The 57,671-nt window shown below is 66.7% G+C and carries 48 protein-coding genes and 1 pseudogene (1 of these 49 running past the window's edge); 16 read left to right on the top strand and 33 right to left on the bottom strand.

Going from position 1 to position 57,671, the window contains the following annotated elements; genetic code table 11:
- Positions 1-167 carry the 3' end of a chloride channel protein gene (locus PNO31109_RS20355; protein WP_150557273.1) on the top strand. The gene continues 1,588 nt to the left of window position 1, outside the view, so only the last 167 of its 1,755 coding nucleotides appear in the window; its start codon lies off the left edge, out of view; it ends in the stop codon at positions 165-167.
- Between the two features lie 145 nt (positions 168-312).
- Positions 313-1,200, top strand: coding sequence for a DUF72 domain-containing protein (locus PNO31109_RS20350; protein WP_241014119.1), 888 nt, complete (start codon positions 313-315; stop codon positions 1,198-1,200).
- A gap of 91 nt (positions 1,201-1,291) precedes the next feature.
- Here the strand turns inward: PNO31109_RS20350 and PNO31109_RS20345 are convergent, their stop codons facing one another.
- Together PNO31109_RS20345 and PNO31109_RS20340 are read right to left on the bottom strand one after the other, a co-directional pair.
- Complete coding sequence (locus tag PNO31109_RS20345) at positions 1,292-2,671, bottom strand: MFS transporter (protein ID WP_150557253.1); 1,380 nt, start codon at positions 2,669-2,671, stop codon at positions 1,292-1,294.
- Positions 2,672-2,946: 275 nt separating this feature from the next.
- Entirely contained in the window at positions 2,947-4,125 is a 1,179-nt protein-coding gene (locus PNO31109_RS20340; protein ID WP_150557252.1) for a 4-hydroxybenzoate 3-monooxygenase, read from the bottom strand.
- A 312-nt stretch (positions 4,126-4,437) separates the two neighbouring features.
- On the opposite strand from PNO31109_RS20340, the gene PNO31109_RS20335 reads away from it, so the two are divergent.
- The gene (locus PNO31109_RS20335) at positions 4,438-5,367 is read left to right on the top strand and encodes a helix-turn-helix domain-containing protein (protein ID WP_174966486.1); all 930 of its coding nucleotides are present in this window, start codon (positions 4,438-4,440) and stop codon (positions 5,365-5,367) included.
- Here PNO31109_RS20335 and pcaD read toward each other — a convergent pair.
- From pcaD to pcaH, 5 genes are all read right to left on the bottom strand, one after another.
- Positions 5,364-6,161: a 3-oxoadipate enol-lactonase gene (gene pcaD / locus PNO31109_RS20330; protein ID WP_150557250.1), complete on the bottom strand. Its 798-nt coding sequence runs from the start codon at positions 6,159-6,161 to the stop codon at positions 5,364-5,366. The genes PNO31109_RS20335 and pcaD overlap by 4 nt on opposite strands.
- A 13-nt stretch (positions 6,162-6,174) precedes the next feature.
- Positions 6,175-6,600, bottom strand: a complete 426-nt coding sequence (gene pcaC / locus PNO31109_RS20325; RefSeq protein WP_150557249.1) for a 4-carboxymuconolactone decarboxylase — start codon at positions 6,598-6,600, stop codon at positions 6,175-6,177.
- Positions 6,597-7,976: a 3-carboxy-cis,cis-muconate cycloisomerase gene (locus PNO31109_RS20320; RefSeq protein WP_150557248.1), complete on the bottom strand. Its 1,380-nt coding sequence runs from the start codon at positions 7,974-7,976 to the stop codon at positions 6,597-6,599. The genes pcaC and PNO31109_RS20320 overlap by 4 nt, the downstream gene beginning before the upstream one ends.
- Positions 7,977-8,089: 113 nt before the next feature.
- The gene (gene pcaG / locus PNO31109_RS20315) at positions 8,090-8,680 is read right to left on the bottom strand and encodes a protocatechuate 3,4-dioxygenase subunit alpha (protein ID WP_150557247.1); all 591 of its coding nucleotides are present in this window, start codon (positions 8,678-8,680) and stop codon (positions 8,090-8,092) included.
- 3 nt (positions 8,681-8,683) lie between these two features.
- On the bottom strand, positions 8,684-9,394 hold the full coding sequence (pcaH, locus tag PNO31109_RS20310) for a protocatechuate 3,4-dioxygenase subunit beta (RefSeq protein WP_150557246.1): 711 nt from the start codon (positions 9,392-9,394) through the stop codon (positions 8,684-8,686).
- A 131-nt stretch (positions 9,395-9,525) separates the two neighbouring features.
- On the opposite strand from pcaH, the gene pcaQ reads away from it, so the two are divergent.
- Positions 9,526-10,473, top strand: a complete 948-nt coding sequence (gene pcaQ, locus PNO31109_RS20305; protein WP_150557245.1) for a pca operon transcription factor PcaQ — start codon at positions 9,526-9,528, stop codon at positions 10,471-10,473.
- Between the two features lie 46 nt (positions 10,474-10,519).
- Here pcaQ and PNO31109_RS20300 read toward each other — a convergent pair whose 3' ends face one another.
- The 19 genes from PNO31109_RS20300 to PNO31109_RS20210 form a co-directional block, all read right to left on the bottom strand.
- On the bottom strand, positions 10,520-11,404 hold the full coding sequence (locus PNO31109_RS20300; RefSeq protein WP_150557244.1) for an amidohydrolase family protein: 885 nt from the start codon (positions 11,402-11,404) through the stop codon (positions 10,520-10,522).
- On the bottom strand, positions 11,401-13,146 hold the full coding sequence (locus PNO31109_RS20295) for an acyl-CoA dehydrogenase family protein (RefSeq protein WP_150557243.1): 1,746 nt from the start codon (positions 13,144-13,146) through the stop codon (positions 11,401-11,403). The genes PNO31109_RS20300 and PNO31109_RS20295 overlap by 4 nt, the downstream gene beginning before the upstream one ends.
- A gap of 1 nt (position 13,147) precedes the next feature.
- Entirely contained in the window at positions 13,148-15,082 is a 1,935-nt protein-coding gene (locus PNO31109_RS20290) for a feruloyl-CoA synthase (RefSeq protein ID WP_150557271.1), read from the bottom strand.
- 36 nt (positions 15,083-15,118) lie between these two features.
- Entirely contained in the window at positions 15,119-16,570 is a 1,452-nt protein-coding gene (locus PNO31109_RS20285) for an aldehyde dehydrogenase (protein WP_150557242.1), read from the bottom strand.
- Positions 16,571-16,631: 61 nt separating this feature from the next.
- Positions 16,632-17,462, bottom strand: a complete 831-nt coding sequence (locus PNO31109_RS20280; protein WP_150557241.1) for a p-hydroxycinnamoyl CoA hydratase/lyase — start codon at positions 17,460-17,462, stop codon at positions 16,632-16,634.
- A 141-nt stretch (positions 17,463-17,603) separates the two neighbouring features.
- On the bottom strand, positions 17,604-18,770 hold the full coding sequence (locus PNO31109_RS20275; protein WP_150557240.1) for a porin: 1,167 nt from the start codon (positions 18,768-18,770) through the stop codon (positions 17,604-17,606).
- Between the two features lie 171 nt (positions 18,771-18,941).
- A complete protein-coding gene (gene mhpT, locus PNO31109_RS20270) occupies positions 18,942-20,198 on the bottom strand; it encodes a 3-(3-hydroxy-phenyl)propionate transporter MhpT (RefSeq protein ID WP_241014121.1) in 1,257 nt (418 codons plus the stop codon).
- Positions 20,199-20,565: 367 nt separating this feature from the next.
- A complete protein-coding gene (locus PNO31109_RS20265) occupies positions 20,566-21,147 on the bottom strand; it encodes a MarR family winged helix-turn-helix transcriptional regulator (protein WP_241014122.1) in 582 nt (193 codons plus the stop codon).
- Positions 21,148-21,312: 165 nt separating this feature from the next.
- Positions 21,313-21,678 (bottom strand): response regulator, encoded by a 366-nt coding sequence (locus tag PNO31109_RS20260; protein WP_150557239.1) that lies wholly within the window; start codon positions 21,676-21,678, stop codon positions 21,313-21,315.
- Between the two features lie 46 nt (positions 21,679-21,724).
- Entirely contained in the window at positions 21,725-22,366 is a 642-nt protein-coding gene (locus PNO31109_RS20255) for a chemotaxis protein CheX (protein WP_150557238.1), read from the bottom strand.
- Positions 22,367-22,466: 100 nt separating this feature from the next.
- Positions 22,467-23,024 (bottom strand): hypothetical protein, encoded by a 558-nt coding sequence (locus PNO31109_RS20250; RefSeq protein ID WP_150557237.1) that lies wholly within the window; start codon positions 23,022-23,024, stop codon positions 22,467-22,469.
- Between the two features lie 16 nt (positions 23,025-23,040).
- A complete protein-coding gene (locus PNO31109_RS20245) occupies positions 23,041-23,769 on the bottom strand; it encodes a methyl-accepting chemotaxis protein (RefSeq protein ID WP_150557269.1) in 729 nt (242 codons plus the stop codon).
- Between the two features lie 2 nt (positions 23,770-23,771).
- The gene (locus PNO31109_RS20240) at positions 23,772-26,180 is read right to left on the bottom strand and encodes an MCP four helix bundle domain-containing protein (RefSeq protein WP_150557236.1); all 2,409 of its coding nucleotides are present in this window, start codon (positions 26,178-26,180) and stop codon (positions 23,772-23,774) included.
- Positions 26,181-26,505: 325 nt separating this feature from the next.
- Entirely contained in the window at positions 26,506-28,143 is a 1,638-nt protein-coding gene (locus tag PNO31109_RS20235; protein WP_150557235.1) for a gamma-glutamyltransferase family protein, read from the bottom strand.
- Between the two features lie 53 nt (positions 28,144-28,196).
- On the bottom strand, positions 28,197-29,114 hold the full coding sequence (locus PNO31109_RS20230) for an ABC transporter permease (protein ID WP_241014123.1): 918 nt from the start codon (positions 29,112-29,114) through the stop codon (positions 28,197-28,199).
- Between the two features lie 172 nt (positions 29,115-29,286).
- Positions 29,287-30,231 carry an ABC transporter permease gene (locus tag PNO31109_RS20225; protein ID WP_150557234.1) on the bottom strand — a complete coding sequence of 315 codons (945 nt, stop codon included), beginning with the start codon at positions 30,229-30,231 and terminating at the stop codon, positions 29,287-29,289.
- Between the two features lie 10 nt (positions 30,232-30,241).
- Positions 30,242-31,744 (bottom strand): ABC transporter substrate-binding protein, encoded by a 1,503-nt coding sequence (locus tag PNO31109_RS20220; RefSeq protein ID WP_174966485.1) that lies wholly within the window; start codon positions 31,742-31,744, stop codon positions 30,242-30,244.
- Between the two features lie 76 nt (positions 31,745-31,820).
- Positions 31,821-32,903 (bottom strand): ABC transporter ATP-binding protein, encoded by a 1,083-nt coding sequence (locus PNO31109_RS20215; protein ID WP_150557233.1) that lies wholly within the window; start codon positions 32,901-32,903, stop codon positions 31,821-31,823.
- Complete coding sequence (locus tag PNO31109_RS20210) at positions 32,900-33,928, bottom strand: ABC transporter ATP-binding protein (RefSeq protein ID WP_370750491.1); 1,029 nt, start codon at positions 33,926-33,928, stop codon at positions 32,900-32,902. Before PNO31109_RS20210 ends, PNO31109_RS20215 begins: the two co-directional genes overlap by 4 nt.
- Before the next feature lie 160 nt (positions 33,929-34,088).
- Here PNO31109_RS20210 and PNO31109_RS20205 point away from each other — a divergent pair, with 160 nt between their 5' ends.
- Positions 34,089-34,958, top strand: coding sequence for a LysR substrate-binding domain-containing protein (locus PNO31109_RS20205; RefSeq protein ID WP_150557231.1), 870 nt, complete (start codon positions 34,089-34,091; stop codon positions 34,956-34,958).
- Positions 34,959-34,961: 3 nt separating this feature from the next.
- Here the strand turns inward: PNO31109_RS20205 and PNO31109_RS20200 are convergent, their stop codons facing one another.
- Positions 34,962-36,296, bottom strand: coding sequence for an MFS transporter (locus PNO31109_RS20200; protein ID WP_370750489.1), 1,335 nt, complete (start codon positions 36,294-36,296; stop codon positions 34,962-34,964).
- Positions 36,297-36,454: 158 nt separating this feature from the next.
- Here PNO31109_RS20200 and cyoA point away from each other — a divergent pair, with 158 nt between their 5' ends.
- From cyoA to PNO31109_RS20175, 5 genes are all read left to right on the top strand, one after another.
- Positions 36,455-37,492 carry a ubiquinol oxidase subunit II gene (gene cyoA / locus PNO31109_RS20195; protein ID WP_150557229.1) on the top strand — a complete coding sequence of 346 codons (1,038 nt, stop codon included), beginning with the start codon at positions 36,455-36,457 and terminating at the stop codon, positions 37,490-37,492.
- A 65-nt stretch (positions 37,493-37,557) separates the two neighbouring features.
- Entirely contained in the window at positions 37,558-39,555 is a 1,998-nt protein-coding gene (cyoB, locus tag PNO31109_RS20190) for a cytochrome o ubiquinol oxidase subunit I (protein ID WP_150557228.1), read from the top strand.
- Complete coding sequence (gene cyoC, locus PNO31109_RS20185; RefSeq protein ID WP_150557227.1) at positions 39,548-40,204, top strand: cytochrome o ubiquinol oxidase subunit III; 657 nt, start codon at positions 39,548-39,550, stop codon at positions 40,202-40,204. The genes cyoB and cyoC overlap by 8 nt, the downstream gene beginning before the upstream one ends.
- Positions 40,201-40,602 carry a cytochrome o ubiquinol oxidase subunit IV gene (gene cyoD / locus PNO31109_RS20180; protein ID WP_150557226.1) on the top strand — a complete coding sequence of 134 codons (402 nt, stop codon included), beginning with the start codon at positions 40,201-40,203 and terminating at the stop codon, positions 40,600-40,602. Before cyoC ends, cyoD begins: the two co-directional genes overlap by 4 nt.
- 131 nt (positions 40,603-40,733) lie before the next feature.
- Positions 40,734-41,483: an SURF1 family protein gene (locus PNO31109_RS20175; protein WP_244958217.1), complete on the top strand. Its 750-nt coding sequence runs from the start codon at positions 40,734-40,736 to the stop codon at positions 41,481-41,483.
- 75 nt (positions 41,484-41,558) lie between these two features.
- Here the strand turns inward: PNO31109_RS20175 and pdxR are convergent, their stop codons facing one another.
- Positions 41,559-43,025 carry a MocR-like pyridoxine biosynthesis transcription factor PdxR gene (pdxR, locus tag PNO31109_RS20170; protein WP_150557225.1) on the bottom strand — a complete coding sequence of 489 codons (1,467 nt, stop codon included), beginning with the start codon at positions 43,023-43,025 and terminating at the stop codon, positions 41,559-41,561.
- Positions 43,026-43,257: 232 nt separating this feature from the next.
- Here pdxR and PNO31109_RS20165 point away from each other — a divergent pair, with 232 nt between their 5' ends.
- Positions 43,258-43,917: a M24 family metallopeptidase gene (locus PNO31109_RS20165; RefSeq protein WP_150557224.1), complete on the top strand. Its 660-nt coding sequence runs from the start codon at positions 43,258-43,260 to the stop codon at positions 43,915-43,917.
- A 573-nt stretch (positions 43,918-44,490) separates the two neighbouring features.
- Positions 44,491-46,113 (top strand): gamma-glutamyltransferase, encoded by a 1,623-nt coding sequence (gene ggt / locus PNO31109_RS20160; RefSeq protein ID WP_370750490.1) that lies wholly within the window; start codon positions 44,491-44,493, stop codon positions 46,111-46,113.
- Positions 46,114-46,207: 94 nt separating this feature from the next.
- Here the strand turns inward: ggt and PNO31109_RS20155 are convergent, their stop codons facing one another.
- The 3 genes and pseudogenes from PNO31109_RS20155 to PNO31109_RS20145 all read right to left on the bottom strand — a co-directional run bounded on the left by PNO31109_RS20155 (position 46,208) and on the right by PNO31109_RS20145 (position 48,622).
- A complete protein-coding gene (locus PNO31109_RS20155; protein ID WP_150557222.1) occupies positions 46,208-46,852 on the bottom strand; it encodes a methionine ABC transporter permease in 645 nt (214 codons plus the stop codon).
- 101 nt (positions 46,853-46,953) lie between these two features.
- A pseudogene (locus PNO31109_RS20150) lies at positions 46,954-47,754 on the bottom strand (methionine ABC transporter ATP-binding protein); the annotation flags it as partial.
- 19 nt (positions 47,755-47,773) lie between these two features.
- Positions 47,774-48,622 (bottom strand): MetQ/NlpA family ABC transporter substrate-binding protein, encoded by an 849-nt coding sequence (locus PNO31109_RS20145; protein ID WP_150557220.1) that lies wholly within the window; start codon positions 48,620-48,622, stop codon positions 47,774-47,776.
- 308 nt (positions 48,623-48,930) lie between these two features.
- Between PNO31109_RS20145 and PNO31109_RS22250 the strand changes: the two genes are divergently transcribed.
- Positions 48,931-50,208: a serine hydrolase gene (locus PNO31109_RS22250; protein ID WP_241014295.1), complete on the top strand. Its 1,278-nt coding sequence runs from the start codon at positions 48,931-48,933 to the stop codon at positions 50,206-50,208.
- Between the two features lie 32 nt (positions 50,209-50,240).
- Here the strand turns inward: PNO31109_RS22250 and PNO31109_RS20135 are convergent, their stop codons facing one another.
- The gene (locus PNO31109_RS20135) at positions 50,241-51,023 is read right to left on the bottom strand and encodes an IclR family transcriptional regulator (RefSeq protein WP_150557219.1); all 783 of its coding nucleotides are present in this window, start codon (positions 51,021-51,023) and stop codon (positions 50,241-50,243) included.
- Between the two features lie 236 nt (positions 51,024-51,259).
- Between PNO31109_RS20135 and PNO31109_RS20130 the strand changes: the two genes are divergently transcribed.
- Both PNO31109_RS20130 and PNO31109_RS20125 read left to right on the top strand, forming a co-directional pair.
- A complete protein-coding gene (locus PNO31109_RS20130) occupies positions 51,260-52,666 on the top strand; it encodes an MFS transporter (RefSeq protein ID WP_241014297.1) in 1,407 nt (468 codons plus the stop codon).
- Between the two features lie 52 nt (positions 52,667-52,718).
- Entirely contained in the window at positions 52,719-53,162 is a 444-nt protein-coding gene (locus PNO31109_RS20125) for a type II 3-dehydroquinate dehydratase (RefSeq protein ID WP_150557218.1), read from the top strand.
- Positions 53,163-53,235: 73 nt separating this feature from the next.
- On the opposite strand, the gene PNO31109_RS20120 is transcribed toward PNO31109_RS20125, so the two are convergent.
- Positions 53,236-54,750, bottom strand: coding sequence for an MFS transporter (locus tag PNO31109_RS20120; RefSeq protein ID WP_150557217.1), 1,515 nt, complete (start codon positions 54,748-54,750; stop codon positions 53,236-53,238).
- Positions 54,751-55,139: 389 nt separating this feature from the next.
- Between PNO31109_RS20120 and PNO31109_RS20115 the strand changes: the two genes are divergently transcribed.
- Positions 55,140-57,218 (top strand): OPT family oligopeptide transporter, encoded by a 2,079-nt coding sequence (locus PNO31109_RS20115; RefSeq protein WP_150557216.1) that lies wholly within the window; start codon positions 55,140-55,142, stop codon positions 57,216-57,218.
- Positions 57,219-57,671 lie beyond the last annotated feature (453 nt).

Below are 57,671 nucleotides of genomic sequence, written 5' to 3'. Positions count from 1 at the left end.
GCTTCGCCGCGCACCAACTCGAGCGCTTGCCGGTGGTGAGCGACGCCACCTCGCGCAGGCTCATCGGCATCATCAGCCGCAGCGATCTGGTCAAGCCGGCCGAGCACTGGCGCTCGGAAGAAGAGGTTCGCGAGCGCATGCTTCATCTTGGACGCCGACGCAAATAATCGCTGCGCCGGCGCGGGTCGTCCTCGCCATTGACGCGCGCCGGGTCGTTGCCTCACCATCGGGGACTTCACCCCTCACCTGCGCGCACGCTCGCGTGCGCCATTCCCGACGTTGGCGACCATAGCAGCGAGGATGGCAGCGAACATGGCAGCAACGATGGCAGCAACCAAGACTCCCCAGACGCCCCAGACGCCCAAGACGCCGAAGGCATCGACTCGCGCCGGGCGCATCCGCATCGGCGTGGGCGGCTGGAATTTCGCCCCGTGGCAAGGCACGTTCTATCCGCAGAAGTGGCCGAAGCGCCGCGAGTTGGAATACGCCAGCCAGCACCTCACCTCGATCGAAATCAACAGCACGTTCTACGGCTCGCAAAAGCCGGCCACGTTCCGCCACTGGTTCGAGGAGACGCCCGACGACTTCGTGTTCTCCGTCAAGGCGCCGCGCTACGCCACGCATCGTCGCGTGCTCGGCGAGGCCGGCGAATCGGTGGCGCGCTTTTTCGACAGTGGTGTGCTCGAGCTGGGCAAGAAGCTAGGACCGGTGAACTGGCAATTCGCCCCGACCAAGACCTTCGACGCCGAGGACTTCGAACACTTCCTGAGCCTGCTGCCCACGTCAGCCGGCGCCCAGCCGATCCGCCATGCGCTCGAAGTGCGCCACGAGAGTTTCGCCGTGCCGGCATTCGTCGCGCTGGCGCGCAAATACGGAATGGCCATCGTGCTCGCGGGCGACGCCAGGTTCCCCTGCATCCCCGACGTCACCGCACCGTTCGTCTACGCCCGGCTCATGGGGACTCAGGCCCGCTACAAGCTCGGCTACGCCCCGAAGGCCGTGGCCGAATGGGTCGAACGGGCGCGAACGTTCGCGAGAGGCGAAATCCCCGGCGATCTCGAGACGGTGGACGGCGCGCCGCCCGATGCCGCGCAGCGCGACGTGTTTTTCTACGTCATCAGCGGCTTCAAGGAACGCAATCCGGCCGCGGCGATGGCGATGATCGAAACGCTGACGAAAGCCGACGGCGAAGGCGCATAGGCGCTCACGCCATGAAAAGCGGCGCGCTCGAACAGGCGCCGCATCGGGTCCGGCGGGCGCCGCGGCCACCGTCTGGCCGCGGCGTCACACGTCAGTGCATGGCGGCGGAGTTGCGGGCGTCGCTGCCCGGCTGAGCCGACGGCTGGCCCGTCGTGCGTTCCCAGGCGTTTTTCGCAAGCAGCGCGACGGTGGCGATCACGGCCGGCACGGCGAGCAGCGAGAACGTCGCCGAGAAGCCGAGATGGCGGCGCATCAATTCCGCGCCGAGCAGCGCGCCGGCAATGCCGCCGAAGCGGCCAATGCCGAGCATCCACGCCACGCCCGTGGCGCGCCCTTGCGTCGGGTAGAACATGGCGGCGAGCGAGGGCATCGATGACTGCGCGCCGTTCATCGCCGTGCCCGCCAGGAAGATCAGCGTGACCAGCAAGCCGATATTGCCCATCGCCTGCCCGACCGCATACACGAGCACGGCCGTCAGGGCGTAGCCCAGCGCCACGACCTTCTGCGCGTTGAACTTGTCCATCAGCCAGCCGGAGAGGATCGTGCCGATGCCGCCGCCGAGCGGGAACAGCGCCGTGACCAGCGCGGCCCGCTCGATACTGAAGCCCGCGTCCTTGAACAGGATCGGCATCCAGCTCGTGAGCAGGTAGAAGATCACGAGGCCCATGAAGTAAGTGAGCCACAGCATGATCGAGCCGAAGCCGTATTGCCTCGAGAGCACGACCCCAATGGCGGAGCCGGCACGCCGCGGCACCGGTTCGACCACGGTAAAGACGCTCACGTCCTCGAGCGACTCGCCCGAGATGCGCGAGAGAATCCGACGCACGCGCGCGAGCGGTTTCTGACGCACCACGAGAAACTTCACCGACTCCGGCAGCCACAGCACCAGCAGCACCGACAACACCAGCGGCAACACGCCGCCGAGCACCAGCACGCTATGCCAGCCGAAGTGCGGAATCAGCCACGACGCGACGAACCCGCCCACCGACGCACCGAGCGGGAAGCCGCAGAACATCGTATTGACGATCACCGCGCGGCGCGCCTCGGGCGCGAACTCGGAAATCAGCGTGACGGCGTTCGGCATGGCGGCGCCAAGCCCGAGACCGGTCAGAAAGCGCAGCAGCGTGAGCGTCTGGAGGTCCTGCGCGAGCGCCGTCGCGAGACTGGCCATGCCAAAGAAGACGACCGAGAGCACCAGCATCGTCTTGCGGCCGAGCCGATCGGCCAGCGGGCCCGCGAAGATCGCGCCGCCGGCCAGGCCGAACAGCGCCGCGGACAGCACCGGTCCGAGCGAGCCCTTGTCGATGTGCCACTGCTGCACGAGCGACGGCGCGATGTAGCCGATGGCTGCCGTGTCGAAGCCGTCGATGGCGACGATGAAAAAACACAGGATCAGCACCAGCCACTGATAGCCGGAAAACCGTTGTGCGTTGATATAGGCGGGCACGTCCACCGTGCGCGAATGCGTCATGAGTCTGTCTCCTGGGGGCGCGTCGGCCCCGCATGTCATTCCGTTCTTATGTGAACTCGTGTGAGCTGATATGAACTCCGGCGCCCGCGGCAAGGCCCGTGGGGGGACGGGCGCGGCGCGCCCCGCGCCGCGCGGCGGCACCGGATTCTGCCGCTACTGTAAGGGTTTCGCCCGTCCGCCGAAATGATCTTTCGTCAAGCCATCCATAACGGCAGGTTATGCCCCCGGCCGCACCGGCGATTATCGCCGGGGGCGCCGGCACGCCCCCTTGCGCGTCAGGCGAGCGGCAGCCCGACGTAGTTTTCCGCCAGTGTGAGCGACGCGGCGCGCGAACTCACCACGTATTCCAGTTCGGCACGCTGCATTTGCTGGTCGAACGGCGAGGCGTCGTCGAGGCGGTGCAGCAGGCGCGTCATCCAGTAGGAGAAGTGCTCGGCGCGCCAGACGCGCTTGAGCGCCGCCTCCGAATAGCCGCGCAGTCCGGTCTCGTCGTCTCGATGGAAAAACGCGTCGAGCGCCCGCGCAAGACGCCACACGTCCGCCACGGCCAGGTTCATGCCCTTCGCCCCCGTGGGCGGCACGATGTGCGCCGCGTCGCCCGCGAGGAACAGGCGTCCGTGCTGCATCGGCGTGGCCACGAAGCTGCGCATGGCCACCACGTTCTTCTGGAAAATGCGGCCTTCGGTCAGACGCCAGCCGTCGTGGCTCTCGGTGCGCGTGTGCAATTCATGCCAGATGCGCTCGTCGCTCCATTCCTGCGCGCGCTCGCTCGGATCGCACTGAAAGTACATGCGTTGCACCGTCGGCGAGCGCGTGCTGATGAGCGCGAAGCCGCGCTCATGCGCGGCGTAGATGAGCTCGGCCGACGACGGCGGCGCCTCGACGAGCACGCCGAACCAGCCGAACGGGTACACGCGCTGGTATTCCCTGCGCACCGAATCGGGCATGGCCGCGCGGCAAACGCCGTGAAAGCCGTCGCACCCGGCGATGAAGTCGCACGTGAGGCGGCGCGTCTTGCCGCCCCAGGTGAACTGCACGCTCGGTTGCGCGGTGTCGGCGCCGTGCACCGAGACGTCCGACACGTCGAACAGAATTTCGCCCTGCGCCGCTTCGCGCGCCGCGATCAGATCCTTGATGACCTCGTGCTGCGCGTAGACGGTGATGGCACGGCCGGTGAGTTCGGTGAGCGCGATGCGATGGCGCTCGCCGCCGAACGCCAGTTCGATGCCGTGGTGCACCGCACCTTCGCGACGCATGCGCTCGCCCACGCCCGTCTCGTCGAGAATGTCCATCGTGCCCTGCTCGAGCACGCCGGCGCGGATGGTCGACTCCACCGCTTCGCGCGAGCGCGATTCGAGCACGACGGATTCGATGCCCTGCAGGTGCAGCAGGTGGGAGAGCAGCAGACCGGCGGGGCCTGCGCCGACGATGACGACGGGGTAATGGGTGCGCATGGGTTGTCTCCTGAAAGTGCTACGCCCCTGATCGGCGGACGGTGACCGGCGAACGGCGCCGGGCATCCGCGACGAGGAACCACGGGAGCGACCGAAGCAGCAGGGGGCCGGGGCGGATTGCATTTCTCGGTTGCATTGCGCACGGTGCCCTCACCGACGACTGCGCGTAAACGAGCATGTCGAAAGATCGGCTCACGCCTTGTCACCAGGGGCGGATGCGTCATATCTTATGGAGCGCGCGCGTCGCGTTGAATGGATGAATCGACGACTTTCTTGTACTTTTTCGACAACTTCGCCCAAGGGAAAACCAGTATGTCAGTCGCGTCATCCCGGCTGCGCGCGGCGCGCGAGACGATCCCGGAATTCTCGCTGTACGGCGAGTTGACGGAAACGGACAGCGCCGACTTCGTGCACATTGAATGGATCGAGACGCGCAGCCGTCTCTATGATTGGCATATCGACACGCACCGGCATCTCGGACTGTTTCAGGTGCTCGCCATCTTCGAAGGCACGGTCGAGGCGAACGTCGACGACGCGACGTGGGAAGTCGAAGGCCCCGCCGTGATCACGGTGCATCCGTCGGCCGTGCACAACTTTCGGTTCTCGCGCGGCGCCCACGGCTTCGTGCTGACGATGGCGCAGCGCGTGCCGTTCGATGCGGCGCTCGGCGTCGATGCCGACATGGAGTCGCTGCTGAGCAAGCCCTGGCTCTTCACGCTGGGCGACGCCCCGCAAACGCGCGACCGTCTCTACACGCTGCTGGGTCTGATCATGGACGAGTTTTCACGTCCTCAGCTGGGGCACGCGGAAATGGTCGGATGGCTCACGCGCAGCGTACTGCTGCTGCTCGCACGGCTGCACGCTCACCACGACTCGGCAAGCCGTGCGGGCCGCATGGAACTGGAATTGTTCGCCCGCTTTCGCGCACTCGTCGAGACGCACTACACCGAGGCGTGGTCGATTCCCACCTACGCGGAAAGACTGCACGTGACCGAGAGCAAGCTCAATCGGCTGTGCCGGCGCATCGCCGGCAAGTCGGCGTTCGATCTCGTGCAGGACCGGCTCATGCTCGAGGCCCGGCGCAAGCTCATCTACATTCCGGCGCCCGTCTCGCACGTAGCCTATGAGCTCGGTTTCCAGGACCCGGCGTACTTCTGCCGCGTGTTCAAGCGCCACGTCGGCGTCACGCCGTCGGCCTTCCGGCGCACGGCGCAACACGCGCATCTGGGCGACAAGGACTAGGGCGCGCCGCCCAGCAGGAAGGTCAGCAACGCATCGCTCACCGCCGTCGCGCATTCGATGTTCGACAGGTGCGCGCCCGGCACGATCACCTGCGTCGCGCCCGGAATGCGCTCCACCATCGCCGTCGACATCGCGGGGGGCGTAGCCAGATCGTCGGCACCGGTCACGACGAGCGTCGGCGCCTTGATCGAAGCGATCTCGTCGAGCTGGTTCATGTCGCGCACGGCAGCGCACGCCGCGGCGTAGCCCTGCGGCGAGATCGAACGGAACATCGCCTTCATGCGCTCGATGGTCTCCGGTTCGCGCTCGGCATACGCGGGCGTGAACCAGCGCGAGACGACAGCGTCCGCGACCGCGCCCATCCCTTCGGAACTCACGGCGCGAATGCGCGCGTTCCAGCCATCCTCACCGCCGATGTGCGCCGACGAGCAGATGATGGCGAGGCGTGCGAGGCGCTGCGGCGCGTGAATGCCCAGCCACATGCCCGTCATGCCGCCCATCGACACGCCCGCCAGATTCGCGCGCTCGATCTCGAGCGCATCGAGCAGCGCGAGCACGTCGCGCCCCAACTGGTCGATGGTGTAGGGGCCCGGCGTCGCGGACGAGCCGCCGTGCCCGCGCGTGTCGTAGCGGATCACGCGGAATTCGCGCGCGAGCACGTCCACTTGCGGCGCCCACATGTCGAGCGTCGTACCGAGCGAGTTGGAGAGCACGAGCGCCGGCGCGCATGCGTCGCCGTCGATGGCCACGCGCAGCGCGGCGTCGCCGATGTCGATCAATCGTTCCACGGTCATTGCCCTCGCCCCCTCATCCTTGCGCGCCATCGCGCGCGCGGGTGGTGGAACCCGGATCGGCCGCTTCCATTTCCGCGAACACTTTCTCCGCGTCGTGAATCGCCTGATTCGCGGCGGGCAGACCGCAGTACAGCGCGGCGTGCAGGAACAGCTCCTTCATCTCGTTACGCGTCACGCCGTTGTTGAAGGCCGCGCGAACGTGCATGCGGAACTCGTCGCCCCGATTGAGGGCGATGAGCAGCGAGAGCGTGATCATGCTGCGCATGTGGCGCGTGAGGCCCGGCCGCGTCCAGACATCGCCCCAGGCAAAGCGCGTGATGAAGTTCTGGAAGTCGTCGTTGAATTCGTTGCGACGCGTGAGCGTGCGCTCGACGTGCGCGTCGCCGAGCACGGCGCGGCGCACCTGCATGCCGTTGTCGTAGCGTTCCTGATCGTTCATTGGGATGTCCTGCCGGTTGGGGATTGGGGGGCCATCGCGACGTCGGCATGCGCCAGTACACGGTCCACGAACGTCTCGGCGGCGCCCAGATAGTGTTGAGGTTCCGTCAGCCGCGCGAGCGCCTCGGCCGACAGCAGCGCGGTGATGGCCTCGTCCTCGCGCAGCACGTCGAGCAGATGGCGCCGCTGCGCGATCGCATCGCGGCAGCGCGCCTCCACACGGCGATGCGCCTCGAGCCGGCCCATCGATTCGGCCAGCGCCATGGTGACCGCCTCAGCCATGATGAGCCCGTGCGTGATGTCGACGTTCGCGCGCATGCGTGCGGTGTCGACGCTCCACTCCTCGACCAGCGCGCATGCGGCGGCCAGCGCACCGCCGCACAGCATGAGCAGTTCGGGCAGCGTCTCCCACTCGGCGTGCCAGGTGCCCAGCCCGCGCTCGTGATCCTGCTGCATCGCGCCAAAGAGCGTGGCGGCGAGTTGCGGTGTACGGGCGGCGGCGGCCAGGATCGACGCGCAGCCGACCGGATTGCGCTTGTGCGGCATGGTCGACGACCCGCCGCGCCCCGGGCCGGAAGCTTCCGCGATCTCGCCGACCTCGGTCTGCGTGAGCAGCGCCGTGTCGCGCGCGAACTTGCCCAGCAAGCCCGTGAGCGAAGCTGCCCAGCTGCCCACGCGCACAATGCGATCGCGCTGGCCATGCCACGGTGTCGCCGCCTCTTGCAAATGCAGGCGACGGGCGAGCGCCGCCGCGACGGCGGGGCCTTGCGTGCCGAGCGACGCGAGCGTGCCCGCCGCACCGCCGAACTGCACGCATAGCGCCTGCTCGCGCACGCCAGCCAGGTCGGCGCGCGCGCGCAGCAGCGCGTCGAGCGTGCCGGCGAGCTTGAGGCCGAACGTGGTGGGCAGTGCGTGCTGCAGCCATGTGCGTCCGATCATCACCGTCGCGCGATGCGCGCGCACCTGCGCGGCGAGGCGATGGATCAGGCGGTCGAGATCGGCGCCGAGATCGTCGAGCGCGCCGCGCACCTGCAGGACGAGGCCGGTGTCGATGGCGTCCTGGCTGGTGGCCCCCCAATGGACGAAGCGCGCGGCTTCGGCGTCGCGCGCGCTCACGCGGGCGGTCAGTTGCTTGACGAGGGGAATGGCGAGGTTGCCCGCGCGCGCCGCGTCGTCGCGCAACGCCGGCCAGTCGAGCTCGCTCGCCCGGGCGGCGGCGGCAATGGGCGCTACGGCCGCGGCGGGAATGAGCCCCGCGTCCGCTTCGGCACTGGCGAGCGCCACTTCGAAGTCGAGCATGGCCTGCAGGGTGGCGTCGCGCGAAAAGCGCTTGGCCACGGCAGCGCCGCGCAGCAAGGAGTCAAGCAGTTCCGTCATCGGAAATTCGATGTGGTTGATGCGTTGCAAAAATGCGGATGCGGCCGCAGGCCGCCGGCATCGTGCTGCCGACGGCCCGAAGCCGCGCCAGTTTCAGCCTTGCATGGCCGAACTCAGAGATCGAGGAATACCGTCTCCTCGTCGCCCTGCATGCGGATGTCGAACCGGTACGACACGCGGCCGCCGCTCACCTCGCGGCGCGCCACGAGCGTGTGGCGACGCTCGGCCGGCACTTGCCGGAGCACCGGGTCGAGCGCGTTGGCCGCGGCCTCGTCGTCGAAATAGATACGCGTAAACAAGTGATTGAGCAAGCCCCGCATCGTCAGGATCACGTCGATGCGCGGCGCCTCACCCGGGGCGACCGCGCCCGGCTTGATCGTTTCGATGATGAAGCGATTCTCGGGATCGGTGCCCGTGCCGCAGCGGCCCGCACCGGCAAAGCCGGTGCGCGCGATATCGTCCGCGCTCTGCACATAACGCCCGTGGGCGTCGGCCTGAACGATCTCGATGAGCGCGTCGTTGATCGGGTTGCCCGCGCCGTCGAGCACCTGCCCGATCAGGCGGATCGCTTCGCCCTCGGCGCGCTCGGTCGCCACGACCGGCGTAAAGGCGCTCTTGAAGTCATACAGGTATTGCTCGGGCGACAAGCCGTAGGCGAAGTACGGACCGACCGTTTGCGACGGCGTTTGTTTGTATTCGGACATGGCTCAGGACTCCATCGGCGTTTGATCGGCACCGCGCAGCACGATGTCGAACTCATAACCCAGCGCGTACTCCGGCTCGGTGACATCCATCGAGAAGCGCGCGATCAGACGGTCGCGCGCGTGCGCGGGCGTGGCCTGGAAGATCGGATCGTAGGCGAGTAGCGGATCGCCCGGGAAATACATCTGCGTGACCAGACGGGTCGCGAAGTACTGACCGAACACCGAGAAGTGCAAATGCTGCGGACGCCAGGCGTTGTGGTGGTTCTTCCACGGATAGGCGCCCGGCTTGATCGTCAGGAATTTGTAACGGCCCTGCGCGTCGGTCAGCGCACGGCCGGCACCGAGAAAGTTGGGGTCGAGCGGCGCATCGTGCTGATCGACCTTGTGCACGTAGCGGCCGCATGCGTTCGCCTGCCAGAGCTCGACGAGCGTGTTGGGCACCGGACGGCCACCTTCGTCGAGCACGCGGCCCGTGACGATGATGCGCTCGCCGAGCGGCTCGCCGTTACGCACGGCATTGCGCGTGAGATCGCCATCGAGCTCGCCGATGATGCCGTGGCCGTACACCGGCGCGCGCAGGTCGGCCAGGTTCTGCTTGATCGGGACGAGCAGTTGTTTGGGGCCGCGCAGCGCCGTGGACTTGTACCCGCTGTCGATGAGCCTGGGATGCGAATCCCAGTCGCGGGGGCGCAGGACGGTTGTCGTTTTCGACATGGTCTCACTCCATTTTTGTGTTGACGGTCCGGCCAGGCGCCGCGCGCCCGCCAGTTTGTTTTCGACAACTATATCCATAATGAACGGATATATTTATTGACATTTTCTTAGGCTTTTCATAACTTCCCGGCATGGAACGACATCGACTCGACGGCCGGATCAAGCTGCGCCATCTCCAATGCCTGCTCGCCGTGGCGCAACACGGCAGCCTGCAGCGCGCCGCCGAGGCGCTGTCCATTACCCAGCCCGCCGTCAGCAAGACGATTGCCGAGCTCGAGGGGCTCCTGGGCGTGCGCCTGTTCGATCGCGGACGCAACGGCGCGCGGCCGACGGCACAGGCCGAACTGTTCCTGCGCCACGCGGGCGCGAGCGTGAGCGCGCTGCGTCAGGGCATCGACGTGCTCTCGCGAGCGGTCGGCCAGACGGGCGGCGTGGTCGAGATCGCCGTGCTGCCCACGCTGGCGGCGGCCATGATGCCCGGCGTGCTCGCGACATTCCGCCGCGAGTGGCCCGGCATCGTCGTGCAGGTGCATACCGGCGCGAACCAGCAGCTCCTCGCGCAACTGAAGTCCGGACAGGTCGCGCTCGCGCTCGGTCGCATGTCGGACCCGGAGGGCATGGCCGGGCTCACGTTCGAGCACCTGTGCGCCACTCCGCTGTGCGTGGTCGTGCGTGCGTCGCATCCGCTCGCGCAACAGCGCAGCGTGTCGCTCGCCGACGTGGCCGGCTACCATGTGGTGCTGCCACCGCACGGCACGATCCTGCGCCACACGGCCGACAGCTTCCTGCGCGCGCACGGCGTCGGCGCGCTCGACGACTATTCCGAACTGCTGTCGATGTCGCTCGCGCGCGCGATGGCGCTGCACGACGACGTCGTCTGGATCGCCTCGGAAATCACCGTGCAGGACGACCTGGCGCAGGGTGTGCTGTGCGCCCTGCCCTTCGCCATGAAAGGCACCGAGGAGTCCATCGGCATTCTGTGGCGCAACGACACCTTGCCCACCCCGCCGGAGCAAACGCTTATCAGCGCCATGCGCGAGGCCGCTCGCCTGCGCTACGGCATGCCGGGGCTGCGCTGACATCCGCGCCGAAGGTCCGCATCGGGGTAGCCTCGGGGCCCCGCTCTCAGGCCTGTCCTCCAAGTCCGAGCATGCGCGCCGCGTTCGTCTTGAGCAGCAGCGGCCTGACCTCGTCGCGAAAGCCGGCCGTCTCGAAGTCGCGAAGCCAGCGATCGGGCGCGATCAGCGGGAAGTCCGAGCCGAACAGCATCTTCTCGCGCAGCAGCGAATTGGCATACTGGATCAGCTCCGGCGAAAAGTACTTCGGCGACCATCCCGACAGATCGATGTAGACGTTCGGCTTGTGCAGCGCGATGGACAGCGCCTGCGATTGCCAGGGCCACGACGGATGCGCGATGACGATGTTCATGTCGGGAAAGTCCGTCGCCACGTCGTCGAGGTGAATCGGCTCCGAGAACTTGAGCCGCAGACCGCCGCCGCCCGGCATGCCGGAGCCGATGCCCGAATGGCCGCTGTGGAAGACCGCCGTGAGCTTGTGCTCGGCGATCAGTTCGTACATCGGATACGCCATGCGGTCGTTCGCGAAGAATCCCTGCATGGTCGGATGGAACTTGAAGCCGCGCACACCGAACGTCTCGACGAGACGCCGCGCCTCGCGCACGCCCATGCGTCCCTTGTGCGGATCGATGCTCGCGAATGCGATCATGATGTCGGCGTTCTCCTGTGCAAATCCCGCGATCTCCTCGTTCGGAATGCGGCGACGGCCAATGTTCGCCTCGCAATCGACCGTAAACATCACGAAGCCGATGTTGCGCTCGCGATAATGCTCGATGGTCTGCGGAATCGTCGGGCGGCGGTTCTGCTTGAGCACCGTGCCGAAGTACTTGTCGGCGGCGTCGTCGAACGCCTTGCCGAACAGGTCCGGCGGCTGGCAGCACGACACCTCGGCGTGCACGTGCGTGTCGATGGCGACGAGTTTGTCGAGATTCATTCGGCCGTCTCCGGATCGGTCAGTTGTGCCGCGACGATCGCCATCGCGCACCGGGTCTGCGGCAGTTCGAACTTGAGCCAGTAGCGCGCGGCCCGGCACTTGGCGCGATCCGCCCTGCCGGCCGCAACTGCCGCGAGCGCGGCGTGCGCCCACAGTCCCGCCATGGACAGTCCATGCACCGAGCGCATCACTTCGCCCGCCACGCACAGCGCCGCGCGCGGCGACGTCCGCGTCAGCGCGAGCAGCGGTGCCATGAGCTGCGCCCACTCGTCCAGGCAGGCGAGCGCCGCATCGAACCCGCCGAGGCCCTCCAGACGGCGCGCCTCGGCGACTTGCGAGCGCGCCCATGACAGCCAGTGCGACAACGCGGCGCCGTCGTCCTTCGCAATCTTGCGCAGAAGAAGATCCACGGCCTGGATTTCGTTGGTGCCTTCGTAGATCATCGGGACGCGCGCGTCGCGCAGCACCTGCGAGATCCCGGTCTCTTCGATGTAACCGTAGCCGCCGAACACCTGCAGCGCGTCGCTCGCCCCGAGAAAAGCCCGCTCGGTGAGCATTGCTTTGACGACGGGCGTGAGCAGCGCCGCCAGGGCATGGGCCTGCGCGCGGGCCTGCGCGGTCTGGGCGTGATGCGACTCGTCGACGGCGAGCGCGGCCCGATACAGCAACAGTCGCGCGCCTTCGACCGCCACGCGCTGCCCCTCGAGCAGCCGCCACACGGCCGGATGCTGCGCGATGGGTGCATCCGGCGCACCATCGGCCACACGCGACTGCACGCGCTCATGGGCGTGGCGCAGCGCCATGTCGTAGGCGCGCTGCGCGAGGCCGACGCCCGACGCGCCGACATGCAGGCGCGCGGAGTTCATCATCGCGAACATCGCTTCGAGTCCGCGGTTGGGCGCGCCGACGAGATAGCCGATGGCGCCCTCGAACGCCATCGAACACGTGGCGCTGCCGCGAATGCCCATCTTGTGCTCGAGGCCCGTGCAGCGCACGGCGTTGCGCCGGCCGTCGGCCAGCACCTTGGGCGCGAGAAACAGCGAGAGCCCCGCGCTGCCGGCCGGGGCCCCGGGCGTGCGGGCCAGCACCAGATGCACGATATTGGGCGTGAGGTCGTGCTCGCCGCCCGAGATGAAGATCTTCTCGCCGGTGATACGGGCCGTTTCGTGCGCGTCGTCGGCCCATTGCGCACGCGTGCGGATCCGGCCAAGGTCGCTGCCCGCGCCCGGTTCGGTCAGGCACATGGTCGCGAGCGTTTCGCCGCTGACCAACGGCCCGAGCCAGGCAGCCCGCAAGGCCTCGCTTCCGAAGCGATGCACGCACTCGTAGGCGCCATGCAGAATGCCGGGATACATGGTCCAGGCGAGGTTCGCCCCGGCGGTGAGCTCCTGCACCGCCACTTGCGCGACTACCGGCAGGCCTTGCCCGCCAAGCGACGGATCGCACGGCAGCGACGGCCAGCCGGCCTCGCGATATCGCCGATAGGCGTCGGCAAAGCCGGCGGGCGTGCGCACCTCGCCGCCGTTGGTCTCGCGCCATGTGCAGCCCTCGCGCTCGCCCACGGCGTTGAGCGGCGCGAGCACGTCGCCCGCGAAGCGCGCGGCCTCGTCGACGACCTGCACGAGCGTTGCCGTGTCGAGTTCGCGCAACGGCGCGAGACGCGCGAGCGCTTCGCCCACGCCGAGCGTTTCCAGCACGAACGCAATGTCCTGCGCCGCGCTTTGCGATGCCGGGCTCGCCATGTCAGCGTCGGGCCGGCGCAAGAATGATGCGCGGGTCCTCCGTCTTGCCCGGCTGTGCCGCGTGCAGGGCATCGACCGCCGCGGCGCGGTGGTCCTGCACGGCCCGCTGGTTGATCGAGCCCTTGTCGGTCACCTCGCCGCGATCGAGCGACGGCGGCGTGTCGAGCAGCATGAGCCGCGCAACGTAGGTCGCGCTGCCGCCGGCAGTGGCATTGAGCCGCTCGAGCAGCGCCGAGAAGACGTCGCGCACGGCCGGCGAGGCGAGCACCTCGGCGAGCGGCGCGTCGGCGCCCAGTCCGCTCAGGCGACGGCAGTCCTCCACGCGCGGAAACACCATCAGGCCGATGTCGGCCCGGTTGATGCCGGTGACGACGGCGTCCTGCACGTAGGGCGCCCCTTCCGAGATCACGCGCGCGCGCAGCGGACCCACGCTCACGAACGTGCCCGACGTGAGCTTGAAGTCCTCGGTAATGCGGCCGTCGAACTGCAGCCCGAGCTCCGGCTGCGCCACGTCGACAAACGTCGCGGCGTCGCCCGTGCAGTAGTAGCCTTCCTCGTCGAACACGGGGTCCGTCGCCACATGGTGCCAGTAGCCCGCCATCACGTTCGGGCCGCGAAAGCGCACTTCGAGCTTGCCGCCGACCGGTGCGAGCTTGACCTCGCAGCCCGGCGCCGGCAGGCCGATGTAGCCCGCGCGCATGATCGGGCCCGTCGTGAACATGCAACTGGGCGACGTCTCGGTCATGCCCAGGCCGGACATGATCCGGATGCGCTCGCCGCAGTGCGCTTCGGTCACGCGCTCGAGCCGGTCCCACGCGGCCTGCGACAACCCCGCGCCGCCGAAGAAATAGAGATTCACGCGCGCGAAGAAACGCTCGCGCAACACGGCGTCCGTCTCCAGCGCGATGGCGAGATCTTCCCAGCCCTTGGGCACGTTGAAGTACACCGTGGGCGAAATCTCGCGCAGGTTGCGCAGTGTCTCCTCGAACTTGCCGGCCACGGGCTTGCCGTCGTCGATGTACAACGTGCCGCCGTTGTAGAGCGCGATGCCCACGTTGTGGCTGCCGCCGTAGGTGTGATTCCACGGCAGCCAGTCGACCAGTACGGGCGGTTGCTCGCCGAAAGTGGGAAACGTCTGCAGCAGCATCTGCTGGTTGCTGCACAACATGCGTTGCGTGGTGGGTACGGCCTTCGGCTGGCGCGTCGAGCCGGACGTGAACAGAATCTTCGCCACCGTGTCGGCGTTGACCCTGGCGTGATGCGCGTCGATGTCGCGCGGCGTGGTGTCGAGCAGCGCATCGAACGCGAGCGTGCCGTGCCCGCCCTGCGCCGAGACGCGGATCACCTCCGCGGGTAGCACCGCGTCCATCGCGCGGCCATAGGCGCTCGCGTCGCTCGCGTACACGAGCCCCGGCTGCAGCAGGTCCATCGTGTGCCGCAGCTTGCCGAAATCCGTCGACACGATCGAGTACGCCGGCGAAATTGGCGCGAAGGGTACGCCGGCCACCATGGCGCCGAGCGCGAGCTGGAAATGTTCGAGATCGTTGCCCGACAGGATGGCGATGGGGCGCTCCGGTGACAGCCCACGATCTCGCAGCGCCTGACCGATCGCACGCGCCCGCGAGAGCATCTGTGCGTAACTGATGCCGATCCACTGGCCGTCCGGGCCGCGCCGCGCAACGAGCCAGCGCTCGGGGTGACGCGCCGCACCGGACACGAGCCGGTCGGTGAGCCGCACGGGAAAGTCGCCCAGCGGCTCGCGCGAGCGCAGGTACCAGAACTCGCCGTCGCGCCGCACTTCGACGCCGGGGTTGCCGATGGTGACCCGGCGGTAGCGATGCCCGTCCGGGGCCGTGTTGTTGCCTTGGTTCAAAACACTGTCTCCTGCGTCGCCCGGGCGCGCCGCTCTCTCGGGAGCATTCGCGCGCGGGCGCATCCTCATTCGTCGTCGCGCCCGCAGGCGCCCTGGCGATCAGATCGGGTAATGGCGCGGTGTGGTCTGCACGGTGATCCAGCGCAGTTCGGTGAACTCGCCGATGGACGCCTTGCTGCCGAAGCGTCCGTAACCGCTGGCCTTCACGCCGCCGAACGGCATCTGCGCTTCGTCGTGCACCGTCGGGCCGTTGATGTGGCAGATGCCGGACTCGATTCTTCTGGCGAGTTGCATCGCGCGAGCCACGTCGCGACTGAAGATCGCCGCCGACAGGCCGAATTCGCTGTCGTTGGCCACGCGCACGGCGTCTTCGTCGCCGCTCACGCGCTCGATGGTGACCACCGGCCCGAACGACTCTTCGCGATACAGACGCATTGCGGGCGTCACGCCGTCGACGATGGTAGCCTGCATGATCGCGCCCTCCACGCGGCAGCCCAGCGGCAGGCGCGCGCCGTGCTCGCGCGCGTCCTCCACCAGCGCGGCGACACGCGAGGCCGCCTGTGCGCTCACCATCGCGCCGAGCACACTGTCGGGCGACGTGGGGGCGCCCGCGCGCAGCTTGGCTGCCTTGGCGGTGAGCTTCTCGACGAAGGCGTCGGCGATCTTCGCGTCGACGATCACACGCTCGGTCGACATGCAGATCTGCCCCTGATTGAAGAACGCGCCGAAGGCGATACCGTCGACGGCCGCATCCAGGTCGGCGTCGTCGAGCACGAGCACCGGCGCCTTGCCGCCGAGTTCGAGCAACGCCGGTTTCAGATGCTCGGCCGCCAGCCTCGCGATGATGCGGCCCACGTGCGTGGAGCCGGTGAAGTTCACGCGCCGCACCGCAGGGTGCGCGATGAGGTGCGCCACGATGTCGCCGGCGTCCTGCGGCGCGTTCGTCACGACATTGACCACGCCATCGCCGAGGCCAGCCTCGTGCAGGCACGCGCCGATGAGCGCATGCACGCCGGGGCACTGCTCCGAGGCCTTGAGCACCACCGTGTTGCCGCAGGCAAGCGGCATGGCGAGCGCGCGCGTGGCGAGAATCACCGGGGCGTTCCACGGCGCGATGCCCAGCACCACGCCGACCGGGGAGCGCACGGCGAGTGCGAGGCTGCCCGGCACGTCGCTCGGAATCACGCTGCCGTCGATCTGCGTGGTCATCGCCGCCGCCTCGCGCAGCATGTTCGCGGCGAGCATGACGTTAAAGCCATACCAGTTGGCCATGGCCCCGGTCTCGGCCGCACCGATTGCGATGAACTCCGCCGCGCGCGCGTCCATGCACTCGGCCGCGGCAAGCAGGCGCTGGCGGCGTGCCGTGGGCGAGAGCGCCGCCCACGCCGGAAAGGCCGCCTGCGCGGCGTCAGCCGCGGCCTGCGCGTCGGCCAGCGTGGCCGCCGGCGCGCGGCTCGCCACCTCGCCCGTCACCGGATCGATCCGCTCGAACGTTGCGCCGCCCTGCGCGCCGCGCCACTGCCCGCCGATCAGCATCTGCACTTCATGCATTGCGCATTCTCCTTCGTCCCTTCATTGCACCGTTTGCCCGGTCGCTTTCCCGGGCGCCGCATCAACGCTTGTAAGCCTGCAGCCCCGGCTTGATCGACTTGTCGTCGAGGAATTGCTTGAGGCCCTGCTCACGGCCATGCTCGGGGTCGCGCAACTGCGCCTGATCGAGCTTCGCGTACAGATAATCTTCGCACTGCTCCCACGTGAGCTCACGCGAGCGCTTGAAGCCGTGCTTGGCCGCACGCAGCACCACCGGGTTCTTTTCCAGCAGCTTGGCCGCCAGCGCCAGCGTGGCTTCGCGCAGTTGCGCGAGCGGCACGCTCTGGTTGACGAGCCCCATCTCGGCGGCCTGCGCGCCGGTAAACGTGTCGCCGGTCATGATGTAGTGCAGCGCGCGACGGTGTCCCACGGTGTCGGCCATCGCCTTGCTCACCAGATTGCCCGGCGGAATGCCCCAGTTGATTTCCGACAGGCCGAACACGGCTTCGTCGGCGGCGATGGCCAGATCGCATGCCACCAGCGGCGAGAAACCGCCGCCGAAGCACCAGCCGTTGACCATCGCGATGGTGGGCTTCGCGTACATGCGCAGGCGGCGCCACTGCCAGTCGGACGCGTCGCGGCGAACGCGCTCCTGCACGATTTCCGGGCCGCCGTCGATCTCGCGGAAATACTCCTTCAGGTCCATGCCGGCCGTCCACGCCGCGCCCGCGCCGGTCAGCACGATCACTTTGGCGTCGGCGTCGAGTTCGAGCGCGTCGAGCACCTGGTTCATCTCGGCGTTGAGCGTCGGGCTCATCGCGTTGCGCTTGTCCGGGCGGTTGAAAGTGACCCAGCCAATGCCGTCCTGCACCTTCACGTCGATCGTTTTCCAGCGTCCTTCGTATGCATTCATTTGCGTAATTCCCAAGTGTCCTGAATTTCCTGCACCGCGCGCCGGAAGTGACGCGCGGCGTTGCCAACAGTCACATTTAATATCAGGAAACCTTACATTACAAGCCCGATGTCTTCAGTGAAAACCCTGATCCGAAAAAAATCAGAACGTGTGGCGCATGCCGAGCATCACCCCGGTCTGGCCCGTGCCGGCCGGCGGCGTGGTGCCGCCACCGCCGCCGCTCACGGAGTACGCCGCGCGCGCGCTGTTGAACAGATAGGCGGCCTGCGCGTAGACGGCGGTGCGCACCGAGAACGAATACGTCGCACGCAGCGTGGTCATGGTGCCGCGCGTGTCGTGGTCGCTGTTGATGATGCGATAGACCTCGCCGTCGACGAGCCATGCCGGCGTAACGTTATAGGCGGCGCCCAGATAGAACAGGTTCGAGTGCGTGTTGACTGCCGACGTGGAGACGCGCCGGCCGAGCCAGCCGCCGCCGACCTTGAGCGCGCCGTACTTGTAGTACGCGCCGAGCGTCGTGCGCGTGTCCTTGTCGCTGCTGCTGGTGAAGGCGGACGTCGGCTGACCGTCGAAGAAGTTGGCCGCCGCGTTGGTGCCGCCGCGCTGCTCCTCATACGACGCCGCAACGCCGAAGTTGCTCGCGTCGTACTTGAGCATCACCGACCAGTCGCGGCACTGCACCGCCTGTCCGGGCACCTGGCCCGCGCACGTGCCCTGTCCCGGCGAGTTGCCGGTGCCGCCGGAGTCGCGGCCGAACGAATAGCCCACGCCGAAGGTCAGCCCCTGCCAGCCGACCTGGTAAGTGACCGAGTTGTCGGCACGGGCGTTCGGAATGTACGCGTCGAACGAGCCCATGCCGTAGATGTCCGGGCCGAGCACGTCCGAGCCCAGCAGCGCGTAGTAGGTCATCGTGTACTGACGGCCGAACGCGAGCGTGCCGTAGGGGCCCTTCACGCCGACGAACGCCTGACGGCCGAACAGGCGGCCGCCCTGCCCGAGGTCGCCGCCGCGCACGTTGAAACCGCTCTCGAGCTGGAAGATGGCCGACAGGCCGCCGCCGAGGTCTTCGCTGCCGCGCAGGCCCCAACGCGACGGCAGTTCGCCGGTCACGCCCGGCATGCGCCACACCGCGCCGTTTGCGCTCGCGTGCGACACGTACTCGATGCCGGTGTCGACAATGCCGTACATCGTGACGTTCGACTGCGCGCGCGCCATGCCGGGCGCGGCCAGCGCGGCGCAAGCGGCGAAGGCGCCGAGCGCCAGGGCGCCCTTGCGCGAAGGAGCGAAGCGAAGAGAGCGAAGTGCCATGAAAGTCTCCTGGTTATCGATTTAGTTTTATGTGTCTCGCCGGCCGAGCATGGATGCCGTGCCGGCAGTTCAAAGCCCGAGCGCGCGGGCGCGTGCTCAAGAAAAAAACGCGACGGGGCGAGTAAGCGCCATCCGTCGCATGCAAGCGAAGCCGACCGCGATGAAGCCCGGTCAGTCGGCCGCGCGGGGACGACGGATCAGCGTGAGCGCGGCGAGCGCCGCCACGACGGTGACCGGGATGCTCGCACCGATCACCACCGCCGCGCTGCTGCCCACGGCGAGCAGCATGCCCGCCGCGAGCGGGCCGACCACCGAACCGATGCGCCCGATCGCGACGGCGGCGCCCACGCCCGTGCCGCGCATGGCCGTCGGGTAGTAGGCCGCGGCGAGGGCGTACAGCACGGACTGGCCGCCAATGATGAACATGCCCGCGAAAAATGCCGCCGTGGCGAGCACGCCGAAGCCGTGTGCGGCGGCCAGACCGACGAGCGAAGCGATCATGCCGAGGTACATGCCGCCGATCACGAGCGACATGCGTGCGCGGTCCATCAGGTAGCCGAGCAACAGCACGCCCACGGCGCTGCCCACGTTGAAGAGGATCTGCACCCAGCCGATCTCGCCGCGCGCCAGTCCTCGCGAGCCCATGAGCGACGGCAGCCAGTTGAGCAGGAAGTACAGCACGATGAGCGTGCAGAAATAGGACAGCCACAGTTGCACCGTCGAGATACCGCGCCCTTCGGAGAAGAGCACCGACATCATGGGCGCGGGCGTGGCGCGCTGCCCCTGCGCGGTGGCCGCCGCGAAGGCGCGCGACTCGGGCAGCCAGATCGCGAGCAGCGGCAACAGCAGCAGCGGGCCGACGCCGCCGACGTAGAAGATGTGGCGCCAATCCGCCTCGCTTACCGTGAGCATGCCGATGGTCGCCGCGATGCCGCCGCCCAGCGGAATGCCGCAGTACATGATGCTCACCGCCGTGCCGCGCAGGCGCGGCGCAACCGCCTCCGAGGACAGTGCGATCAGGTTCGGCATTGCGCCGCCCAGGCCGATGCCCGTGAGCACGCGCACGATCACCAGCATCCAGAAGTCCGATACGAACGCCGTGGCGATCGACAGCACGCCGAAAAGCGCCGCAGACAGCATCAGCACGCGCTTGCGGCCGATGCTGTCTGCCAGGCGCCCGCCGACCATCGCCCCCGGCAGCAGACCGAAGGTGCCCGCCGAAAAGGCAATGCCCATCTGGGCGACGCTCAGGCCGAACTCCCGGGCCATGCCTCGCGCGGCCACGCCGACCGACTGCAGGTCGAGGCCCTCGAGCAGTGCCACCGCAAAACACAGCGCCAGCGTGAGCGCGACCGGACTCGACGCACTGCCGGCGCCCTCGGCCCCCAATGGCAACGCCTGCGCGCTGCCGTCCCGATTCGATTCCATGGTGTCTCCTGTACTCTTCTTGATGGACGTCGGCTGCCGCCTGTCGCTGGCGGCACCTGATGCGCCGTTGCCGGCATCGGGCGACGAGACGATGTACATGCGCCAATCAACCAGGTTATTAATCAGGCAACCTGATATTAACGACATGCGCATCGCAACTGGGACGAGGCCGCACGAAGGGCTCGCCGTCTTCGTCTTGCGATATCACCGGGATTCGGTCGCTTTCACTCGTGCGCGTCTTCCTGCGCGCGACGGACTCCATTTAATATCAAGCTACCTGACAAAACAAGCAATCGGCGGGTCGGGACAAACCCGGAGTCGGGCGAGGCGGTACGGCCATGAGGTCCGAGCCGGTGGAGGGGGAGCTTCAGTCGCGCAGGTTCCGGACGAACAGTTCGAGATGGCGCTGCACGGCGGCGGCGTCCTCGCGGCTGACGCCGGCGCGCATGCGTGCGTCGATCTCCTTCGCGACGGCCTCGCATTGCGCGAGCACCCGACGGCCTTCGTCGGTCAGTTGCAGCAGCACGATGCGGCCGTGATTGGGGTCGGGCTCGCGCGTGATCCACTGGCGCGCGGCCATGACGCTCACCACTTCGTTGGCCGATTGCGGTGTGATGAACGAGCGTTGCGCGAGCTGCGCATTGGAGAGCTTGCCGCGAGCGTCGAGCACCGACAGCGCCGTGAACTGCGCGAGCGTGAGGCCGAGCGGCGCGAGCGCCTCGGTCATGTGGCGGCGCAGCAGCCGGTCCAGGCTCGCGATGACGTAGGTGAGCCGCAGCTTGGAGCGGCGCGGACGGGCGTCTGCCGCATCGGCCGCCGGACGCGGGACGTAGGCGCCGGCGTCATGCGCGCCGCGCGCGTCGTTCGTCTCGGCATCTGGCGCGCTGGCGACGGATTGTTGGGATTCGGGGACGGCAGCCGGTTTCTTTTTCTGGGATGCGACGCTCATGGGCTAAAGGCGAGAATGCGCGATCTTCGCGAATGCGGAAAGTGAGCAGTGTAACGCCGCCGCCGCGTGGCGGCGACATTCGCCGCGATGCCTGCGTCCTGCGTGCAGCGCCGCAGTTGCCCACGTCCGATCGCGCCTTCGACGCGAGACGCGTCGCGGCCCGGCTCAGCCGGCGAGCTTGCGGAACGTCTCGAGCACCGCCTCGCCCTTGAACGGCTTGACGATCCAGCCCTTCACGCCGGCGGCCTTGCCGCGCTCCTTCATGGCCGGGCTGCTCTCGGTGGTGAGCATCACGACGTTGACGGTCGTGTTCGCGAGCTCGCCGCGAATCTTCTCGACCATCGTCAGGCCGTCCATGTTGGGCATGTTCACGTCGCTGATGACGAGCTTCACGCCGGGACTCGCCTTGATTTTGGCCAGGCCGTCCTTGCCGTCGACGGCCGTGTCCACGTCCAAGCCGTTCCTGCGCAGAAAGCCCGCGACTTCGTCGCGCACGGTGCTCGAATCGTCGACCACGAGAATCTTAGCCATGGTGTTGTCCTTGTGTGTGTGAGTGATGGGTGAGCAAGCCGGGGCCTCAGAACAGTTCGAGCGCCCCGGTCTCGACAGTCCCGGCGCTCGCCTGCGCCGCTTCGCGGAACGCTTCGGGCGACCAGTTGAGACTGAACACGAAATGCTGATGCAGCGTGACGACGCGGCCGTCGACCGGATCGGTGAGCCGGTAGACGAAACACAGCTGCGGGTTGTCGGTGCCGAACGAGATGTACTTCTGCTTGTGGTTGATGAGCAGCGGCACCTGCACCTGCATGCGGTCGACCGTTGCCGGATCGCCCATGTAACGATTTCTGAACGCCCCCCAGATGAGGTTGGTCAATTCGCCGAGCATACCGTTGAGCTCGCGAAAGCCGGCCTGCCCCTCGCAGCGGCCGGTGTGCTCCAGCAATTGCATGAACGGCACCTGCTCGGCCTGCATCATCATGTAGCCGCGGCACCAGGCGCTCTCGAGCGGGATCAGGCTGAACACTTCACCGAAGATGATGCGATCGCGCACCACGCTCGGGGGCTCGCACGACAGCGCGATATCGCCGAACAGACCGCGAAACACGCCTTCGGTGATGTCGATCATGCCGCGCACGAGCGCTTCGGGATATTCGTGCTCGACGCTGTCGTCCAGGATCAGAAACTGGCTGACCGACTCGCGGGGGGTGCTTCGGTTCATTGTCGTATTTCCTTGCCAAGTCGTAATTCGGTGTTGGGCGATGCCGGGCGACCCGCCCGGCGCCGATCGCGCCGCCGCCCGGGCGCGGGAGGCCGTGCGCTCAGAACATCTCGAGCTCGCCGCTGCTGTCCTGCGTCCCGGCGACGTCGGCGTGAAAGTCGAGCGGCGCGTGCGCGCACACGCACAGCGTGGCCGCGAGCCGCACCGAGCCCGCGAAGGTGATTTCCCACGACGCCAGATGATTCGGCTTGAGCTGCATGAGGTACGGCACGCAGCGCGCGCTCAGCACATAGGGCGTGGACATGCCAAGGTCGGGGAAATAATTGAGCAGCTCCTGGTTGATCGCGCCGCAGCACAGGTTGCTGATCTCGAGAAACACTTCGCGAAACGGCTTGTCCCCGGCGTCGCCGCAGAAGTACGCCGCGGTCGTCTCGTCTTCGTCGAAATGCAGCACGAGCAGCATGCGAAAGCCGATCGACGAGATCGTGAGCACCACCACGTTGGCGTAGCGGGCCGCCAGATCGGCGCTGTCCCGCGTGTCGTGGCTCGTACCGATCGGCACGATCTCGCACACGTCGTGCTCGGCGCGGGCAAGCCGGGTGCGCGCGGCCTTGTGGAGAATGCGTTCGAAACTGTCGCGTGCGTGAGCGCTGATCACAACGAAACCTGCCTGCTCAGTGAAGTCGGGAATGCAACTGCTGGGCGAGCGCCTCGACACTGGAGAGCGAGGCCGCGATCATCTTGCCGCCCGCCTGAATGTCCTGAAACGTCGCCGTGGTGGTCACGTCGTTGCGATGCAAGCTGTCGCGATAGCTCTTCGAGAGCTCCTCCGAGCGGGTGGCAAGCGCACGCACTTCACTCGCCACGATGCCGAAGCCGCGCCCGGCCGCGCCCGCGCGCGCCGCTTCGATCGACGCGTTGAGCGAGACGATCAGCACATGCCGCACGATGGACGCGAGCTCGTGGTTCTTCGCGTGCATGTCCTGGTTCTGCGTCATGAGCGAGATCATTTGCTCATGCCAGCGCTCGAAGGTCGCCGCCAGCCCGCGCAGGCGCGCGGCTTCGCCGGCGATGCGCTGCGCCTCGCCCTGCCACATCGCCTTGGCGTCGAGCACGGCCGCTTCCGACTTGCGCGCCGCCTGCAGGTCCTGCTCCGCCCGTGCGAGGCGCGCGCGCAGCTCGGCCAGCGCCTCGTCGTTGGCCTGTGCGAGTTCGGCCTTCGCGGCGACGGCGAGGCGCTCGCGCTCCAGCGCCTGCTCGAGCGCCTCGTCATGCGTCTTCGTGAGCGCGCGCCAATGCGCGGTGGCCCGCGCCAGGCGCGCGCGGTGCGCGACGAACGCGATCAGCCCCGCTCCCGCTGCGCCGGCGAGCACACCGGCCAACAACCATTGCACTGCCGACATACTCATCTCGTCTCCGAAAGCGGTGCGTTGCGCGCGCCGCTCGCGAACGCCGGCGGATCGACCGCGTCGGCAGCCACGCTATTCAAGTCGAAGCCGTCGACCACGAGGTTGTCGGGCAGACAAACGACCGTCTGGAACTGGCGATACTCGGCGCCCTTGCGCTCGTCGGTAAAGCGCAGCTCGATGCGTCCGTGCTCGCGGCGCACGAAGTCCTGCACCGCGTCCATGCCCACGCCGCGCCCGGAGACTTCGGTGACCTGCGAGGCCGTCGAAAAGCCGGGGCGGAAGATGAACTGCGCGATCTGCTCGTCGCTTACGTAGGTTTGCTCAGTGATCCAGCCGCGCTGCACCGCGATGCCGCGAATCCGGTGCAGCGCGAGGCCGCGCCCGTCGTCGGTCAGCGTGACCTGCAGCATGTTGTGATCGAGGCCCACTTCGATGTCGATGGTGCCGGCCTCCGGCTTGCCGCTGGCGCGGCGCTCCTCGGCGCTCTCCAGGCCGTGGTCCATCGAATTGCGCAACAGGTGCATGAACACGTCGCGCAGGATGCGCACGGCCGGCGGGCGCAGCCGGTAGCCGTTGTCGTCGATGCGCACGACCGGGGCTGGCTTGCCCAGCTCGGCGGCCAGCGACGGCAACGAGTCGAGCACGCCGCCCAGCGCCTCGCCCACGCCTTCGGTGCCAAGCAGGCGCAGCGTCTGGTGCACGGCGTCGCGCATGGCGACGAGCTGACGCAGGTCGTTCGGGTCGGCCGCTTCGAGCATGCGCAGGCTCGCGCGGATGTGTGCGCGATCGACCACCATCGTCTGTTCATCGGCGGCCTTGCCCGGCCCCTTGCGGCCCAGGCTCATCTCGTTGATCCGCGCGTAGGTGTCGACGGCTTCGCGCACGCGCTGGAGCTCGCGCATCAGGCCGTCCTGGTCCCACTGGCGGGCAACGTCGGGCTGGCGCAGTTCGTGGTAGCGCTGCTCGGTCTCGTGCACGACGTTGGTCAGGTACTGCAGGTTGTACGTGCGCGCATTGCCCTTGATCGTGTGCATGTTGCGGAACAGCTCCGCGATCGCCGCGCTGTCGGCCTGCGAATGCTTGCGGATGATGCGCTCGTTCTCGCGGATGAAGCTCGTGGAGCTCTCGATGAAGTGATGGAATTTTTCCTGGCTGACGGCCAGAATCTCGCCGATCATCTCCAGGCGCTGCTTCTGCTCGTTGGCCTCGGCGGCCAGTTCGCGCAGCTCGGTCACGTCGCGCACGCACAGCATCAGACGCAGGATCGTGTCGTTCTCGTCGGTGATCGCGGACCACGTCAGATCGAGCTGCTTCACGCGGCCGTCGGCCATGCGCTTGCCGATCTCGCCGACCAGCAGGTGCTCGTTGAAGGCGAAGTTGACGGCGTCCTGCCCGATGCACGCGTCGATGGCCGCTTCGACTTGGGAGAGCGCGTCCGAGCCCAGATCGCTGTCGCCGAAGACCAGTTCCATGACCGGACGTCCGGCGATATCCTTCGTCTCGAAGATCGCTTCGAGGTAGGCGGAATACTCGCCATGCACCTTCGAGCCGTCGATCACCGTCAGAATGCCCTGCTGCATGTTCTGCAACATGGCCTGAATGTCGGCCGTCTTCTGCTTGAGCTGCGCGGATCGCTCCTGAATCTTCTCGATCATGCCGTTGAACGCGACGATCGAATGACCGATCTCGTCCATGCGGCCGACCGGCACCCGACGCGTGAAGTCCTGGCTGCTGGCGATCTCGCTCATCATCGCCTGCATGCGCGAGAGCGGACGCGTGATCTGCCGGTAGAGCAGCGCGCCGACGGCCGTGAGCAGCACGATGGCCAGTCCGGTCACGAGGCCGATGGCCGTCGTGGTGGTCGAGAGCGTGTCGTTGAGCGTGGCAATGGCCGAGTCCTTCTGGCGGTTCTTCTCCACGCGCAGCGTGTTGACCACGCCTTCGAGCTCGTCGCGATACTGCGCGACCATGGCGAAAAGGAACGCCTGCGCCATCTCGGTCTTGCCCGCCTGCTTGAGTCGGGCCGTCTCGGCAATCGCATTGAAGTAGTTCTCGACGCTCTCGCGCGCCTGGGTGACGAGGCCCTTCTGCGCATCGCTGGCAGCGCCTTCGGCCTGACGGGCGAGCGACTGGTCGATCTCGCCGCGCAGCTTCCTCAGATTGTCGAGCGCCTGTTCGACGACGGTGCCATCCGGCGCGTACACCAGCGTCATGGTGGCGATCTGGACCGCCTTGACCTGCGAGACGAGATCGGCGGAAGCGAGCGCGCTCGGCACCACGCCTTCCGTTACCTGGCGCACCTTCTGTGCGCTCGCGCGCGTCTGGTAGACGGCATAGCCACCAATGATCGAGAGCGCGACAAACGTCAGGATCACCAATAGCGTTATTCGATGACGGATCGTCATGGCGTCATTTTCCCCGGGTCGCACCGGCGCCCGGTGCCCCCGCGCGAATGGACGCGGTAGATCGGCCGCCGAATTAGTTTGTAGATTCTTCGTGCGACGTGATTATCGCGGGGGAACTGTGACGATTCGATGAACCAACGGAAGCTTCACGTAGCCTCATGCCGGCAACCCCATGTAGGAATCCGAGACGAGTGAGCACGCACTGACAGTGCGACGGCGCGCGCTTCGGTCCTCCCGCCGTCCCTTCGGGCGGCGGCGTTCGCGATCGGCGCCGGGTGCGCCGGCCCGCCGGGGGACCCGCCCCGGCGAGGTGGGTGGCTGGTCCTCAATAGCCGGCGGCCAGGCCGTCGCGACGGCTGTCGCTCGCGGCCACGTAACCGCGCTCCGGATCGTTGCGATCCAGACGCCAGATGTACTGGCCGGAACCGAAGTCCATGTACGGGTCGTCAATGGCCTTGAGCTTATGGCCAAGCGCGACCAGGCCCGCGACGGTCTCGCGATCGAGCGTCGCTTCGACGTCGATGGTGAAGTCGCGGTTGACCTTCCAGCGAGGCGCGTCGCATGCGGCCTGCGGCTGCTGGCCGTAGTCGAGCATGCGCACGATCGACTGCAGATGGCCCTGCGGCTGCATGTCGCCGCCCATCACGCCGAAGCTCATGACCGCTTCGTGCCTGCCGTCCACCTTCTGCGTGAGGAAGGCCGGAATGATCGTATGGAACGGGCGCTTGCCGCCTTCGACCACGTTGGCCGACTTCGGGTCCATCGAGAAGCCGCAGCCGCGGTTCTGCAGCGCGATGCCCAGATCGGGCACGACCACGCCCGAACCGAAGCCCATGTAGTTCGACTGGATGAAGCTCACCATCATGCCGTGCTCGTCGGCCGCGCTCAGATAGATGGTGCCGCCCGCCTTCGGCATGCCGAAGTCGAACTGCGTGGCGCGCTCGGGGTCGATCAGCCGCGCGCGCTCGGTGAGATAGGCGTCGTCGAGCATCTGCTCGGGCGTGACTTCCATCGAACGTGGATCCGCTACGTACTTGTACAGGTCGGCGAAGGCGAGCTTCATCGCCTCGATCTGCAAGTGCTGCGAATGCACGCGGTCCACCGCCATGCTCGATACGTCGAACTTCTCGAGAATGCCCAGCGCCATCAGCGCCGCAATGCCCTGCCCGTTCGGCGGAATCTCGTGCACGGTGTAGCCGCGATAGTCCTTCTCGATGGGTTTGACCCAGTCGGCGCGGTAGTTGCGCAGATCCTCGGCCGTCATCGCGCCGCCATGCTCGGCGTTCCACGCGGCGATACGCTGCGCGATCTCGCCTTCGTAGTACGCGCGCGGCCCCTCCTTGGCCAGCAGCCGCAGCGTGCGCGCGTGGCCCGGAAAACGCATCATCTCGCTCGTGGTCGGCGCACGGCCATTGATCGTGAAGGTCTGCGCGTAACCGGGCTGGTTCTTCAGTTCGGGCACGGCAGCGGCCCATTTGCGCGCCACGATGTGCGCGATGGCGTGACCCCGTTCGGCAATGTCGATGGCCGGCGCCATCAGGTCGGCGAACGGCAGCTTGCCGAACTTCGCGTGCAGCGCCTCCCAGCCCGCGATCACACCGGGCACCGTCACGGTGTCGAGGCCGCGCATCGGCTGCCTGGCGATGCCGTGCTCCTCGCCGTACTTCTTGCGGAAATAGTCGACGCTCCATGCGCCCGGCGCCGTTCCCGAAGCGTTCAGACCGTGGACCTGCTTGCCGTCCCAGACGAGCGCGAAGCAGTCCCCGCCCAGACCGTTGGACACCGGCTCGACGATGGTCATGCACGCGGCGGCGGCAATCGCCGCGTCCACGGCGTTGCCGCCCTGCCAGAGGATGCGCAGACCGGCCTGAGCCGCGAGCGGGTGCGACGTCGACACGATGTTGCGGGCGAACACCGGCAGGCGCGGCGTCGGGTACGGGTTCTGCCAATTGAAGTGCGTCATGGACTTGCTGTTGACCTCTGTCTATGGTGGTGGAAGTGTCCCGCGGGCTCGCGCTATTGTTCGCGCGGATCGAGGGCGTCACGCAGCCCGTCGCCCAGCAGGTTGAAGCCGAGTACCGTCAGAAAGATGGCGATACCGGGGAAAATGGACATCCAGGGCGCTTGCTCCACGAAGTCCTTGGCGGTGTTGAGCATCGAGCCCCACGACGGCGCGGGGGGCAGTTGCCCCAGCCCGAGAAACGACAGACTTGCCTCCGCGATGATGGCGGTCGCGACCGTGAGGCTCGCCTGCACGATGATCGGCGGCAGCACGTTGGGAAGAATGTAGCGCACGATGATGCGCGTGTGCGTGAGACCGATGGCGCGCGCGCCCTCCACGTACTCCTCCGCCTTGACGGTGAGCGCCTGCGCTCGCGCCAGGCGCACGAAGCGCGGCATGGCGGACACGCCGATGGCGATCATGGCATTGGTAAGGCTCGCGCCGAGGAACGCCGCCATCGCGATGGCCAGAATCAGGAAAGGGATCGAGAGCAGCGCGTCGGCCAGACGCGACACGATCGCATCCGCCCAGCGCCCGAAGTAGCCGGCGAGCAGCCCGAGCGGCACGCCCACGATCACGGCGATGCCGACCGACACCACGCCCGCGGCGAGCGAGGCGCGTGCGCCGTAGATCATGCGCGCGAGCACGTCGCGGCCCAGTTCGTCCGTGCCGAACCAATGCAGCGCGCCCGGCGCCTGCCGCACCGCGAGGAAGCTCGTGGCGATGGGATCGTGCGGCGAGAGCCACGGCGCGAAGAGTGCCACGATCACCGCGAACGCGACGATAACGGCGCCGGCCACGGCCGCGCGGTTGCGCACGAACTTGCGCAGGCCGCGATAGCGGCGGCGCGGCGCCGCAGCGACCGCAGCGGCTGGGGCAATCCCCGTGGCAGGCGTGTTCGGTGATGGAGGAGTCGTGGGCAGTGCGGCCATGTTCGAAGTCGGTGAAGTCTGTACGGGTTCCGGTGTCGGTCGAGAAACGTTGCGCCGTCCTGACGTGTTTCGGACGCGCTTCAAGAACAATTCATGAACGCATCAGGGAACGTCTCGGGAAGGCCTCATGGAACGTCTCGGGAACGCCTCATGCGCCGCCTCATTCGCCGCCTCATGCACGCCTGAGGCGCGGATTGAGCAGCACGTAGAGCACGTCCGCGAGCAGGTTCAACACGATGAAGCTCACGGCCGTGACCAGCACCACGCCTTGCACGACCGCGTAGTCGCGGTTGAACACCGCGTCCACGACCAGCTTTCCGAAGCCCGGGATCGTGAAGACCTGCTCGGTGAGCACCGCGCCCGCCAGCAGTTCGCCCAACAGCAGCGCGAGCACCGTCACGATCGGGATCAACGCATTGCGCAATGCGTGCTTGAGCACCACGGCGCCGCGCAACAGGCCTTTCGCTCGCGCCGTGCGGATGTAGTCGGTGCGCAGCACGCCGAGCATGGCGCTGCGCGTATGGCGCATGAGCTGCGCGCCGAGCGCCGCCCCCAGCACGAACGCGGGCATGATCATCGTCTTCAGGCTCATCCACAGGTCTTCGCCCGGCGGCACGTAGCCCGAGGACGGCAGCAGTTGCCAGCGCACCGAGACGAGAAAGATGAGGAGGATGCCGAGCCAGAAGTTCGGAATCGACATGCCCGAGAGCGCCAGCACGTTGGCGCCGTAATCGATCGCCTTGCCGCGATTGGCCGCCGCCAGAATGCCCAGCGGAATGCCGATGCCGATGGCGATCGCAAGACCGAACGCCGCGAGCTGCAGCGTCACGGGGAGCTTCTGCGCGATGAGCCTGGTCACGGGCTCGCCGGTGCGCAGCGAGCGGCCGAGATCGCCGCGCAGTACGTCGCCCATCCAGAGCGCGTATTGCGTGGGCAGCGGCTTGTCGAGGTGGTACTTCTCGCGCAGGGCCGCGATGACCTGCGGGTTCTGGTCCTCGCCGGCCATCGCGAGCACGGGGTCGCCGGGCAGCATCTTCTGCAGCCCGAAGATCATCATCGAGACGATGATCAGCGTGGGGATCGCCACCAGCGCGCGATGGACGACGAGTCGCAGCATGGCGGCGCCCTCAGCCCTTCAGGCTCACGCCGCGCAGGCGGATCAACCCGTCCGGATACGGCACGAAGCCCTGCACCTTCTTCGTGAGCACATACGGCCACGGCTGCACGTACAGGTAGAGGATCGGGTCGTCCTCGGCCAGGATCCTGTTGGCGGCGTCGTAGAGCGGCTTGCGCTCGGCCACGGTGGACTTCACGCGCGCCTCGCCCAGCAACTTGTCGACCTCGGCGTTGCAGTACTGGCCGTAGTTCAGATTGCCCTTGCATGACACGAACTGGTGCAGGTTGCCGTCCGGATCGACACGGCCCGACCAGCCGTTGTAGAGCACGTCGAAGTCGCCGCGATGGGCCGCGTCGAGCGCCGCCGCATAGTCCATCGGACGCAGCTTCAGGTGGATGGCCGCCTCGGCGAGCATGGCCTGGAGCATCTGCGCCATCTGATTCGACACCGTGTTGTTGCCGAAGCTGAGCGTCACGTCGACCCTGTCGAAACCGGCCGACTTGAGCAGCGCCCTGGCTTTCGCCACGTCGCGCCGGGTCGTGCGGATCGAGGCGTCGTAGTACTGCCCCGAGCGCGGCAGCGCCTGGTTCGCCGGCGTGAAGATGCCGCCGCCGATGACCTGGTTGATGGCGTCGCGGTCGATGGCCAGGTCGAACGCCTGGCGCACGCGCTTGTCGCGCAATGCCTTCGGCGCATTGGGCGCCACGTTGAACGTGAGGCCGTAGTAGCCCAGGCCGTCGATCGAAACGAAATTCAGGTTCGCGTCGCGCTTGACCGAATTCACGTCCGAGGGCGACAGGCGCTCGAGCATGTCGAGCGAGCCCGAGCGCACGTTGGCCAGTCGCACCGTGGTGTCGGGAATCGGCAGGAAGATCACCTTCTGGAGGGGGTACTTGCCGGCGTCCCAGAAGCCTGGAAATTTCTCCAGCACGACGCGGTCGTTCTGCACGCGCTGCACGAACCTGTACGGCCCCGAGCACACCGGGTGCGACTGCACGGCGGCATCGTCACCGAGCGTCTTGGGCGCGAGCATCATCCCCGCACGGTCGGACAACGTGGCGAGCAGCGCCGAGTCCGGCGCCTTGAGCACGATGTTCACCGTCGAGTCGTCCACCGCGTCCACGCGTTCGATCGACGACAGCTCGCTCCTGCGGTTGCTCGCGGGTAGCGAGCGCGCCCGATCGAGGTTGGCTTTCACGGCGCGCGCGTTGAACGGCTCGTCGTCGTGGAACTTCACGCCCTGGCGCAACTTGAACGTCCAGGTCTTGCCGTCGGCGCTCACGCTCCACGAGGTGGCCAGCATGGGCACGAACTTCAGATTCGTGTCGATGTCGACGAGCGAGCTGCACAACGAACGCAGCACCATGCGGTCGACGACCTGCGAACTGCGTGCCGGATCGAGCGAACCGATGTCCTCCTGCAGGCCGATGCGGATGGTCGACTGCGCCATCGCCGACGCGGCCCCCGTGGTCAGTAGCGTGGCCAGGACAAGATCGAGCAAAACGTTGCGCATGCGTGAAGCCCCTCGTGAGTGGTTGGTCAAGTGTGCGTGCGTGGATTTGGTGCGTTCCGAATTCGATGGCGCCAGCTCAGCCCGCAGGGGCGCCTTGCTGCTGCCGCGCCCGGTAGAGCGCCAGGCGCGCACTGAGCTTCTCGCTCGGCGGCGCGGCGCGCGCCGGGCTCGCGCCCGCGTTCTGAATCTCGCGCCAGAAGTGACAGGCGACCTGCCGGCCATCGGACAGCACTTCGTGAATCGGCGCCTGTTCGCGGCAAGCGGCGCGCGCATGAGGGCAACGCGGGTGAAAGCGGCATCCGGGCGGAGGCGCCGTGGGGCTCGGCAACTCGCCGCCCAGCGGCGCGCGCTCGCGCCGCAGGCCCGGGCGGCTCGCCGGAATTGCCTGCAGCAACGCCTGCGTATAGGGGTGCAGCGGATTGTCGAAGAGCGTGTCGGCGCTCGCGAGCTCGACGATCTCGCCCAGATACATGACCGCCACGCGATCGCTCATGTGGCGGATCACGGCGAGGTCGTGCGCCACCATGATCAGGGTGAGGCCGAAGTCGTGCTTCAGGCGTTCGAGCAGATTGATGACCTGCGCCTGCACCGAGACGTCGAGCGCGGAGACGGGCTCGTCGCCGACGATCACGCGCGGCTCGCCGGCGAGCGCCCGCGCGATGCCGATGCGCTGGCGCTGGCCGCCGGAGAATTCGTGGGGGAACCGCTGCGCGTAGTCGGGTTGCAGGCCCACGGTGCGCAGCAGCTCGGCCACGCGCTCGTCGCGGGCGCGACCGCGCGCGAGGCCATGCAGGGCGATCGGCTCGCCGATGAGGCCGCCCACCGTCATGCTGGGGTTGAGCGAGGCAAACGGGTCCTGGAAGATGATCTGCAACTCGCGCCGAAGACGCCGCATGGCGCGCGCGTCCAGTTTCATGATGTCTTCGCCCCGGTAGCGCACTTCGCCGCGCGTGGCGTCGAGCAAGCGCAGCAGCAAGCGCCCGAGCGTGGATTTGCCGCAACCGGATTCGCCCACGATGGCGAACGTCTCGCCCGCCTGCACGGCGAACGACACGCCGTTCACGGCATACACCGTGGGGGCGCGGGAGAAACCGAGGCGATGGCCGCCGAAGTGCTTGGTCAGGTCGCGCGCTTCGAGCAGTGCGGGCGTGGCGTTCATGCGGCGACCTCTTCGGGCGGCAGGGCGGGCGGCGCCGGATGCGCCTCGAGCGGCGCGAGCCAGCAGGCCACGCGGTGCGAGCCGGACAGCGCGCGCGCCGCCGGCGCTTCGCGCGTGCAGTGCGCCTCGGCGAACGGGCAACGCGGCGCGAAGCGGCAGCCGTGCGGCATGCGCTCGGGCGGCGGCACCGCGCCGCGAATCGTCGCCAGCGTGCCCTCGCGCTTGCCGATGGACGGAATCGCGCCCATCAGGCCAATGGTGTAGGGGTGCTGCGGATCGTCGAAGATCTCGTCGACCGCCCCATACTCGACGATGCGCCCGGCGTACATGACGGCGACGTCATCGGCCACTTCGGCCACGACGCCCAGATCGTGCGTGATCAGCACCACGGCCGTGCCGGTCTCGCGCTGAAGGGTCTGAATCAGCGTGAGCACCTGCGCCTGAATCGTGACGTCGAGCGCCGTGGTGGGCTCGTCGGCGATGAGCAGCGCGGGACGGTTGGCCAGTGCCATCGCGATCATCACGCGCTGACGCATGCCGCCGGACAGTTCGTGCGGATAGTTGTCGAGCCGGGTCTCGGGCGCGGGAATGCGGACCCGGCGCAGCATGTCGAGCGCCTCGGCGCGCGCGGCCCGACGGTCCAGTCCACGATGACGGCGAATGCCTTCCTCGATCTGGTGACCGATGGTGAATGCCGGGTTCAGCGACGTCATCGGTTCCTGGAAGATCATCGCGAGACGATTGCCGCGCAGATCGGCAAACGCGCGCTCGTCGAGCGCGAGCAGATCGCGCCCTTCGAACATCGCCCGTCCGGCCACGACGTTCGCCGGCGGGCTCGGCAGCAAGCCCATCAGCGCGAGCGACGTCACGCTCTTGCCGCAGCCCGATTCACCGACGATGCACAGCGTCTTGCCGGGGTGCACGGCGAACGACACGCCGTCGATGAGGTTGGGCGCATCGGGCGCTTTGGAGAACTTCAGCGTTAGTCCGGTGACGTCGAGCACCGGCCCGGCGTCTGCGGGCATGGTCATGGGCGCGTTGTGTGGGTCGGTCCTTCTCGATCGTCGTGCCTCCAGCCCCGCGAGGCCGCTCATGAGGAACACGAATGACACGATTATGTCTCCCGCGCACCGGAAAGAAATATTAATATTTCTTTTTCATACTTAATTAATTTTTATCTGACAGATGCTCACGCTGCGCATGTTGAAGACGTTCCGCCTGGTGGCTCAAACCGGCTCGTTCGCAGCCGCGGCCGAGCGCGCGGCGCTGACCCAGGCGGCGGTCAGCCTGCAGATGCGTGGACTGGAAGATGCCGTCGGCCAGCGACTGTTCGACCGACGCGGCCGGCAGATCACGCTCACGCGCCAGGGGCGCGAGCTGTTTCCGCGCGTCGAGCAGATACTCGCGCTCACCGCCGAGCTCACCCGCACGCCTGTCGACGCGATGCAGGGACCGGTCAGCATCGGAGCGGTGGTGTCGGTCATCGGCGCGCTGTCGCTCGTGGTCGCCGAATTGAAGACGGCGCACCCAGGGCTCGACGTGCGGCTCACGTCGGCGCGCTCGGACGAACTGACCGAGCTCGTGGAGCAAGGTGAAGTGGACATCGCCGCCGTGGTGGCCCGCGCCGGCGACGCCCGCGCGGACGGGCTCGTGTGGACCCCGCTCTATACCGAACCGATGGTCATGGTCGTCAATCGCGACGTGAGCGAGTCCGACCCGCAGCGCATTCTCGATGCGCACGCCTTCCTGCGCTTCGACCGACGCGTGCGCACGGGGATGGTGGTGGAACAGGCGCTGCGCGCGGCCAAGCTCGGCGTGACCGAATATCTCGAGCTCAACTCCATCGAGACGATCGTCGCCCTCGTGCGCAAGAACGTGGGAGTCTCAGTGCTGCCGCTGTTGCATCGCGGCGACTGGCAGGCCGATCCGCTGCTGCGCATCGTGCCGATTGCCGATCCGCCGCTGCTGCGCACGGTCGGCATGATTCATCGCGAGCACGATGCGCGCACGCGCGACATCACCGCCGCCATCGTGGGCATGCTGCATGACGTATAGCCGTCAGTCGCGCGTCTCCAGGGCCTTGTTGATGCGCAGCGCGAGCAGCGTGCACACCGCCCCGGAGAGCAGATAGCCGCTCACGGCCACCAACCCGAACTCCGCCGACAGGCCCAGTGCGACGAGCGGCGCGAACGCCGCGCCGAACAGCCACGCGAAGTCGGTCGTGAGCGCCGCGCCGGTGTAGCGAAAACGCTGCTCGAAGTTGGACGTCACCGTCCCGGCCGCCTGTCCATACGACAGTCCCAACAGCGCGAAGCCCACGAGAATGAAGATATCCTGCCGGGCCGAGCCGCCGCCCATCAAAAACGGCGCGAACAGCGCGAAGATGGCGATGAAGATCGCGAAGAGCCCGAGCGTGGTGCGGCGGCCGATGCGGTCGGCAATGCGCCCCGAAATCACCGTGCACACGATGGCGATCGCCGCGCCGCACAGTTGCACGATCAACACGCTGTTCATGTCCTGCGTGTTTTGCAGCGTGATCCATGACAGCGGGAACACGGTCACGAGGTGGAACAACGCGTAGCTCGCGAGCGCCGCGAATGCACCGAGAAAGATGTTGTAGCCCTGCGAGCGCACCATCTCGCGCGTGCTGATCGGCTCGAGTTGTCCCTCTTCCAGCATCTCGGTGTATTCGTGCGTCACCACCAGGCGCAGCCGTGCGAAGAGCGCCACCACGTTCACGGCAAATGCCACGTAGAAGGGATAGCGCCAGCCCCAAGTGAGGAAGTCGTCGGGCTCGAGACTCCAATGCAGGAACAGGAACAGGCCGGCGGCAATGATGAAGCCGATCGGCGCGCCCAACTGCCCCATCATCGAATACCAGCCGCGCCGCTGCGGCGGCGCATTCATCGCGAGCAGCGAGGGCAGCCCGTCCCACGAACCGCCGAAGCCCACGCCCTGGAGCAGGCGGAAAAACGCGAGCAGCCAGATCGACTTCTCGCCGAGCACGGCGTAACCGGGCAGAAACGCCATGCCCGCGGTGGCGGTGCCGAGCACGAACAGCGCCGCCGTGAGCTTGATGCTGCGTCCCCAGCGGCGCTGCACGGTCATGAACAAAGCCGTGCCGAAGGGACGCGAGAGAAATGCGAACGAGAAGATGGTGAACGCGTACAGCAGGCCATGCAGCCCGTCGGCGAACGGGAAGAAGACGTGCGGGAAGACGAGCACGGCGGCGATGCCGAACACGAAAAAGTCGAAGTACTCGGAAGCACGTCCGACAACCACCCCGACGGCGATTTCCTCCGGCGCAATGCGGGATTTGCTCCCATGATCGTGCGCTGTGGCCGCGACGGGGACACCGTTCGGTGCCGGCGGTTGATGAGCACTGCTTGACATTATCGGACCCCCTTGCGGATCGGGATGACCATGACACACGTGCACAAAAAGCATCGCAGGTATCTCGATATCACGCCATAGGGTTTACCCTAGTATCATGCATGGGAGCCGGAGTCCATGATGGTTTGCGTCTACAGCTACGGTTGACTGATCGCAGCATGACTTCCCCAAAGTTTATCCGCGGGGTACTTTTGCTCCCCGCCGCCGCCGCGTTGCTGTCCGGTTGCAGTGCCGTATTGATGTCGCCGGCCGGCGATCTCGCGGTGAGGCAGCGCGACATCATCATCATCTCCACCATCCTGATGCTGCTGATCATCGTGCCGGTGATCGTGCTCACGCTGCTTTTCGCGTGGCGTTATCGGGAGTCGAACAAGAACGCCGTCTACACCCCGGAGTGGGATCATTCCACGCTGCTCGAGCTGCTGATCTGGTCCGCGCCGCTGATCATCATCATCGCGCTCGGAGCGCTCACCTGGGTGAGCACGCACAAGCTCGATCCCTATCGCCCGCTCGAGCGCCTCGACGCCAGGCGCGAGATCCCGCCCGACACGCGTGCGCTCACGGTGCAGGTCGTGGCGATGGACTGGAAGTGGCTCTTTTTCTATCCCGATCAGGGGATCGCCACGGTCAACGAACTGACCGCGCCCGTCGACCGTCCCATCCGCTTCGAGATCACGGCGACGACGATGATGAACTCGTTCTTCGTGCCCGCGCTCGCCGGGCAGGTGTACGCCATGCCGGGCATGGAGACGAAGCTGCACGCGGTCGTCAACAAGCCGGGCGTGTATGACGGCTTCTCCGCGAACTACAGCGGTGCGGGCTTCTCGGGCATGCGTTTCAAGTTCCACGGCGTCTCGCCGGAGGAATTCGATGCATGGGTCGCCAAGGTCAAGGCGCAGGGCGACACCCTCTCGCGCGACAAGTACGAGGCGCTGGCCAAGCCGAGCGAATGGGTGCCCGTGCATTACTACGCGGACGTGGCGCCCAATCTCTACGACGCGATTCTCAACCGTTGCGTCCAACCGGGCCAGACCTGTCTGAAGGATCTGATGGATCAGCCCAACCATTCGCATGCCAGCCGCTCGCGAGCGGGCAAGACCGATGCGCTGCTCGCCGACGCGATGTGCACGCCCCGGAACACGGCGCAGTTCGCACTGGACCCCCGAGGCGCACCCGGCGAGGCACTCACGCAGTGACGCCTACCGCGCCCAATCCTCGACAATGATGCGCCTCGCGCGCGAATGATCCCAGGTTCGAGCTTATGGACATCGTCAAGCTGATCTTCGGCCGCCTCACGATCGAGGCGATCCCGTACCACGAACCGATCCTCCTCGCGACCTTCGCCGGGGTGGCTCTCGGCGGCATCGCCGTGGTCGGCGCCATCACGTACTTCAGACTGTGGGGCTACCTCTGGCGGGAGTGGTTCACGAGCATCGATCACAAGAAGATCGGCATCATGTACGTGATCCTGGGGATCGTCATGCTGCTGCGCGGTTTTGCGGACGCGGCGATGATGCGACTGCAACAGGCGATCTCGTTCGGGGACAACGCCGGCTACCTGCCCCCGCATCACTACGACCAGATCTTCACCGCCCACGGCGTGATCATGATCTTCTTCGTGGCGATGCCGCTCGTCACGGGGCTCATGAACTTCGTGGTGCCGCTGCAGATCGGCGCGCGCGACGTGGCGTTTCCGTTTCTCAACAACTTCAGCTTCTGGATGACGACGAGCGGCGCGGTGCTCGTGATGATGTCGCTCTTCGTCGGCGAGTTCGCGCGCACGGGCTGGCTCGCCTATCCGCCGTTATCAGGCCTGCAGCAGAGTCCCGACGTGGGCGTCGACTACTTCATATGGGCGTTGCAGATCGCCGGGGTCGGCACCTTGCTATCGGGCATCAATTTGCTGGTGACCATCGTGAAGATGCGCGCGCCCGGCATGACGATGATGCGCATGCCGGTGTTCACGTGGACATCGCTTTGCACGAACGTGCTGATCGTGGCCGCCTTCCCCGTGCTTACCGCCGTGCTCGCGCTGCTCGCGCTCGATCGCTACGCCGGCACGAACTTCTTCACGAACGACCTCGGCGGCAACCCGATGATGTACGTGAACCTCATCTGGATCTGGGGACACCCGGAGGTCTACATTCTCGTGCTGCCGGTGTTCGGCGTGTATTCGGAAGTGGTGGCGACCTTCACGGGCAAGCGCCTGTTCGGTTACGCGTCGATGGTCTACGCGACGGTCGTGATCACGGTGCTGTCCTACCTGGTGTGGCTGCACCACTTCTTCACGATGGGCTCGGGCGCGAGCGTGAATTCGTTTTTCGGCATCACGACGATGATCATCTCGATACCGACCGGGGCGAAGATATTCAACTGGCTATTCACGATGTATCGCGGGCGCATCCGCTTCGAAGTCCCGATGCTGTGGACGGTGGGCTTCATGGTGACGTTCGTGATCGGCGGCATGACGGGCGTGCTGCTGGCTGTGCCGCCCGCGGACTTCTCGCTGCACAACGGCCTGTTCCTGATCGCGCACTTTCACAACGTGATCATCGGCGGCGTGGTGTTCGGGATCATGGCGGCGATCAGCTACTGGTTTCCGAAGGCTTTCGGCTACCGGCTCGATCCGTTCTGGGGCAAGTGCTCGTTCTGGTTCTGGCTCGTCGGCTTCTACGTTGCGTTCATGCCGCTCTATCTGCTCGGCCTGATGGGCGTGACGCGGCGCGTGAGCCACTTCGACGAGAGCTCCATGTCGCTGCAGATCTGGTTCCAGGTGGCGGCCGTGGGCGCGCTGCTCATCGGCCTGGGCATCGTGTGCTTCATCATCCAGCTGGTGGTGAGCTACATGCGGCGCGACCAGTTGCGCGACGTGAGCGGCGACCCGTGGAATGGCCGCACGCTGGAATGGTCGACGTCCTCGCCGCCGCCGGACTACAACTTCGCCTTCACGCCGATCGTGCATGACAACGACGCGTGGTGGCAAATGAAGCAGCACGGCTTCAAGCGGCCCGAGAGCGGCTTCCTCTCGATCCACATGCCGAAGAACACGAGCGCCGGCATCATCCTCGCCGGCCTGTCGACGGTATGCGGCTTCGGGCTCATCTGGCACATGTGGCTGGTGGTGATCGTCTCGTTCGTCGCGCTGCTGGCCGTGGCGATCGGCCACACGTTCAACTATCACCGCGAGTATTACATCCCGGCCGACCAGGTCGAACACACGGAGGCGGCGCGCACGCGCCTGCTCGCCCAGCATGGCTGATACGACCGCAACCTTTTCGCCAGGCGGCATGCCGGCCGCCGATCCGCCGCGCAACGGCGAACTGAAGTTCCTGATGACGAGCGACTATCACCCGCCGAGCGGGACGCTGCTCGGCTTCTGGGTGTACCTGATGAGCGACTGTCTCGTCTTCGCGTGCCTGTTCGCGACGTATGGCGTACTCGGTCGCAGCTACGCCGGCGGGCCGACCGGCGCGGAGTTGTTCGAGCTGCCGCTGGTGGCCGTCAACACCACGTTCCTGCTGCTCTCCTCGATCACCTATGGCTTCGCGATGCTGGAGATGCAAAGGCGACGCCAGGGCGCGGTGCTCGGCTGGCTCGCGGTAACCGGCCTGCTGGGCGCGGCGTTCCTGTCGCTGGAACTCTACGAATTCGCGAACCTCATTCACGAGGGCGCCGGTCCCTGGCGCAGTGCGTTCCTTTCGTCGTTCTTCACGCTGGTGGGCACGCACGGGCTGCACGTGACGTTCGGGATCGTCTGGCTCATCACGCTGATGGTTCAGGTCGGCAAGCATGGCCTCACCGCGCCGAACCGGCGCCGCCTGATGTGCCTGTCGATGTTCTGGCACTTTCTGGACGTCGTCTGGATCGGCGTCTTCACCTTCGTCTACTTGATGGGAGTGTTGCCGTGAGCACCCACGATTCGACACTGCACGACGCCGACGGACACGATCACGATCATGGCCACGAGGACGAAGGGCCGCACAGCACGCTGCGCGGCTATGTGACGGGCTTCGTTCTGTCGGTCATTCTCACCGCGATTCCGTTCTGGTTCGTGATGGGCGGCGTGTTCGAGAAGTCGAGCACGACCGCGATCCTGATTCTGTTCGTGGGCGCCATTCAGATCGTGGTCCACATGATCTACTTCCTGCACATGACCGGAAAGGCGGAGGGCGGCTGGAGCCTGCTGTCGCTGATCTTCACGATCGTGATGGTGGTGATCACGCTCTCGGGCTCGCTGTGGGTGATGTATCACCTGAACCAGAACATGATGCCGGGTATGATGCAGGATACGAAAAACCTTCCCTGAACGGCATTGCCTTGAACAGCCATCGATTTCACGAAACGGGGGACGCACAGCGTCCCCCGAGCACTTCAGGCGCATCGGCTCCCGACGCGCGCGCCCCCCGGCCTTCCCGTCCCTCGCCGTTGCGGCTGGCCGTGCTCGGCGTCGTCACGCTGCTGCTCGTGTCGGTATTTACGGCGCTCGGCACCTGGCAGGTACATCGCCGCGCATGGAAGCTCGAGCTCATCGAGCGGGTCAACACGCGCGTGCATGCGCCGCCCGCGGCCGCGCCAGGCCGCGCGCAGTGGCCGGCCGTCAACGCCGCCGACGATGAGTACCGTCACGTCTCGCTCACCGGCACCTACTTGTTCGACAAGGACACGCTGGTGCAGGCCGTCACCGATCTGGGCGGCGGATACTGGGTGCTCACGCCGCTGCGCACGGCCGACGGCAGTGAGGTGCTGATCAACCGGGGCTTCGTGCCGCCCGGCTGGCGGGAGTCCGTTCCGCCCCCCCCGGCGGGAGACGTCACGGTCACGGGGCTGCTGCGCATGCCGGAGACGGGCGGCGGCTTCCTGCGCAAGAACGCGCCGTCGGAAAACCTGTGGTATTCGCGCGATGTCGCGGCCATTGCCGCCGCGCGCGGACTCTCGAACGTGGCGCCCTACTTCGTGGACGCCGATGGCAAGCCCGGCGAGCGCACCAAGCTGCCCAACGGCGACGGCGAAGCCGCCACCGGCAGGGCGCCCGCGCTTGACTACCCCGTGGGCGGCCTCACCGTGGTGCAGTTCCCCAACAACCACATGAGCTATCTGCTCACATGGTACGCGCTCGCGATCATGTCCGCCGTGGCCGGCGGGTTTGTCATTCGCCTCGAGCTGCGCAACCGGCGGCGCGACGACTGAACGTCGCCTGTCGCCAGCCTTCGCCCCTGGCCCCCCTCGCCCCTGTCGCCCCCTGCCGCTTCGCGTGCCACGGACTCAGCGGGCTGCTGCCGCGTTCACCGCCGCGGCGATCTGCGTTGCGATTGCCGGTAGCCGCGCGTCGTCGAGCGCGGCGTAGCCCAGCACCAGTGCGGGCGGCATGGCGCGCGCCCGCGCGAACTCCGCCAGTCCTTCCACGTAGACGTCCCGCTCGCGCAGCGCCGCCACGAGCGCGGCCTCGTCGACGTGCGCCGGCAGCCACAGCACGCAGTGAAAACCGGCGTGCTCGCCGGTGATGCGGCACGGCGCCGTCATCGTCGCTCGCAGCGTATCGAGCAGCAGGTTGCGCCGGCGCAGGTAGACGCTGCGTGACGCGCGCAGGTGCCGGGCGAAATCCCCCGCGTCGATATAGCTCGCCAGCGCCATCTGCTCGACGAGGCTGTTGGCACGGCCCGACGCCGAGCGCAGCAGCGCAATGCGCGCAAGAAGCGCCGGCGGTGCGATCAGGTACCCGATGCGCAGCGACGGGAACAGCGACTTGTTGAAGCTGCTGCAATGGATCACGCGCGCCTGCGCGTCGATGGCCTTGAGTGCCGGCAGCGGCGCACTGCCGTAGCTGAACTCGCTGTCGTAGTCGTCCTCGACGATCCACACGTCGTGGCGCGCCGCCCATTCGAGCAGTTGCATGCGCCGATTGATGGACATGGTGGTGCCGAGCGGCGCCTGGTGCGCCGGCGTCACGTAGGCGATACCCGACGTGGCTCCCGCTCGCCGGGCGGCCCCGGCGGCATGCGCGGCAGCGGCGAGCGCGAAGCCCTCGTCATCGACCGGCACGCTCACGCAACGCGAGGCCGGCACGCCGATCAGCGCCGACAGGTTCTTGTACCCCGGGTCTTCGAGGTAGCACCAGGTTGTGGCGTCGGCGAGGACCTGGGTGATCAGGTCGATGGCATGACGGATGCCGGTCGTCACGACGATGTCGGACGCCTCGCAGGCAATGCCACGCGTGACGCGCACGTAGCGGGCGATGCTCTCTCGCAGCGGCGCGTAGCCGCGCGGGTCGGTGTCGGCGAGCTGCGCTGCCGTCACCGTGCGCAGGGCACGGTTCATGTGGCGGCGCCAGGCCGGCAGCGAGAACAGCGCCGTGTCGACGGAGCGTCCGGTCTTGAGCGCGAGCGACGCGGCGTTCTCGGGTAACGGTTCGATCGCTGCCGGCGCCTCGCGTCGTGCATGGGTCGTCGGCGCGGCGCCGGCAAGGTCGGCGAGCACCTCGGTGCCTGCGCCCACGCGACTCACGACATACCCTTCCAGCGTCAACTGCTCGAAGGCCAGCTCGACGATGCCGCGCGACACGCCCCAGCGCTCGGCCAGCGTGCGCGTAGACGGCAACCGGTCGCCACGGCGCAGTTCCCCGGCCAGAATGCGCTCTCGCACGCACCGGTAGACCCAGGCCTGTCGCGTCTCCTTCTCATGACGATCGGCGAGCGGCAATTCGAGCGATTGACTGATGTGGCGTCGGCGCATGGTGAGTCGGGCTCCGGTCAGGCTTCAGTTCGGCTTCAGTTCGGCTTCAGTTCGGCTTCAGTTCGGCACCAGTCAGACTCCAAAGTGGCCTAATCGAAAGCACGATAAATGGCGCTTCGAATTATACAAGTCAGATCGTATCCTTTATCGCCATGACACCTGTTCCCCGCGGGGCAATGCGGCGAGCGCGTGATCCGGGACATCCGGCAATCGATCACCAATGGAGAAATCGATGGAGTTGGCACAACGAGAAGCGGTCGGGGCGAAGTTCAGCGCCGCCGCCATGCAACGCGCGCAGGCACTGACGTGGGAAGCGACCGAAAAGATTGCCGAACTGATCGTGCCCGGCATGCGCGAGTCGGAGGCGATTGCCGCGAGCAAGACCCTGCTCGGCACGCTCGGCATGGACCGCATCTGGCATCCGGTCCTGATCCGCTTCGGCAAGAACACGCTACGCACCTTCAGCGAGCGCAGCGACGATGATCCGATCCTCGGCGAGGACGACATCTACTTCATCGACATCGGCGTGGTATTCGGCGCGCACGAAGGCGACTGCGGCCTCACACGCACGACCGGCTCGGATCCGGAGATGCGGCGCTGCGCGGACGACGCCAGGCGTCTGTTCGACATCGTGCAGGCACACTGGCGCGAGCATGGCGCAAGCGGTCAGGCGCTGTACGAATTTGCGAAGGCGCAGGCCGAGGCGATGGGCTGGGTGCTCAACCTCGACATCAAGGGCCACCGCGTGAGCGACTTCCCGCACGCTATCTACAAGGGCGGCAAGCTCGGCGATCTCGCCGACACGCCCAGTTGCGGCCTGTGGATTCTGGAGATCCAGATCGCGCACCCGACACGTCCGTTCGGGGCGTTCTACGAGGACCTGCTCGTCTGAGCGGCGGCGCCATCGCCGTCTTGCCCCCCGATCTTGCCATCCGACCCGCAACGCCGTGGCGAGCGTGCAACAGCGCCGCGGCGGATCGCGCCGTTTTGATGCCGGCCGGGCCCGCAAACGCTACCTTTCGGTCCGGCAAATGCGGCCTCGCATCTGACCCTCAATACTGTCCGATGCTTGCCCGTGAAGGCAGGCGGGCACTTTCGCGAATTGTCCAGTGCCACGCCGGTATCCCGGCGTGGCCCGTCGCCCGGACTTTTGGCGCATCTTTCCCCAATTACCCGTTATGCGTTACCGTTCGTCTGTCGACGGAGCTTCACGCACGACTGCTGTCCGGCAGCGCAGACATCGCCGCGCCGGGCGCCCGCCCCAGGGCGCCCGGCCTTCGAGCGAGCTGTCCCTCGTGCGCCCGTCGCGCGCGCTGTTGAAGTTTTCCCATCTCGCTCAAGAACGAACGACACAAAGACGATGAAAAATCCAACCTTCACCAAAGCGCTTTTGGCCACGGCCCTGAGCTGTGCGCTGTTCAACGCCCACGCGGCCTCGCAGGCGCCGGTCGGCGCGGAGAACGGCATGGTCGTGACCGCCCAGCACCTCGCCTCGAAAGTCGGCGTGGACGTGCTCAAGGCTGGCGGTAACGCAGTCGATGCCGCCGTTGCCGTGGGCTACGCACTCGCCGTGGTCTATCCGGCCGCAGGCAACATCGGCGGCGGCGGCTTCATGACGATCCAGCTCGCCGACGGCCGCAAGACCTTCCTCGACTTCCGCGAGAAGGCCCCGCTTGCCGCGACCGCGAACATGTACCTCGACAAGGATGGCAACGTCATCAAGGGCGCCTCGACCACCGGCTATCTGGCCGTGGGCGTGCCGGGCACCGTGTCGGGCATGGAATACGCGCGCGAGAAGTACGGGACGAAGACGCGCCAGCAACTGCTCGCGCCGGCCATCACGCTCGCCGAGAAGGGCTTCGTGCTCGATCAGGGCGACGTGGACATGCTGTGGACGTCGACCAAGGATTTCGAGAAGGACCGCGCCAACTCGGGCGCCATCTTCCTGAACAAGGGCCGACCGTTTCAGCCGGGCGAGCGCCTGGTGCAGAAGGACCTGGCGCGCACGCTCAAGCTGATCAGCGCCAAGGGCACCGACGGCTTCTACAAGGGTGAAGTCGCCGACAAGCTGGTGGCGTCGATGAAAGCGGGCGGCGGCATCATCACGCAGGCCGATCTGGACCAGTACAGGACGCGCGAACTCGCGCCGGTCGAATGCGACTATCGCGGCTATCACGTGGTCTCGGCCCCGCCCCCGAGCTCGGGCGGCGTGGTGATCTGCGAGATCATGAACATTCTCGAAGGCTACCCGATGAAGGAGCTGGGCTATCACTCGGCTCAGGGCGTGCACTACACGATCGAGGCGATGCGTCATGCCTATGTCGATCGCAACAGTTATCTGGGCGATCCGGACTTCGTGAAAAACCCCATCGCGCAGTTGCTCGACAAGAACTACGCCGCCAAGATCCGCGCCGCGATCAACCCGCAGAAGGCCGGCATCTCGCAGGAGATCAAGCCGGGTGTGCCGCCGCATGAAGGCAGCAACACCACGCACTACTCGATCATCGACCGCGAGGGCAACGCCGTGTCGGTCACCTACACGCTTAACGACTGGTTCGGCGCGAAAGTCATGGCCAACGGCACGGGCGTGCTGCTCAACGACGAAATGGACGACTTCACCGCCAAGGTGGGTGTGCCGAACCTGTACGGTCTGATCCAGGGTGAAGCGAACGCCATCGGCCCGGGCCGCCGTCCGCTCTCGTCGATGAGCCCGACCATCGTCACGAAGGACGGCAAGCCGGTGATGGTGGTCGGCACGCCGGGCGGCAGCCGCATCATCACGGCGACGCTGCTCACCATGCTCAACGTCATCGACTACGGCATGAACCTGCAGGAAGCCGTCGACGCACCGCGCTTTCACCAGCAGTGGATGCCCGAGGCGACCAATCTCGAGACGTTCGCGCTGAGCCCCGACACGCAGAAGATTCTGGAGAGCTGGGGCCACAAGTTTGCCGGCCCGCAACCGGCGAACCACGTTGCCGCGATTCTCGTGGGAGCGCCGTCGCTCGGCGGCAAACCGATCGGCAAGAACCGTTACTACGGCGCGAACGATCCGCGTCGCAATACGGGGCTCGCACTCGGGTATTGAGGCGCGCCTGGCTCCGGGCGTCGCGCGACGGCGTCCGGATCGGCAAGACGACGGGGCCGCTCGCGCGGCCCCTTTTTTTGCGCCGGCGTTGGTGTCAGCGCCGGTGATCGACGCGGCGCGCCAGCCGCTCGCCCAGGAACTGCACCAGCGTGACCAGTGCCACGAGAATCGCGATCACGTTGAACATCACGGCCGTCTCGTAGCGCTCGTAGCCGTAGCGCACCGCGAGATCGCCGAGACCACCCGCCCCCACGGCGCCGGCCATGGCCGACGCGCCGACCATGGCGATGACGGTGACCGTCGCGCCGCCGAGGATGGCCGGCAGCGCCTCGGGCAGCAGCACATGACGCACGATGTGCCAGCGCCGGCATCCCATCGCGCGCGCCGCCTCGATCAGCCCCGGTTCGATTTCGCGCAATGCAACCTGCGTCACGCGCGCGAAGAATGGTGTCAGATGCACCGCGAGCGGCACGACGGCCGCCCAGGTGCCCATCGTCGTGCCGACGAGCCAGCGCGTGACCGGCAGCAGCGCCACGAGCAGAATGATGAACGGCACCGCGCGAAACAGATTCACGATCACCGAGAGCACGCGATGGAATCGCGGATGCGCGGCAAGGCCGCCGGGCGCGGTCACGACGAGCACCACGGCGAGCAGCAGGCCCGCCGCGAACACGATGGCGCACGCGCTCGTGACCATCAGCAGGGTTTCGCCGAACGCGCGCAGGTATTTGTCGACCATGATGAATGCCGGAAATGCGAAAACGAGGATTGGGGATTCAGCGCTCAGCTGCCGTGGGCGGCCGCGCGCACACCGGTGTACGCCGGACGCCCCTGCCAGGCGTGCTGCAGCGGGCGGAGCAGCGCACGCGTGGCCGCGGACAGCGGATTGGCGAACACTTCCGCTACGGGGCCGAGCTCGGCAATGCGGCCCTGCTCGAGCACGAGCACGCGCTCGCAAGCCTGGTGAATCACCGCCATGTCGTGCGTAATGAGCACGACGGTGAGCCCGAATTCGCGCTGCACGTCGCCAAGCAGCGCGAGAATGGCGTCGGTCGTCTCGGGATCGAGCGCGGACGTCGCTTCGTCGCACAGCAGAATCTCGGGCCGATGCACGAGCGCACGGGCGATGCCCACGCGCTGCTTCTGGCCACCGGAGAGCATTGCCGGATAGGCGTGGGCGCGGCCGGCCAGCCCGACGAGCGCGAGCAGCTCGTTCACGCGCGGCGCGATCTGCGCCTTCGGCACACCGGCCACCCGCAGGGGCAGCGCCACGTTCTCGAAGACGGTCTTCGCCGAGAGCAGGTTGAAGTGCTGGAAGATCATGCCGATGCGGCGTCGCAGGTCGACGAGCGCCTCCTCGCCGAGCGCCGCCACGTCCACGCCGTCGACCTTGACCTGCCCGGTGCTTGGCAGCTCCAGCGCGTTGATCGTGCGCAGCAGCGTGGATTTGCCCGCACCGCTGCGCCCGATGATGCCGAAGCGCTCACCGCGCTGCACGGCTAACGACACGTCCTGCAGCGCTGCGCTCGACGCGCCCGGGTAGACCTTGCCGAGGCCCTCGAAGGTGATATGGACGGCCTCGCGCGCGGCAGCGCCCGGCAAACGGGTCACGGGCGCAGGGAAAGCCGGTCGGTGCGTCATCGCAGGCTCCTCTCGAACGTCAGAATGCCGGGACGACCGAGCCCTGGTACTTCGTTTCGATGAACCTGCGCACCTCTTCCGACTGGTACGCCTTGACGAGCGGCGCGACCCACGGCGCGTTCCTGTCCTTCTCGCGCACGGCGATGATGTTGACGTATGGATTGTTCTCCCGCTTTTCCACGGCGATGCCATCGCGCGTGGCGATCAGTCCGACCTGGTAGGCGAAGCTGTTGACGATCGCCGAGGCGTCGACGTCCGGTAGCGAGCGCGCCAGGACCACGGACGCGCTTTCGATGAACTCGAGCTTGCGCGGATTGGCCGTCACGTCGGCCAGCGTTGCCGTGCCGGTGTAGGGATCGAAGCCGTCGCGCAGCCTGACCAGACCGTGGTCACGCAGGATCACCAGCGCGCGGGTCTGGTTGCTCGGGTCGTTCGGCAGGCCGATCTTCGCGCCGACGGGCAGTGCTTCGAGCGACTTGTACTTCTTCGAATAAAAGGCAATGGGAGAAATGAGCGTGTCGCCGACCGACACGATCCTGTAGCCGCGCTGCCTGACCTGGTCGCGCAGGAACGGGATGTGCTGGAATGAGTTGGCGTCGAGATCGCCGTTGTTGAGCGCCTCATTCGGGCTCGCCGTGCCGGTGATCACGATCGGCTCGACGTTCAGGCCGCGCGACTTGGCCACCTTCGTGACCACTTCCCAGATTTCCTCGTCGACGCCGCCGCGCACGCCCACCTTGAGCGGCTTGTCGGCCGCGTGTGCGCTCCCCGCACCGAGCGCGCCGAGCGCGCCGAGCGTGCCGAGTGCGCCGATGGCCAGAGCGGCCGAGAGACTGCCGAGCAGGTGAAACAATTGGCGGCGTTGCATGAGGCATTCCCCTTATCCGTTGATATGTGTCGCGCCGTTTGAGGCGAACGCACAGTCTAGGAAGCCGCGCCGGGCGCCGTCCAATAACCAATTTCGCAAAGCAAATACGGCGCGCGTCGCAGAGCTTTTGCGCGAGCCGCGATCTCCTTGGCAATGCGTCTCTTGTAACTTTTTGTAATACGAACGACGAAAATTCCGGAACTACCCGGACGAGCTTCGTCCAACCGGTTTCCCTTCATGTGCTGTATTGGCGCCGCACGCCGCGCACAGATGCGACCCCTCACTCATTCCTCTACGGAACCGCGAAGATGTTTGCCCAGTGGTACCCGCTGCCGAAACCTCCATTGCCTCGCGCGTCGCAATCGCTTCGCCTGTCGTCCCGTCCGACCTTGCTGCGGCAGTTGCCTGCGCTCCATGGCGTGTCGCCGCGCGCGATCGCGCTGGCGCGTCTCGTGCTGTTCGGCGTGATATTGCTCATTGCCGGACTTCCCATCAGCGATGCGCTCGCGGCCAACGCGCATCAGACCAGCACGGGAAAGCGGCGTCTTGACGCCACCAAGAAGAAGGCGGTGGCGAAGGCGTCGGCCAAGGCGATGCATCGCAAGGCGGCGACGAGCTCGTCGCAAACGCGTGCCGCCCGTCACGGCAGGGCTTCGCGTCACGCCGCGACGACGCGTCGGCCAACGGCCGCGCAGCGTCGTGTTGCGCCCAAGTCGCCCGCGGCGAAAGCCGCGTCGCATCGTCGCGCACCGAAATCCGCGATCGCAGCGGCGCCGTCCACGCAGCTCAGCACCGATGCCAGGCCGCGTCTGCTCGCGCGCTGCGGCTTCACGCCGGCGTCTCGCAAACGGTTGTTTTCGCGGGCGGTCTATATCGTGGACGAAAAGACGCGCACGCCGCTCTACGCCAGGAACGCGGACCGGGTGCGGCCCATCGCGTCGCTCACCAAGCTGATGACGGCCATGGTGTGGCTCGACAGCGGGCCGGCCATGCGCGCGCCGTTGCGTGTCACGAGCGCCGATCTCGACACGTTGAAATTCTCGCATTCGCGTCTCGCGGTGGGCTCGACGCTCTCGCGCGCCGACATGCTGCACATCTCCCTGATGGCCTCGGAGAATCGCGCGGCCGCGGCGCTGAGCCGCGACTATCCGGGCGGACGCGCGGCGTTCATCAACGCCATGAACGCCAAGGCGCGCGCGCTCGGCATGCCGAACACCCGCTTCGAGAACGCCACGGGCCTGTCGCCGCGCAACGTCTCGACCGCGCGAGAGCTCGCGCGCCTCGTGCGGGCGTCGAACGGCTACCCGCTGATTCGCCGCTACTCCATCGACCATCAGCAAAAGGTGCGCACGGGCAAGGGTCAGCTGCAGTACGTCAATACGAACCGGCTGGTGCGCTATGGGAAGGTGCACGCAAGCGTGCAGAAGACCGGCTTCATCAACGAGTCCGGCCACAACATGGTCATGCGCGTGATGGTGCACAAGCGGCGTCCCGTCATCGTGACGATGCTCGGCAGCGACACCCCCGAAGGCGCGCGCCTCGATGGCGTGCGCATCGCCCATTGGCTGTCGTGCTCGTTGAAGTGAGCGCTGTACCGGCGGCTCACCAGTACCACGCCCTAGCGGATCCGGTCGAATAACGGGGACGCCTGGCTGGCAGCCGCCAGCTCGGAGGCCGCGGCAAGCAACGCGGGCCCCAGCCGCGCCATGCGCGCCTCGTCCAGCCGGATCAACGGCCCTGCGATGCTGATCACGCCCAGCGCGGGATAGCCTCGACGCAGAATCGGCGCCGCCATTGCCGTCATGCCGGGCGAAAACACCTCGTTGATCGTGGCGTAACCGCGCGCCCGCGCGGCTTCGAGAAACGCCAACAGTCCCTGCACCGTCGTCGGCGCGTTCGGGCCGTAGTCCCTGGGCTGCCCGAAGCCCTGTCGGCTCACCAGTGCCAGCGCACGCTCGTCGGTCATCGTCATCATCCACGCGTGCCCCGTGGCCGAACACGACAGGATCGTATCCATCCCCATGTCGGGGTCGTACTTCAAGCCCTTGATCGCCCCCTGGGCTTTGGCGACCCATGTGAGCCGATCGCCGTCGGCGATTGCCAGGCGCACCAGTTCGCCCGACGTCTGCGCGAGCCGGTCGAGAATCGTCTGCGCCATATCGACGATGCCGGAAGTGCTGAGAAAACTCAGGCCCAGGCCGACGAGCTTCGTCGTCAGTACGTAATCACCGTGCTCACGCAATTGGCGTACATAGCCGAAGGTCTTCAGATCGCTCAGCAAGCGGTGACAGGCGCTGCGCGGAATGTCGAGTTCGTCGGCGATGAACGCCAGCGGCGTGCCGCCCACTTGCTGAGCCAGCAGTTCCAGAATGGCGAGCGTGCGCTCCATGACGCCGTTCATCCGTCTCCTCCATGGGGCTGCCGCGGTCGTGACGCGGCGAATTCCGCATTATGGCATCTGATTCCAGTCCAGAATAGTGTTCCACCGTGATCGCTACTATCTGCTTGCCAGCCCGGGACAGGCCCGGGCGGCCCCCTCTATCCGCTCGGCCCGCGGCGGCGGCAGATGCCGATGTTCCGATCTCCGGCGAGCGGTGAGCATGGGGCATAACGACAAATCATCGTCAGGAGACAGGCATGACACACGCAACGCCTTCAGTGCCGGACGCATCGATGCAAACGCGTGCGGTGAGCGCCGCGACCATCGGCACCGCACTGGAATGGTTCGACTTTACGTTGTATGGCGCATTGGCGGCCACACTGCTGCCGAAGCTCTTTTTCCCCGCGATGGAGCCCACGTCGGCGCTGCTCGCGTCCCTCGCCACGTTCGGCGTGGGGCTCGCCGCAAGACCGCTTGGCGCGATTGTCTGCGGCTCGCTGGGCGACAAGTTCGGGCGCCGGAATCTGATGCTTGCCACCGTCTCGGTGATGGGCGTGGCGTCGGTGCTGATGGGACTGTTGCCCACTTACGCGCAGATCGGCGTATGGGCGCCGATCCTGCTGGTGGCGCTTCGCATCGTGCAAGGCTTCGCGCTCGGTGGCGAGTCGACCGGCGGCCAACTGATGGCCATCGAGCACGCGAGTCCCGAGCGTCGCGGGAAGTATTCCGGACTGCTCGGTATCTGCTCGCCCGTGAGCCAGATCCTCGCCAATGCGGCACTTTTCGGATTGTCCGCGGCGCTGTCGGCGCAGGCGTTCGAATCATGGGGATGGCGCGTGCCGTTCCTGCTGAGCTTCCTGCTCGTGATTGTGGGCGTCTACATTCGCCTCAGGGTACATGAGACGCCCGCGTTTGCCGCGATGCGGTCCGCCGCGCAGATCGTCAGGGTGAGCAATCCGCTGCGCGACGCCGTGCGGCTGCACTACAAGCCGCTCATTCGCTGGACGCTCTTCTTTTGCGGGCCGGCCGCCATCTTCTATCTGATCGTGGTGTTCTCGCTCAGCTACATCACCAAGACGCTCGAGGTGCCGAAGCAGACGGCATTCATGCTGTTGATGGGTGCGAACATCTTCGCCATCTTCGGCGCGCTGTTCGGCGGCATGCTCAGCGACCGCATCGGGCGCAAGAAGGCGCTGGCTATCGGCTCGTGCGCCACGCTCGCTATCTCGCTCGTCTACTTTTCCGTGCTCGATACGCGCAGCTTCGTGCCGATGCTGCTCATCATGGGCCTGTTCCTGGGCTTCACGCAGTATCAGAGCGGCATTCAGCCGGTCGCCTTCGCCGAGGCGTTTCCGACCAACGTGCGCTACTCCGGCTCCGCGCTGGCCTATACCGGCGCGAATCTGCTCACCGGCGGCCCGATGCCGATGGTCGCGGTGTGGCTGCTGTCGATCAGCAACGGATCGCCGTGGGCCGTCGTGGCGCTGTGCGCGACGCTGAACGTCATTTCGCTGGCCGCCATTCTCATCGGGCCCGAAACACGCGGCATCGACATGCATCGCACGGACTCGGCCCAGGCGCTGTCGGGCGGGGGCCCCGCCGCCGCCGATGCCACCGCTGCCGCCGCGCTGGAGACGCCGCGCGGCGTGCGCAACAGTCACTGAACAGTCGCTGACGGCTGGCTCTTACAGTTTTACAGGAATCGAATTTCTCATCATGTCCGACCTCGTCTACGTTCTCAATGGCCCCAACCTCAATATGCTGGGCAGGCGCGAGCCGCATCTCTACGGGCATACGACGCTCGCCGAGATCGAGCAGACCGTTCGCACGCTCGCGGCACGTCTCGAACTGCGTTGCGAGTTCCGGCAGACGAACAGCGAAGCGACCATGGTCGATTGGCTTCAGGAGGCATTCCAGGCCGATGCCGGCGTCGTGCTGAATCCGGCGGGCTTGTCGTTCCGGTCGATCCCTGTGCTCGATGCGGCCAAGTTGCTGCGACGGCCGCTGATCGAGGTGCACATCACCAACATCCACAAGCGGGAGGAGGTCTATCGCCACTCGTTGATCTCGAGCGTGGCGACCGGTGTGATCTGCGGCCTTGGCGCGCAGTGTTATCCGTTGGCGCTGCAGGCCATGGCTTCGATGCTGGCCGGCGGTTGAGCCATCGGGCGGGGCGCGGATGCCGGCGCCTGGGGAGCGCCGGCGAATCGCGTCGTCGATACGTGCGGGCCGATCAGCGCCGGCGGGCGTGCCAGCGTCCCCAAAGAGCGGTGGCAAGGAGCAACAGCGCGCCCGCACCGATCACCGCGTCGAAACCCTGATTGAACGCCGCATGAGAGAGCGACGTCAGCGCGTCGGCCATGCCGGGGGGCAGACGTTCGGCGACGAGCTGCGCTTCGTCGAGACTGTCACGCACGGTGTCCGGCAGCGTCGCCACTTGCGGCACGTCCATCGCGCGGCCGTAGACGAACGTGAGCAGGCTGCCCATGAACGTCACGCCCAGCGCTCCGCCGAGTTCGTAAGATACTTCCTCGACGGACGCCGCCATGCCGGCCCGCTCGCGCGGCGCGCTCTGCATGATGGTGCTCGACGCCGCCGTCATGGTCGCGCCAACGCCGAGCCCCAGCACGACGAGCGCCAGCGCCCAGAGCATGAAGTGCGCGTCGCGCAGGAAGAGATAGCCCCCCATGCCCGCGGCCGACATCGTCAACGCAATCGATAGCAGGCGCGGACTTCCCATTCGCGGCAGCATCCGCCCCGCGATCGGGCCGGCGACGAACGCTGCCAGCGACAACGGCATGCCGGCCAGCCCGGCTTCGAGCGGCGAGTAGCCCATCACGAGCTGCAAGCGCTGGCTGAACACCAGTTGCATGCCGATGAGGGCCGCCGCCGCCATGAGCGCAGCCGCCACGGCGAGCGCGAATACCGGGCTGCGGAACAGCGTGAAGTCGAGCAACGGATGCACGCTGCGCTGCTGGCGCTTGACGAACGCCCACAGGAAGACAACGCCGACGAGCGCGGCAATACCCACCGTCGCCCAGTCGGGCGAGATCTTGCCGGCGCTCTTGATGGCATACGTCACGCCAATCAGGCCGACCATGAAGAGCAGCGAACCGAACCAGTCCCATGGTTGCTTCGACGTTGCCGCGCCCTTCGGGATCAGCCACCAGGCGAGCGGCAACGCGATCAGCACGATGGGCACGTTGATCAGGAACACCGAACCCCACCAGAAGTGCTCGAGCAGTGCGCCGCCAAGAATCGGGCCGAACGCGGCGCCGCCCGATGCCACCGACGCCCAGATGCCGATAGCCAGCGCCTGCTCGTGCGAATCGGCAAAGGTCAGGCGGATCAGCGAGAGCGTGGCAGGCATCATCATGGCCGCGCCCACGCCAAGGAAACCGCGCGCGGCAATCAGCACGTTGGCGCTCGGTGCGAATGCGGCCGCCAGCGACGCCGCGCCGAATACGGCAAGTCCGGCAAGAAAGAGCTGCTTGTGGCCAAGGCGATCGCCCAGGGTGCCCATGCCGAGCAGCAGGCCCGAGACGACGAGCGCGTAAGCGTTGACGATCCACAGCTTGGCGGAGGCCGTCGCCGCGAGATCGTGAGTGAGACGAGGCAATGCCGTGTACAGCACCGTCATGTCGATCACGATGAGCAGCAGCGCCACCGACACGACGGCGAGCACGAGCCAGCGGCGAGCGCCGCTTGCCCGGACTGCCGGATGCGAGGAGGTATGCAGGCTGGACATCGGAAAGCTCCTTGGTTGTGGCAGGCCGTTTCGGTCGGACTGACCTGCGCGTACTGGATTTTTCTTTACGGGAAAACCCGTATGATCCATCAGCAAAGCGATTGGGAAAAGTTGGATTCCATCCGTGAAATAGATGGATTTGCTGCGATTGCGGAACTCTCGCACCCTTGTGCCGCGACCCGCCGGGGATTCCGCACGGCGATTGCGGTTCGGCGGAGCCGATTCGAACGGACGTAGCGGACGTAATGGGCGTAAGGACGTAATTGACGTAAGGGACGTAATTGACGTAAGGGACGTTCCATGGTGGCCGTCAAGACTGGCGGTGCACCAGCGAGGCGCATACAATTTGCGCCACATTCCCATTCGGCGGAAATCCCCCGACTCTTTACATGGCCTCCCACCCCACTCGTATTCCCGACGCGGTGTCGCTCCCTGAGCTGACGCTGCGCGGCATGATTCTCGGTGCACTGATCACCGTGGTGTTCACCGCCTCGAACGTCTATCTCGGCCTGAAGGTCGGGCTGACCTTCTCCTCGTCCATTCCTGCTGCGGTGATCTCGATGGCCGTGCTGCGCGCGCTTCGCGGCGGCAACATCCTCGAGAACAACATGGTGCAGACGCAGGCCTCGGCGGCGGGCACGCTCTCGTCGATCATCTTCGTGCTGCCCGGCCTTTTGATGATCGGACACTGGCAAGGCTTTCCGTTCTGGCTGACGCTCGCGATCTGCGCGTCGGGCGGCATTCTCGGCGTGCTGTTTACGATTCCGTTGCGGCGTGCGATGGTCGTCGACAGCGATCTGCCCTATCCCGAGGGCGTGGCCGCCGCGGAAATACTGCGCGTGGGCAGCGCGGGCAACGAGGCCTCGCAGGACGCTATGAAAGCGACCGGCGAGTGGGGACAGGAGGCCAGCGGCGTGCGCGAGATTGCGTTCGGCGGCGTGGTGTCGGCCCTGTTCGCCTTTGCGACGACCGGCCTTAAGGTGCTTGGCGAGAGCATTACCGCATGGGTGCCCGCCGGCGCGGCCGTCTTCCGTCTGACCACGGGTTTTTCGCTTGCGCTGATCGGGGCGGGTTATCTCATCGGGATTGTGTCCGGATTGGCGATTCTATTGGGCATCGTGCTGAGCTGGGGCATCGCCGTGCCGGTACTGACGTCGATCACGCCCAATACCGATGGGCTGGCGATCGCGGCGTTTGCGAACGGACTGTGGCAGCACAAGGTGCGCTTCATTGGTGCGGGCACGATCGGCGTTGCCGCGGTCTGGACCCTCATTACGCTGGCCAAGCCCATGATCGATGGCGTGAAGACGTCGTTTGCCGCATTGGGGCAATCGCGGGGTGGACGTGCGAAGAGCATCACGCTGGGGCGCACCGAGCAGGACCTGTCCCCGTATTGGGTGATCGGCCTCACACTGGTGTGCGTGGCGATCTGGGTCGTGACGTTCGGGGCGTTCCTCGCGGACGCGCCGCTGTCGTTCGGCGGCATTGCGACACTGGTCGTTTGCAGCGTGGTGTTTGCCGTCGTGTTCGGATTCCTGGTGGCGGCGGCGTGCGGATACATGGCCGGATTGGTAGGCTCGTCGGCCAGTCCGATCTCGGGCATCGGTATCGTCGCGGTGGTGCTGGTGTCGCTACTCATTCTCAGCGTGAGCCAGGCGAGCGGCCTGCTCGATACCGGCAGCGGCAGCAAGCTCGCCATTGCGTTGGCGTTGTTCACCACGTCCGCGGTGATCGCCATCGCCACGATCTCGAACGACAATCTGCAGGATCTGAAGACCGGGTGGCTCGTGGGTGCGACGCCGTGGCGTCAGCAGGTGGCGCTTCTCGTCGGCTGCGTGGTTGGCGCGGCGGTGATTCCACCGGTGTTGAATCTGCTCTACAACGCGTATGGTTTCACGGATGCGCTACCGCGCGCCGGCATGGATCCGTCGCAGGCGTTGTCCGCACCCCAGGCGATCCTGATGACGGCCATCGCCAAGGGCATCTTCACCCATCAGCTCGACTGGTCGATGCTCGGTATCGGCGCAGTGCTCGGTATCGCGTTGATCGCGATCGATGCGGCGTTGGCCAGACGGGGGGGCGTGGCGCGCGTGCCGGTGATTGCCGTAGGTATCGGCATCTATCTGCCGCCGACGGTGGGTTCGGTGCTCGTCATCGGCGCGGTGCTCGCGTGGATTGCGCAACGCTTGCTCAAGGCGCGCGCGAAAACGCAGGGCAAGAACTTCGGGGCTATTGCCCAGGCCGCGGAACGACGCGGCGTGCTCCTGGCCTCCGGCTTGATCGTGGGCGAAAGTCTGGTTGGCGTTGCGATGGCGATGGTCGTCGGCGTCACCGGCTCGGACGCGCCGCTCGCGATCGCCGGCAAGGGTTTTGCCGCCACGTCCGAATGGCTCGCGCTGTTCGTCTTCGCAGGCATTTGCGCTGTGGTGGTGCGCCGAGTGTTGGCTGCAGCGCCGGCAGCGCGATAGGACTCGACGTCACGACAGATCCGCCAGGGCAGCGACGGATAGAACGGCGCTGCTCTGACGGCGTTGTGTGCGAGGCAAAGGCGGGATATCAAAGGTGCCGTAATCTCCGGCGCCTTTTTTGTGTCTGCGACAAGGTCGACATTGGGGCGGAGTCCCGGTGGCTACCCGTCTGAATCGAAACCTGGATGAAGACGAAGGGGTCCCTGCGCGAGTCTCCCGCAAGTGGCCCAGCGGCTTGAGCAGTCGTCTGCAAGTCAGCATGCTTGTCCGAGCATCCGAGCATGGGGTCATCCATGCATACCGAGGCTTCATTTTCGGAGGCAGGCAAAAGCAACACTCAAGCGCCCCTGCAAAGCAAAAACCCCTTGCCAGTCGCCTGGCAAGGGGTTTTTAAGGGGAGCCTGACGATTACCTACTTTCACACGGGAATCCGCACTATCATCGGCGTGGAGT

The sequence above is a fragment of the Pandoraea nosoerga genome, assembly GCF_902459585.1.
In the GTDB taxonomy this organism is placed as follows: Bacteria; Pseudomonadota; Gammaproteobacteria; order Burkholderiales; family Burkholderiaceae; genus Pandoraea; species Pandoraea nosoerga.
This window is presented reverse-complemented; position numbering and strand designations above follow the sequence as displayed.

Bases quoted from the DNA above. Each gene is read 5' to 3' on its own strand.
- PNO31109_RS20130 (WP_241014297.1), top strand. From the start codon at position 51,260: ATGACACACGCAACGCCTTCAGTGCCGGACGCATCGATGCAAACGCGT.
- ggt (WP_370750490.1), top strand. From the start codon at position 44,491: ATGGTCGTGACCGCCCAGCACCTCGCCTCGAAAGTCGGCGTGGACGTG.
- PNO31109_RS20230 (WP_241014123.1), bottom strand. From the start codon at position 29,114: ATGGCCGCACTGCCCACGACTCCTCCATCACCGAACACGCCTGCCACG.
- PNO31109_RS20145 (WP_150557220.1), bottom strand. From the start codon at position 48,622: ATGCAACGCCGCCAATTGTTTCACCTGCTCGGCAGTCTCTCGGCCGCT.
- pcaH (WP_150557246.1), bottom strand. From the start codon at position 9,394: ATGTCGAAAACGACAACCGTCCTGCGCCCCCGCGACTGGGATTCGCAT.
- PNO31109_RS20280 (WP_150557241.1), bottom strand. From the start codon at position 17,462: ATGAATGCATACGAAGGACGCTGGAAAACGATCGACGTGAAGGTGCAG.
- pcaQ (WP_150557245.1), top strand. From the start codon at position 9,526: ATGGAACGACATCGACTCGACGGCCGGATCAAGCTGCGCCATCTCCAA.
- PNO31109_RS20205 (WP_150557231.1), top strand. From the start codon at position 34,089: ATGCTCACGCTGCGCATGTTGAAGACGTTCCGCCTGGTGGCTCAAACC.
- pcaD (WP_150557250.1), bottom strand. From the start codon at position 6,161: ATGACCGTGGAACGATTGATCGACATCGGCGACGCCGCGCTGCGCGTG.
- PNO31109_RS20235 (WP_150557235.1), bottom strand. From the start codon at position 28,143: ATGACGCACTTCAATTGGCAGAACCCGTACCCGACGCCGCGCCTGCCG.
- PNO31109_RS20240 (WP_150557236.1), bottom strand. From the start codon at position 26,180: ATGACGATCCGTCATCGAATAACGCTATTGGTGATCCTGACGTTTGTC.
- PNO31109_RS20135 (WP_150557219.1), bottom strand. From the start codon at position 51,023: ATGAACGGCGTCATGGAGCGCACGCTCGCCATTCTGGAACTGCTGGCT.
- cyoB (WP_150557228.1), top strand. From the start codon at position 37,558: ATGGACATCGTCAAGCTGATCTTCGGCCGCCTCACGATCGAGGCGATC.
- PNO31109_RS20120 (WP_150557217.1), bottom strand. From the start codon at position 54,750: ATGTCCAGCCTGCATACCTCCTCGCATCCGGCAGTCCGGGCAAGCGGC.
- PNO31109_RS20125 (WP_150557218.1), top strand. From the start codon at position 52,719: ATGTCCGACCTCGTCTACGTTCTCAATGGCCCCAACCTCAATATGCTG.
- PNO31109_RS20295 (WP_150557243.1), bottom strand. From the start codon at position 13,146: ATGGCGAGCCCGGCATCGCAAAGCGCGGCGCAGGACATTGCGTTCGTG.
- PNO31109_RS22250 (WP_241014295.1), top strand. From the start codon at position 48,931: ATGTTTGCCCAGTGGTACCCGCTGCCGAAACCTCCATTGCCTCGCGCG.
- PNO31109_RS20340 (WP_150557252.1), bottom strand. From the start codon at position 4,125: ATGCGCACCCATTACCCCGTCGTCATCGTCGGCGCAGGCCCCGCCGGT.
- PNO31109_RS20200 (WP_370750489.1), bottom strand. From the start codon at position 36,296: ATGTCAAGCAGTGCTCATCAACCGCCGGCACCGAACGGTGTCCCCGTC.
- PNO31109_RS20320 (WP_150557248.1), bottom strand. From the start codon at position 7,976: ATGACGGAACTGCTTGACTCCTTGCTGCGCGGCGCTGCCGTGGCCAAG.
- pcaC (WP_150557249.1), bottom strand. From the start codon at position 6,600: ATGAACGATCAGGAACGCTACGACAACGGCATGCAGGTGCGCCGCGCC.
- PNO31109_RS20225 (WP_150557234.1), bottom strand. From the start codon at position 30,231: ATGCTGCGACTCGTCGTCCATCGCGCGCTGGTGGCGATCCCCACGCTG.
- PNO31109_RS20335 (WP_174966486.1), top strand. From the start codon at position 4,438: ATGTCAGTCGCGTCATCCCGGCTGCGCGCGGCGCGCGAGACGATCCCG.
- cyoA (WP_150557229.1), top strand. From the start codon at position 36,455: ATGACTTCCCCAAAGTTTATCCGCGGGGTACTTTTGCTCCCCGCCGCC.
- PNO31109_RS20275 (WP_150557240.1), bottom strand. From the start codon at position 18,770: ATGGCACTTCGCTCTCTTCGCTTCGCTCCTTCGCGCAAGGGCGCCCTG.
- PNO31109_RS20255 (WP_150557238.1), bottom strand. From the start codon at position 22,366: ATGAACCGAAGCACCCCCCGCGAGTCGGTCAGCCAGTTTCTGATCCTG.
- PNO31109_RS20245 (WP_150557269.1), bottom strand. From the start codon at position 23,769: ATGTCGGCAGTGCAATGGTTGTTGGCCGGTGTGCTCGCCGGCGCAGCG.
- PNO31109_RS20290 (WP_150557271.1), bottom strand. From the start codon at position 15,082: ATGCGCCCGCGCGCGAATGCTCCCGAGAGAGCGGCGCGCCCGGGCGAC.
- PNO31109_RS20350 (WP_241014119.1), top strand. From the start codon at position 313: ATGGCAGCAACGATGGCAGCAACCAAGACTCCCCAGACGCCCCAGACG.
- PNO31109_RS20210 (WP_370750491.1), bottom strand. From the start codon at position 33,928: ATGCCCGCAGACGCCGGGCCGGTGCTCGACGTCACCGGACTAACGCTG.
- PNO31109_RS20285 (WP_150557242.1), bottom strand. From the start codon at position 16,570: ATGCATGAAGTGCAGATGCTGATCGGCGGGCAGTGGCGCGGCGCGCAG.
- PNO31109_RS20260 (WP_150557239.1), bottom strand. From the start codon at position 21,678: ATGGCTAAGATTCTCGTGGTCGACGATTCGAGCACCGTGCGCGACGAA.
- PNO31109_RS20265 (WP_241014122.1), bottom strand. From the start codon at position 21,147: ATGAGCGTCGCATCCCAGAAAAAGAAACCGGCTGCCGTCCCCGAATCC.
- pcaG (WP_150557247.1), bottom strand. From the start codon at position 8,680: ATGTCCGAATACAAACAAACGCCGTCGCAAACGGTCGGTCCGTACTTC.
- pdxR (WP_150557225.1), bottom strand. From the start codon at position 43,025: ATGCGCCGACGCCACATCAGTCAATCGCTCGAATTGCCGCTCGCCGAT.
- PNO31109_RS20300 (WP_150557244.1), bottom strand. From the start codon at position 11,404: ATGAATCTCGACAAACTCGTCGCCATCGACACGCACGTGCACGCCGAG.
- PNO31109_RS20220 (WP_174966485.1), bottom strand. From the start codon at position 31,744: ATGCGCAACGTTTTGCTCGATCTTGTCCTGGCCACGCTACTGACCACG.
- PNO31109_RS20155 (WP_150557222.1), bottom strand. From the start codon at position 46,852: ATGGTCGACAAATACCTGCGCGCGTTCGGCGAAACCCTGCTGATGGTC.
- cyoC (WP_150557227.1), top strand. From the start codon at position 39,548: ATGGCTGATACGACCGCAACCTTTTCGCCAGGCGGCATGCCGGCCGCC.
- PNO31109_RS20165 (WP_150557224.1), top strand. From the start codon at position 43,258: ATGGAGTTGGCACAACGAGAAGCGGTCGGGGCGAAGTTCAGCGCCGCC.
- mhpT (WP_241014121.1), bottom strand. From the start codon at position 20,198: ATGGAATCGAATCGGGACGGCAGCGCGCAGGCGTTGCCATTGGGGGCC.
- PNO31109_RS20345 (WP_150557253.1), bottom strand. From the start codon at position 2,671: ATGACGCATTCGCGCACGGTGGACGTGCCCGCCTATATCAACGCACAA.
- PNO31109_RS20115 (WP_150557216.1), top strand. From the start codon at position 55,140: ATGGCCTCCCACCCCACTCGTATTCCCGACGCGGTGTCGCTCCCTGAG.
- PNO31109_RS20215 (WP_150557233.1), bottom strand. From the start codon at position 32,903: ATGAACGCCACGCCCGCACTGCTCGAAGCGCGCGACCTGACCAAGCAC.